47 protein-coding genes (2 of these 47 only partly in view) are annotated in these 57671 nt (G+C 66.5%); 19 read left to right on the top strand and 28 right to left on the bottom strand.

Features of this window, described 5'->3' with window-relative positions; genetic code table 11:
• The 5 genes from ehuA to LN047_RS16730 all read right to left on the bottom strand — a co-directional run.
• Positions 1-178: the start of an ectoine/hydroxyectoine ABC transporter ATP-binding protein EhuA gene (gene ehuA, locus LN047_RS16710; protein ID WP_056324344.1), read on the bottom strand. It extends 593 nt beyond the left edge of the window; only the first 178 of its 771 coding nucleotides appear in the window; it begins with the start codon at positions 176-178; its stop codon lies beyond the left edge, outside the window.
• Complete coding sequence (gene ehuD, locus LN047_RS16715) at positions 175-846, bottom strand: ectoine/hydroxyectoine ABC transporter permease subunit EhuD (RefSeq protein WP_373979634.1); 672 nt, start codon at positions 844-846, stop codon at positions 175-177. The genes ehuA and ehuD overlap by 4 nt, the downstream gene beginning before the upstream one ends.
• Positions 843-1496, bottom strand: coding sequence for an ectoine/hydroxyectoine ABC transporter permease subunit EhuC (gene ehuC / locus LN047_RS16720; protein WP_373979635.1), 654 nt, complete (start codon positions 1494-1496; stop codon positions 843-845). The genes ehuD and ehuC overlap by 4 nt, the downstream gene beginning before the upstream one ends.
• Positions 1497-1505: 9 nt before the next feature.
• Positions 1506-2417, bottom strand: a complete 912-nt coding sequence (gene ehuB, locus LN047_RS16725; RefSeq protein WP_373979636.1) for an ectoine/hydroxyectoine ABC transporter substrate-binding protein EhuB — start codon at positions 2415-2417, stop codon at positions 1506-1508.
• 177 nt (positions 2418-2594) lie between these two features.
• Positions 2595-3749, bottom strand: a complete 1155-nt coding sequence (locus tag LN047_RS16730; protein WP_373979637.1) for an ABC transporter substrate-binding protein — start codon at positions 3747-3749, stop codon at positions 2595-2597.
• A 278-nt stretch (positions 3750-4027) separates the two neighbouring features.
• Here LN047_RS16730 and LN047_RS16735 point away from each other — a divergent pair, with 278 nt between their 5' ends.
• Positions 4028-4453 carry an OsmC family protein gene (locus LN047_RS16735; RefSeq protein WP_062840687.1) on the top strand — a complete coding sequence of 142 codons (426 nt, stop codon included), beginning with the start codon at positions 4028-4030 and terminating at the stop codon, positions 4451-4453.
• A gap of 129 nt (positions 4454-4582) precedes the next feature.
• Complete coding sequence (locus LN047_RS16740; protein WP_175155785.1) at positions 4583-5872, top strand: Nramp family divalent metal transporter; 1290 nt, start codon at positions 4583-4585, stop codon at positions 5870-5872.
• A 79-nt stretch (positions 5873-5951) separates the two neighbouring features.
• Here the strand turns inward: LN047_RS16740 and LN047_RS16745 are convergent, their stop codons facing one another.
• Positions 5952-6173 carry a hypothetical protein gene (locus LN047_RS16745; RefSeq protein ID WP_056324328.1) on the bottom strand — a complete coding sequence of 74 codons (222 nt, stop codon included), beginning with the start codon at positions 6171-6173 and terminating at the stop codon, positions 5952-5954.
• A gap of 172 nt (positions 6174-6345) precedes the next feature.
• Positions 6346-6972: a TetR/AcrR family transcriptional regulator gene (locus LN047_RS16750; RefSeq protein ID WP_063955460.1), complete on the bottom strand. Its 627-nt coding sequence runs from the start codon at positions 6970-6972 to the stop codon at positions 6346-6348.
• A gap of 127 nt (positions 6973-7099) precedes the next feature.
• Here LN047_RS16750 and LN047_RS16755 point away from each other — a divergent pair, with 127 nt between their 5' ends.
• The gene (locus LN047_RS16755; protein ID WP_056324322.1) at positions 7100-8383 is read left to right on the top strand and encodes an MFS transporter; all 1284 of its coding nucleotides are present in this window, start codon (positions 7100-7102) and stop codon (positions 8381-8383) included.
• Between the two features lie 64 nt (positions 8384-8447).
• Here the strand turns inward: LN047_RS16755 and LN047_RS16760 are convergent, their stop codons facing one another.
• Positions 8448-9149, bottom strand: coding sequence for a GntR family transcriptional regulator (locus LN047_RS16760; protein ID WP_056324320.1), 702 nt, complete (start codon positions 9147-9149; stop codon positions 8448-8450).
• Between the two features lie 127 nt (positions 9150-9276).
• Between LN047_RS16760 and LN047_RS16765 the strand changes: the two genes are divergently transcribed.
• The 3 genes from LN047_RS16765 (at position 9277) to LN047_RS16775 (ending at position 12458) form a co-directional block, all read left to right on the top strand.
• On the top strand, positions 9277-10272 hold the full coding sequence (locus LN047_RS16765) for a tripartite tricarboxylate transporter substrate binding protein (RefSeq protein WP_373979638.1): 996 nt from the start codon (positions 9277-9279) through the stop codon (positions 10270-10272).
• An 89-nt stretch (positions 10273-10361) separates the two neighbouring features.
• Positions 10362-11162 carry an enoyl-CoA hydratase/isomerase family protein gene (locus LN047_RS16770; protein ID WP_056324314.1) on the top strand — a complete coding sequence of 267 codons (801 nt, stop codon included), beginning with the start codon at positions 10362-10364 and terminating at the stop codon, positions 11160-11162.
• A gap of 21 nt (positions 11163-11183) precedes the next feature.
• On the top strand, positions 11184-12458 hold the full coding sequence (locus LN047_RS16775; protein WP_373979639.1) for a CaiB/BaiF CoA transferase family protein: 1275 nt from the start codon (positions 11184-11186) through the stop codon (positions 12456-12458).
• 45 nt (positions 12459-12503) lie between these two features.
• On the opposite strand, the gene LN047_RS16780 is transcribed toward LN047_RS16775, so the two are convergent.
• The 13 genes from LN047_RS16780 to clpS all read right to left on the bottom strand — a co-directional run bounded on the left by LN047_RS16780 (position 12504) and on the right by clpS (position 35573).
• A complete protein-coding gene (locus LN047_RS16780; RefSeq protein ID WP_056324308.1) occupies positions 12504-13232 on the bottom strand; it encodes an ABC transporter ATP-binding protein in 729 nt (242 codons plus the stop codon).
• Positions 13229-14032 (bottom strand): ABC transporter ATP-binding protein, encoded by an 804-nt coding sequence (locus tag LN047_RS16785; protein ID WP_056324304.1) that lies wholly within the window; start codon positions 14030-14032, stop codon positions 13229-13231. Before LN047_RS16785 ends, LN047_RS16780 begins: the two co-directional genes overlap by 4 nt.
• The gene (locus LN047_RS16790; protein WP_056324301.1) at positions 14029-15117 is read right to left on the bottom strand and encodes an ABC transporter ATP-binding protein; all 1089 of its coding nucleotides are present in this window, start codon (positions 15115-15117) and stop codon (positions 14029-14031) included. Before LN047_RS16790 ends, LN047_RS16785 begins: the two co-directional genes overlap by 4 nt.
• The gene (locus LN047_RS16795) at positions 15114-16043 is read right to left on the bottom strand and encodes a branched-chain amino acid ABC transporter permease (RefSeq protein WP_056324299.1); all 930 of its coding nucleotides are present in this window, start codon (positions 16041-16043) and stop codon (positions 15114-15116) included. Before LN047_RS16795 ends, LN047_RS16790 begins: the two co-directional genes overlap by 4 nt.
• Before the next feature lie 153 nt (positions 16044-16196).
• Positions 16197-17342 carry a branched-chain amino acid ABC transporter substrate-binding protein gene (locus LN047_RS16800; protein WP_056324296.1) on the bottom strand — a complete coding sequence of 382 codons (1146 nt, stop codon included), beginning with the start codon at positions 17340-17342 and terminating at the stop codon, positions 16197-16199.
• A 239-nt stretch (positions 17343-17581) separates the two neighbouring features.
• On the bottom strand, positions 17582-21403 hold the full coding sequence (gene putA, locus LN047_RS16805) for a trifunctional transcriptional regulator/proline dehydrogenase/L-glutamate gamma-semialdehyde dehydrogenase (protein ID WP_279991055.1): 3822 nt from the start codon (positions 21401-21403) through the stop codon (positions 17582-17584).
• Between the two features lie 172 nt (positions 21404-21575).
• Complete coding sequence (locus LN047_RS16810; protein ID WP_373979641.1) at positions 21576-22259, bottom strand: membrane integrity-associated transporter subunit PqiC; 684 nt, start codon at positions 22257-22259, stop codon at positions 21576-21578.
• 6 nt (positions 22260-22265) lie between these two features.
• Positions 22266-23930: an intermembrane transport protein PqiB gene (locus LN047_RS16815; RefSeq protein WP_373979643.1), complete on the bottom strand. Its 1665-nt coding sequence runs from the start codon at positions 23928-23930 to the stop codon at positions 22266-22268.
• 47 nt (positions 23931-23977) lie between these two features.
• Positions 23978-25294, bottom strand: a complete 1317-nt coding sequence (locus tag LN047_RS16820; protein WP_373979644.1) for a paraquat-inducible protein A — start codon at positions 25292-25294, stop codon at positions 23978-23980.
• Complete coding sequence (gene clpA / locus LN047_RS16825) at positions 25294-27606, bottom strand: ATP-dependent Clp protease ATP-binding subunit ClpA (protein WP_062840793.1); 2313 nt, start codon at positions 27604-27606, stop codon at positions 25294-25296. The genes LN047_RS16820 and clpA overlap by 1 nt, the downstream gene beginning before the upstream one ends.
• 55 nt (positions 27607-27661) lie before the next feature.
• Positions 27662-29872 carry a penicillin-binding protein 1C gene (pbpC, locus tag LN047_RS16830; protein ID WP_373979645.1) on the bottom strand — a complete coding sequence of 737 codons (2211 nt, stop codon included), beginning with the start codon at positions 29870-29872 and terminating at the stop codon, positions 27662-27664.
• Complete coding sequence (locus tag LN047_RS16835; RefSeq protein ID WP_373979646.1) at positions 29869-35091, bottom strand: alpha-2-macroglobulin; 5223 nt, start codon at positions 35089-35091, stop codon at positions 29869-29871. The genes pbpC and LN047_RS16835 overlap by 4 nt, the downstream gene beginning before the upstream one ends.
• A 167-nt stretch (positions 35092-35258) precedes the next feature.
• Positions 35259-35573 (bottom strand): ATP-dependent Clp protease adapter ClpS, encoded by a 315-nt coding sequence (gene clpS, locus LN047_RS16840; RefSeq protein WP_056324280.1) that lies wholly within the window; start codon positions 35571-35573, stop codon positions 35259-35261.
• Between the two features lie 226 nt (positions 35574-35799).
• Between clpS and LN047_RS16845 the strand changes: the two genes are divergently transcribed.
• Both LN047_RS16845 and LN047_RS16850 read left to right on the top strand, forming a co-directional pair.
• A complete protein-coding gene (locus LN047_RS16845; RefSeq protein WP_006220277.1) occupies positions 35800-36045 on the top strand; it encodes a cold-shock protein in 246 nt (81 codons plus the stop codon).
• A 93-nt stretch (positions 36046-36138) separates the two neighbouring features.
• Positions 36139-36684, top strand: coding sequence for a DUF192 domain-containing protein (locus tag LN047_RS16850; protein ID WP_373979647.1), 546 nt, complete (start codon positions 36139-36141; stop codon positions 36682-36684).
• A 97-nt stretch (positions 36685-36781) separates the two neighbouring features.
• Here LN047_RS16850 and pcaF read toward each other — a convergent pair whose 3' ends face one another.
• From pcaF to xseA, 6 genes are all read right to left on the bottom strand, one after another.
• The gene (gene pcaF / locus LN047_RS16855; protein WP_056324277.1) at positions 36782-37987 is read right to left on the bottom strand and encodes a 3-oxoadipyl-CoA thiolase; all 1206 of its coding nucleotides are present in this window, start codon (positions 37985-37987) and stop codon (positions 36782-36784) included.
• Between the two features lie 166 nt (positions 37988-38153).
• Positions 38154-39551: a chloride channel protein gene (locus tag LN047_RS16860; protein ID WP_373982144.1), complete on the bottom strand. Its 1398-nt coding sequence runs from the start codon at positions 39549-39551 to the stop codon at positions 38154-38156.
• A gap of 94 nt (positions 39552-39645) precedes the next feature.
• Complete coding sequence (locus LN047_RS16865; protein WP_373979649.1) at positions 39646-41361, bottom strand: methyl-accepting chemotaxis protein; 1716 nt, start codon at positions 41359-41361, stop codon at positions 39646-39648.
• Positions 41362-41639: 278 nt separating this feature from the next.
• The gene (sodB, locus tag LN047_RS16870; protein ID WP_056324270.1) at positions 41640-42218 is read right to left on the bottom strand and encodes a superoxide dismutase [Fe]; all 579 of its coding nucleotides are present in this window, start codon (positions 42216-42218) and stop codon (positions 41640-41642) included.
• 154 nt (positions 42219-42372) lie between these two features.
• Positions 42373-45582, bottom strand: coding sequence for an ankyrin repeat domain-containing protein (locus LN047_RS16875; protein WP_373979651.1), 3210 nt, complete (start codon positions 45580-45582; stop codon positions 42373-42375).
• Between the two features lie 45 nt (positions 45583-45627).
• Positions 45628-46995 carry an exodeoxyribonuclease VII large subunit gene (gene xseA / locus LN047_RS16880; protein WP_373979652.1) on the bottom strand — a complete coding sequence of 456 codons (1368 nt, stop codon included), beginning with the start codon at positions 46993-46995 and terminating at the stop codon, positions 45628-45630.
• A 350-nt stretch (positions 46996-47345) separates the two neighbouring features.
• Here xseA and LN047_RS16885 point away from each other — a divergent pair, with 350 nt between their 5' ends.
• The 10 genes from LN047_RS16885 to rpsT all read left to right on the top strand — a co-directional run bounded on the left by LN047_RS16885 (position 47346) and on the right by rpsT (position 55571).
• Positions 47346-47969 carry a MotA/TolQ/ExbB proton channel family protein gene (locus LN047_RS16885; RefSeq protein WP_152384807.1) on the top strand — a complete coding sequence of 208 codons (624 nt, stop codon included), beginning with the start codon at positions 47346-47348 and terminating at the stop codon, positions 47967-47969.
• Positions 47966-48379: a biopolymer transporter ExbD gene (locus LN047_RS16890; RefSeq protein ID WP_056562648.1), complete on the top strand. Its 414-nt coding sequence runs from the start codon at positions 47966-47968 to the stop codon at positions 48377-48379. The genes LN047_RS16885 and LN047_RS16890 overlap by 4 nt, the downstream gene beginning before the upstream one ends.
• Positions 48376-49545 carry a tetraacyldisaccharide 4'-kinase gene (lpxK, locus tag LN047_RS16895; RefSeq protein WP_373979653.1) on the top strand — a complete coding sequence of 390 codons (1170 nt, stop codon included), beginning with the start codon at positions 48376-48378 and terminating at the stop codon, positions 49543-49545. Before LN047_RS16890 ends, lpxK begins: the two co-directional genes overlap by 4 nt.
• A 69-nt stretch (positions 49546-49614) precedes the next feature.
• Positions 49615-49797, top strand: a complete 183-nt coding sequence (locus LN047_RS16900; RefSeq protein WP_056324258.1) for a Trm112 family protein — start codon at positions 49615-49617, stop codon at positions 49795-49797.
• 10 nt (positions 49798-49807) lie between these two features.
• Positions 49808-50572 carry a 3-deoxy-manno-octulosonate cytidylyltransferase gene (gene kdsB, locus LN047_RS16905; RefSeq protein ID WP_142054661.1) on the top strand — a complete coding sequence of 255 codons (765 nt, stop codon included), beginning with the start codon at positions 49808-49810 and terminating at the stop codon, positions 50570-50572.
• A 91-nt stretch (positions 50573-50663) separates the two neighbouring features.
• The gene (gene adk, locus LN047_RS16910; protein WP_056324253.1) at positions 50664-51320 is read left to right on the top strand and encodes an adenylate kinase; all 657 of its coding nucleotides are present in this window, start codon (positions 50664-50666) and stop codon (positions 51318-51320) included.
• A gap of 134 nt (positions 51321-51454) precedes the next feature.
• On the top strand, positions 51455-52213 hold the full coding sequence (locus LN047_RS16915; RefSeq protein ID WP_056324250.1) for a 3-hydroxyacyl-CoA dehydrogenase: 759 nt from the start codon (positions 51455-51457) through the stop codon (positions 52211-52213).
• 103 nt (positions 52214-52316) lie between these two features.
• The gene (gene murJ / locus LN047_RS16920; RefSeq protein ID WP_373979654.1) at positions 52317-53876 is read left to right on the top strand and encodes a murein biosynthesis integral membrane protein MurJ; all 1560 of its coding nucleotides are present in this window, start codon (positions 52317-52319) and stop codon (positions 53874-53876) included.
• 195 nt (positions 53877-54071) lie between these two features.
• A complete protein-coding gene (locus LN047_RS16925; RefSeq protein WP_373982145.1) occupies positions 54072-55043 on the top strand; it encodes a FecR domain-containing protein in 972 nt (323 codons plus the stop codon).
• Between the two features lie 264 nt (positions 55044-55307).
• On the top strand, positions 55308-55571 hold the full coding sequence (gene rpsT, locus LN047_RS16930; RefSeq protein WP_043542310.1) for a 30S ribosomal protein S20: 264 nt from the start codon (positions 55308-55310) through the stop codon (positions 55569-55571).
• Positions 55572-55697: 126 nt separating this feature from the next.
• On the opposite strand, the gene LN047_RS16935 is transcribed toward rpsT, so the two are convergent.
• Positions 55698-56615: a LysR family transcriptional regulator gene (locus tag LN047_RS16935; protein ID WP_373979655.1), complete on the bottom strand. Its 918-nt coding sequence runs from the start codon at positions 56613-56615 to the stop codon at positions 55698-55700.
• A 114-nt stretch (positions 56616-56729) separates the two neighbouring features.
• Here LN047_RS16935 and lysA point away from each other — a divergent pair, with 114 nt between their 5' ends.
• Positions 56730-57671, top strand: partial view of a diaminopimelate decarboxylase gene (gene lysA / locus LN047_RS16940; protein ID WP_373982146.1) — the 5' portion only. Its footprint extends 291 nt past the window's final position; 942 of the gene's 1233 nt are visible here — the first part of the coding sequence; the start codon lies at positions 56730-56732; its stop codon lies off the right edge, out of view.

The raw sequence follows: 57671 nt of genomic DNA on the forward strand, positions 1-57671 counted from the left end.
CGCCGCTGGTGGGCGGATCCAGCGTCATCAGCACGCGCAGCAACGTGGACTTGCCCGAACCCGACGGGCCGATGACAGCCACGGTCTGCCCCGCCGGGATCTCGAGGTTGATGCCTCGCAGGACTTCCACGTCTCCAAAACGCTTGTGCAGATTCTTGATGCTCACGCTGGCGCTCATCGGTTTCCTCCATATCGTTGCAGGCGGGCCTCCAGGCCGCGCACGCCCCAGGCCGCGACCAGGCTCAGCGCCAGGAACAGCAGGCCCACCAGGGTCAGGGGTTCGGTGTACCGGAACGTCGCGGATCCGATCATCTTGCTTTGCTGCAGCAGCTCGACCACGGTGATGGCCGACAGCAGCGGCGTGTCCTTGAACATCGCCACCAGGTAGTTGCCCAGCGCGGGCACCACCGGCGGGATCGCCTGCGGCAGCACCACGCCCACCGCCGTACGCCAGCGCGACATGTTCAGCGCCGTGGCCGCTTCCCACTGGCCGCGTGGCACGGCCTCGATGCCGGCGCGGTACACCTCGGCGCAATAGGTGGCGTAGTGCAGGCCGAGCGCCACGATCCCCGTCATGAGCGGCGACATCTGCGCGCCAGTCAGCGGCAAGACATAGAACAGGAAATACATCTGCACCAGCAGCGGCGTGCTGCGCACGAACTCGATGAAAAACGCCGTGGGCATCGACACGATGCGCAGCCGCGACCGCCGGAGCATGGCAAGCACCAGCCCCAACGTCACCGCCACCAGCATGCCGAGCACGGTGGCCTGGATCGTGATGACGAGCGCCGACCCTAGCGTGGGCAGGATTTCCAGGGCGAAAGACCAGTCAAATATCGGTGTCATCGGACTCGGACCCTCCGCTCAAGCAGACGCACGCCCGCGGTGATCAACAGGGCCACGGCAAAGTACATCAGCAGCATCAGCGTGAAGATCTCGGTCGTGCGCAGGGTTTCGCTGCGTAGCAGCTGGCCGCGGAACGTCAGGTCGGTGATGGTGATCAGCGACACCAGGGCCGTGTTCTTCAGGAGCTCGATCAGCAGGTTGCCCGCGGGCGGCAGCATGGCCGGCACGGCTTGCGGAAGCACGATGCGCTGCATGATCTGACGGCGCGTGAGGTTCAACGCCACGCCGGCTTCACGCTGCCCGGGCGGCACGGCCCGGATGGCGCCGCGCACCACTTCCGCCCCATACGCGCCCGCATTCAGCGCCAGCACCACGATGCCGACCAGCATGGCCGGCAGCTGCACGCCAAAGAGCGGCAGCACGAAGTAGAACCAGAAGAGCTGCACCAGGGCCGACGTGCCGCGAAAGACCTCGACGTAGATCGACGCCGCCCAACGCACGGACCGCAGGGACGACAGGCGGCCCAGCCCCGACAGCAGCGCAAGCGGCACCGCCAGGACCACCGCGCCCGCCATGATCTGCAGCGTGACGACCAGCCCCTCGAGCAGGGGCGGCACAAGCTGCGCGATATGTTCAGACATCAACTGCATCGGCGCCCCTTACTGTCCGCTGCAGAGCTTGTCCGCGGTCACCCCTTGGGGCAGTTCGTCGGCCGTGAAGCCGAACGGCTCGACGAGCTTCTCGTGTTCGTCGGTGCCGATGAACTTGGCGAGCTCGGCGTTGAAGGCGTCCGCGAAGGCCTTGTCGTCCGTGCGGAAGGCATAGGCGCCGTAGCCGCGCACGCCCTTGCCGTCGATGACCGGGTCCGTGAACGGCTCGGCCTTTTCCAGCCCGCTGCCCGCCTGCGTCTTGCCCATCAGGTCATTGATGGTGAGCGCGGTCGCGGCATAGGCATCGGCGCGGCCGGCCTGCACACCAGACAGCGCGCTGACCGCATCCGGAAACACGACCACCTGCCCTGCCGGGATGTTGACCTTCTGCGCGTAATCGCCCTCGATGGCGCCCACCACCACGCCAAGCTTGGCGTCAGGGTTCTTGGCCACGTCTTCGTAACTGTGCAGGTTCTTGGGATTGCCGTCCTTGACGAGGAACGCTTCGCCCACGCCATAGGTGGGGTTGGAGAACGCCACCTGCTGACAGCGCTCGGGCGTGATGTACATGCCTGCCGCAATGATGTCGAAACGCTTGGCCGCAAGCCCCGGGATGAGCGAACCGAATTCGGTCAGGACCCCTTCCACCTCGTTGATGCCCATGCGCTTGAGCACCACGCGGGCGATTTCCACCGACTCGCCGGTGACCTTGGCCTCTTTGCTGTCCATGTAGGCAAACGGCGCCTCATTGGCGTAGCCGATACGGATCTTTCCGGCCGACTTGGCGGCTTCCAGCGTACTGACGCTGCTGGCGGGCGCGTCGCCTGTTGCCGCGGTCTTGTCGCCGCCCGAGTCCGAACACGCCGCGAGAACGCCCAGGCCAAGGGCCAACAGCAGTCGTCTGGATTGGATGAGGGTCATGAATCTTTCTCCCGAATTTATTTCTAGGTACATGGCTTCACTAAAAATAATACGCTAAGAAATGATTTCGACACGAATGATATAGACGTGAAAAAGCAGGCCTAAGCCTGCTTTTGACGTTCGTTGCCCTATGACGCGTTAGGACACGTTACGAACGGTAGATAGATATGGCACCGTTTATTGGGCGTAGGAAAAGCGTCCATTCTTGACCGTGCCCATCACCCGGGCGCGCTCATCGAATCCCTGATGGTTTTCCTTGGTGATGTTCAAGACGCCATTGGGAACGACCAGATCACGGGTGTTTTCCAGCGCGTCGCGCAGTGCCAGGCGGAACTCGGGCGTGCCGGGCTTGGCGCCCGTCTTGAGGGCCCGAGACACCGCCGAATCCAGCAGCATCCAGGCGCCATAGGCGTCCCCGGCGAACTGGGTCAGCGTATGGGGGCCGTATTGCTGCTCGTACTTGTCCGCAAAGGCCACCGCCACCTTCTTGACCGGGTTGGAATCGGGCAACTCGCGCGCCACCACACCCGGGCCGGTGGGGAACAGCGTCCCCTCCACGTCCTTGCCGCCGACCTGCAGGAATTCAAGCGTGCCGATGCCGTGCGTCTGGTAGACGGCGCCGGTGTAGCCGCGTTCGAGCAGCGTTTTCTGGGGCAGCGCGGCCGGCGTGCCCGAACCGGCGATCAGCACTGCGTCCGGCTTGGCGGCAATGACCTTGAGCACCTGGCCGACCACCGACGCGTCGGTGCGCTGGAAGCGCTCTTGCGCGACGAGTTTCAGATCGGACCCGGCCGCGGCCGTGAACTCCTTCAGCCAGCTGTCGCCATACGAATCGGCAAAGCCGATGAAGGCCACGTTCTTCAGGCCCTTCTTCTTCATGTCTTCGACCAGCACCGTGGCCATCAGCGAGTCGTTCTGCGGCATCTTGAAGGCCCAGGTGCGCTTGGGATCCGACTGCGGCTCCACAATGACGTTGGACGCGGCCAGCGCGATCATCGGGGTCTTGGTTTCGGCCAGCACGTCGAGGGCGGCCAGCGCGGAAGCTGTGATGTTGGGGCCGACGATGGCGTCCACCTTGTCCTCGGAGGTCAGCTTGCGCATGTTCTTGACCGCCCGGCTGACGTCCGTGCCGTCGTCCAGCACCACGTAACGCGCGGGTTCGCCGCCCAGCGTGTTGGGCCACAGGCGGATCGCGTTGTTGGTCTGGATGCCGATGGCGGCGGCGGGGCCCGTGGTGGATACGTCCACGCCGATCACGATTTCAGCTTGGGCGGACAGGGCGGGGACGGCCAGCGCGACGGCGCAGGCGTAGCGGGCAAGGATGCGAGGCATGACTACGGCTCTTGGATGGGAGTGAAGGAGATGCCGCTATTTTGCCTGATGCGCCAGCGGCGGTTATTGACGTGGCCAACCCTTGTTGGAGGTGAATGCCCCGCCAGGCCATCGTTACATCGGTTTGCCGTTGCGTACCGGTGTCTTACGCGATGGGCGGGGTGGCGGGCCGTATCATCGACGATGCCGCCTGAGGCAAGGCGCGCCGCCCCCGCTGCGGCGCCTCTCCCCACCCCGGACGCGCCGCACGCGGCTGCGTTCCCACACAGGAGTCACGTATGAAGAAAACCGCAACCGCCGCCTGGTCGGGCGATCTGAAGACTGGCAAAGGCACGATTTCCACGCAGAGCGGCGCGCTCAAGAGCCAACCTTACGGCTTTAACACCCGCTTCGGCGACACGCCGGGCACCAACCCCGAAGAACTGCTGGGCGCGGCGCACGCCGGGTGCTTCACCATGGCGCTGTCCAACATCCTGGGCGAAGCGGGCATGGTCGCGCAAAGCCTGGACACCAAGGCCGAAGTCACGCTGGACAAGGTCGATGACGGCTTTTCCATCACCGCCGTGCACCTGACCGTGGAGGCCGTCATTCCCGGCGCTTCCGCCGAAGCGTTCGAGGAAGCCGCCCGCAAAGCCGAAAAGGGCTGCCCGGTTTCCAAGGTGCTGAACGCCAAGATCTCGATGGACGCCAAGCTGAAGTCCTGACCGGCGCGAGGGTAATCCGGCTCCGGACGGGGCCGGATCATTGGCCCGCCCTATCCCGGGCGTGGCCAAAATCAATTTGACGGTGCAGGTGCGCTCCGGAAAAATGAGAACCATTCTCAGGAGCAGCACATGACCGGATTCATCTACGCAATATCAGGCGGCAATGCCGCCCTGGCCCAGGACGCGCGGGTTTCCGCGAACCTGCGCCGCATGGTCGGGTCGGGCATCCTGGTCGCCGTCGGCTACATCGATCCGGGCAACTGGGCGACCGACATCGCCGGCGGCAGCGGCTTTGGCTACGGCCTGCTGATGGTCGTCATCACGTCAGCCTTTCTGGCGCTGGGCTTTCAGGTGCTGGTGTCGCGCCTGGCGCTTGCCACCGGCCAGGATCTGGCCACCCTCACTGCCCGCCACCTTTCCCCGCGTTTGGCCAAGGCAGCCTGGCTTGCCGGCGAGGCCGCCATTCTGGCGACCGCGCTGGCAGAACTGATCGGCGGCGCGATTGCGCTGCGGTTGCTGTTTGGCCTGCCGCTCATCGCGGGCGTCGCGGTCACGGGGATCGGCACCTTTGCCGTGCTGGCGATGACGCGCGGCAATGCCGACCGGCATGAACGCGTGATCGCCCTGCTGCTGTCCGTGGTCGCGCTGTCTTTTGTGTTCCTGCTGTTCAAGGCCAATCCGGCCTGGAAGGAAGTGGCGCATGGCGTCACCGAGACCGGCCGCGCGCTGCGCGATCCGCAAGGCTTTTTGATCGCGCTGGGGATTCTGGGCGCGACCCTCATGCCGCACAACCTCTATCTGCATTCGGGCTCGCTTGCGCAGCGGGCGCGGGACCTGCCGCCGCAGGCGCTGGGCATGGCGATGCGCGTGGCGCGCAACGACACGATCGTGTCGCTGGGCGTGGCCATGCTCATCAATTCGGCCATCATGATCGTGGCCGCCGCCTCGCTGTCCGGATCCGGCATGACGGTGTCCAGTCTGGACGATGCGCATGCGGTGATCGGCCACACGCTCGGCATCGGGGCGGCAGTCGTGTTTGCCGTGGCGCTGTACGCCGCGGGCCAAAGCTCCACCATCACGGGCGTGTTGGCCGGACGCATCCTGTCCAAGGGATTCCAGGTCGGCAGCAACTGGTCCGACCGCCGCCGCGCATTGATGACGCGCTTGGTGGCGGGCGCTGCCGCCGTCGGCCTGCTGGCGTTCACGGGCGGCAACGATCCGGACGGGTTGCTGGTGCTGAGCCAGGTCATCCTGAGCCTTGCCCTGCCCTTCGCCCTGGGTCCGCTGGTCGTGCTGGCCTGCCGCAAGAGCCTGATGGGCCGCTACGTGCTGAAAGGCGCGTGGGCCTGGGCCGCCATCGGCGCCACCGTGGGCATCATCGTGCTGGACGCCTATCTGCTGCTGGATATCGTGTCCTGATGGGGCCAGCGCCGCCTGCCAGCGGCAGGCAAAAAAAAACGCCAGCGATCAAAGCTGGCGTTTTTTCTGGCGGGGTGCTTCAGTGGTACGCGGACACGACCGGGTGTTGACGGCGGCCGGCGTCCATATTGTGCAGGACCTCGCCGACAGCGCCGCCCAGTGCAGCCATGCGCAGCTTCAGGCGCAACCAGCGCGAGCGTGCGGTGGGACCGGACAGGGTTTCCGCCTTGATGGCCTCGCGGATCAGGGACCGCTCCAGCGCATCCGACATACGGGCATTTTTCAACGCGGTATCGCTCATGATTCTCTCCTTGAGAAAGCGCGATGTGGAACAACGTGAATCCATCTTAGATCCGCGTATGCTGCGTTGCAATAAAAACCACAAACATTTTTTTCGGCGTTGCGCAATGGGTACAAACACCACCACAACGGTGCATGCCGCACACGGTTACGCACCGAGTTTGTGCGACGCCCTAGGCCGATCGGCCGGGCAGGTGCGCCTGAATCAGCTTGTCGGCCATCGAAGCCACCCGTCCGGCGGGCCCACCCGCCCCGAAAAGCTGGCTGGATACGAACGCGCCTTCAATCAATAGCAGCAGTCCATCGGCCAGGGCTTCGGGATCTTCCGCGCCCATCCCGGCGGCCATGGCGTTCAGCCGGCGGCGCAATTCGCGTTTGTGTTCAACGGCCACGGCCCGGGCCGGATGATTGGGTTCGGGGTATTCGACCGCGGCGTTCGTCAGCCCGCATCCCCGGTAGCCGTTCTGCACCGCACGTCCTGCCATGCCGGTCAGGTAGTCGAGCAATTGGGCGCGCGGATCGCCCGGATGGGCGGCGCACGCGGCGTCAAAGCGCGCCCAGAATTCAGCGTCGTAATCACGCAGGTACGCAGCCGCCAATTCGTCCTTCGAGGAAAAACTGCGGTACAGGCTGGGTTTCGTCACGCCAGCCTGGTTGACGATGGCGTCCACGCCCACGGCGCGGATGCCGTCGCGGTAGAACATCTCGCGCGCGGTCTTACGGATGCGGTCAGCCGCCAGGAGCGGTTTGGATGGCGTGGCGCCGGGGGCGGCGGACGCGGGGGAACTCTTGCTGGCCATACGAGGCTCCTTTTCTGCGAAACAGCGCGAGCGGCCATCTGCGAAAACAGGGTCGCCAAAAATCGCTTGACGATGTTACTGACCGGTACGTACTATCCGCAAACCTTAATACGTACCGGTCAGTAACATGAGTATAGCCCAGCCTCCGTTCCCCTTCCGCCGCGCCGGTCAGAAGTACGCGTTCGTGGTGGTTGCCGTGATTTTCCTGTCGCTGCTGGTGGCGGCCGGCCTGCGATCGTCGCCCAGTGTGCTGCTGGTGCCGCTGGAAGAAACGTTCGGATGGAGCCGAAGTTCGATTTCGTTTGCCGCCGCGTTGGGCATCTTTCTGTACGGACTGGTCGGCCCCTTCGCAGCCGCGGCGATGGAGCGCTTTGGATTGCGGCGCGTGCTGATCACGGCGCTGATCCTGATGTCGGCCTCCAGCGCCGTCAGCGCCTACATGACCGAACCCTGGCATCTGATCATGACCTGGGGCGTGTTCTCGGGCATCAGTTCGGGCGCCGTGGCGATCGTGATGGGCGCGACCGTGGTCAACCGCTGGTTCGTCAAGCACCGCGGACTGATGATGGGCCTTCTGACCGCCAGCGCCGCCACCGGCACGCTTGTGTTCCTGCCGGTGCTGGCCGCGCTGGCCTCGTCGGGCGACTGGACGCGCGTGGTCTGGACGGTGGCCGGCGCCGCGGCCGCGCTGGTGCCGCTGGCCTGGTGGCTGGTGCCCGACCGCCCGTCCAGCGTGGGTCTCGTGCCCTTTGGCAGCGATCCGCATGCGACGCCCGCCCCCGCCGCGCCGCGCACCGGCATGGTGGCCGCCACCTTCGGCACGCTGGCGCGCGCGGCCCGCACGCGCACGTTCTGGTATTTGTTCGCCACCTTTTTCGTGTGCGGGTTCACGACCAATGGCCTGGTGGGCACGCACCTGATCGCACTTTGCGGCGACCACGGCATGCCCGAAGTGCAGGCGGCCGGCTTGCTGGCCATGATGGGCATCTTCGACCTGCTCGGGACCACGGCCTCTGGATGGCTGACCGACCGCTACGACCCGCGCAAGCTGCTCTTTGTGTACTACGCGCTGCGCGGCCTGTCGCTGATGTACCTGCCCTATTCCGATTTCTCGTTCTACAGCCTGTCGATCTTCGCGATCTTTTTTGGCCTGGACTGGATCGCCACGGTGCCGCCCACGCTGCGCCTGACGACGGAAGCCTTCGGCGAACGCGACGCCTCGATCGTCTTCGGGTGGATCGTGGCGGGCCACCAGATGGGCGCGGCAAGCGCCGCCTGGATGGCGGGCGCCCTGCGCGAAGCCCAGGGCAGCTACCTGATGGCTTTTGTGATCTCGGGCTCGACCGGCATCATCGCCGCCGTGCTGGCGCTCATGATCGGCAGAAAGCGCGTGGTGGCGCAACCGGCCTGAACCCGCCCTTGCGCTTGCAGGCAGGCGCCTGCATGCGGACGGGCCGCGGCGGGCCGCCCTGCCCTCAGGCCGCGCCGCCGGTGCGCCCGCGCAGGTTGTAGGCCTTCTTGCCGCCCACGTGTTTGCGGATGAGGGCTTCGGCGCGTTCGCCGTCGCGCGCCATCAATGCCTGCACAAAGGCCTCGTGGTCGGCCACCGCCGTCGTCCATTCGTCCAGGTCGAAATTGGACTTGTAGCGCAGCGCCTGCACCTGCAGGTTCAGGCGGTCGTAGGAGTGTGACAACGCCGGGTTGTGCGCGGCGCGATTGATCGCGATGTGCGTGCCCATGCTGGCCGCGAAGTACGCGCGGATGTCCCGCTTTTCGTAGTTTTCAAGCATCTGCGCATGCAGCCGCCCGATCTGCGCCAGCTCCGCGTCGGACGCGCGCTCGGCGGCGCTGCGCACCGCCAGCCCTTCCAGCACCGACAGCACATCGAAGATGTTCTCGATGTCCTCGGCGGACAGCTCGATCACCATTGCGCCGCGCTTGGGCTGCAGCGTCACCAGGCCATCCGAGGCCAGCATCCGGTACGCCTCGCGCAGCGGCGTGCGCGAAATCTTCAGTTGATCGCACAGATCCCGTTCGTTCAGCCACGTGCCGGGCTTTAGCGTGCCATCGATGATGAGCTGGCGCAGCCGTTCCGCCACGACCGCCGGCAGCGTGGGATGGTGAATGGCCAAATCGGGGACGGAGACATCGGCAATCAAGGGTTCAGGGTTAGCCATGGGTTGTTCATGCTCGCAACATCGACTATTTTTGTATCTGGTATACCAAACACCAACGGCATACCAACCTGACCCAATCATAGAGCAAGCAGCCCCTGGGCAGGACTCATCCACCAAAGGAGACCCTATGAATAAGCATGCTCGCGCCTGGACCGGCGTATTGATGCTGGCCGCCGGCCTTGCGGCGGCCACCCCCGCCGTGGCGCAGGATCCGATCAAGTGGCCGGAACGTCCCATCCGGCTGGTCGTCGGCTTCGTGCCCGGCGGCGGCACGGACGTGTCGGCCCGCATCCTTTCGGCGCGCCTGTCCACCTTGCTGGGCCAGCAGGTCGTAGTCGAAAACAAACCGGGCGCTTCCGGCCTGATTGCGGCCGACTATGTGGTCAAGGCGGATCCGGACGGCTACACGCTGCTGCTGGCCAATATGCAGTCCACCGTGGCGGCGCCTTACGTCGTGCAGTCCAACATCGATCCCAACAAGGATTTCACGGCGGTTCGGTACATCGGGTCGGTGCCGAACGTGCTGGTCGTCAATCCCGCCAAGCACGCGTACACCACGGTGCAGAACCTGGTGGACGACGCCCGCGCCAAGCCCAAGCAACTCTTGTACGCGTCGTCCGGCATGGGCAGCCCGCAGCATCTGAGCGCCGCGCGCTTCTCGCAGATTGCCGGGGTGCAGATGGAGCACGTGCCGTACAAGGGCAGCGGCCAGGCCATGACCGACCTGCTGGGCGGCAGCGTGGACCTGAACTTCGACACGCTGCCGGGCGCGATCAACCAGATCCAGGCCGGCAAGCTGCGGCCGCTGGCCGTGACCAGTCCGCAGCGCAGCAAGCGGCTGCCCGATGTGCCGACGCTGGCCGAATCCGGCATCAAGGGCCTGGACGTCGTGCAGTGGTACGCGGTCCTGGCTCCGGCCAAGCTGCCCCACCCGATCATGGAAAAGCTCGACCGTGCGCTTGCCCAGACGCTGGCCGACCCCGAGGTCGCCGCCAAGCTCGCCGACCAGGGCATGGACCTGGGCGGCGGTCCGCAATCCCCCGCCGCCTTCACCTCGTACGTGCGGGACGAATGGAGCAAGTACGGCAAGCTCACCGCAAGCCTGGGCCTGACGAAGCAGTAAGGCCCGCAGCAAGCCCCGCAGCAAACCCCAACACCGGGCACGACTCACCTGGCGGGGGACGCTCCCCCCGCGCATGCAAAAGGAATCCCATGACCGCTACTTCCACCCCGGGCTCCTCGCCCATCCTGCTGCACCGCGACGGCGACATCGCAACCGTGGTGCTGAACCGGCCGGAAAAGCTCAACGCCTTCACCATCGACGGCTGGCGCTTGCTGGGCGACACGTTTCTCGAACTGGACCGTGACGACGGCGTGCGCTGCGTGCTGCTGCGCGGCGCGGGCGAGAAGGCATTTTCGCCGGGCAACGACATCGGCGAGTTCGAGACGGCCCGCAGCAACAAGCGTCAGGCGGTGGAGTACGGCGCCGTCATGCGCCGCACGATCGAGGCGATCGGCGGGTGCCGCCACCCCGTGGTGGCGCAGATCCATGGCATCTGCGTGGGCGGCGGGCTGGAGATCGCCAGCCTGGCCGATGTGCGCATCTGCGGGGAAAGCTCACGGTTCGGCGTGCCCATCAAGAACCTGGGGCTGGTGATGTCGTATTCGGAACTGGCCCCGCTGGTTCGGCTGGTCGGCCCCACCGTGGCGCTGCAGGTGCTGCTGGAGGGCAACATCTTCGACGCCGCCGAGGCCTTGCGACTGGGCGTGGTCTCGCGCGTGGTGGCCGATGACCAGGTGGCGGCCGACGCCCAGGCAACGGCCCGCCGGATCGCGGACGGCGCGCCGCTGGTGGCCCGCTGGCACAAGAAGTTCGTGCGCAACCTGGTGCAAGGCAAGGCGCTGACCGATGCCGACCGCGACGAAGCTTTCGACTGCTTCGACACTGAGGATTTCCGCGCCGGCTACCGCGCCTTCCTGGCCAAGGCCAAACCGCAATTCAGCGGCCGCTGAACGAACGATCGAGGAACACGCATGCAAAACGACAACCGCGGCTCCGGCCGCCCGCCCTTCCCCGCTTCCGATGCACCCGCCCCCGGCGCGCTGGCCGGCATGCGCGTCATCGAGCTGTCGCAGATCATGGCCGGCCCCACCTGCGGCATGATGCTCGCGGACCTGGGCGCCGATGTCATCAAGGTCGAGAAGATCGACGGCGGCGACGATTCGCGCCAATACCGCGATCCGCAGATCAACGGCATCTCCGCGCCTTTCCTGATGCTCAACCGCAACAAGCGCGCCATTGCGCTGGACCTGAAGCATCCCGACGGCAAGAAGGTGCTCTTGCGCATGATCCGCGACGCCGACGTGGTGACCGAGAACTTCCGCAAGGGCACGATGGAGAAACTGGGCCTGGGCTACGACACGCTGCGCAAGGAGAACCCGGGTCTCATCTATTGCGCCGTCTCGGGCTATGGCACGACGGGCCCCTACGCCGACAAGGGCGGATTCGATCTTGTGGCGCAAGGCTTCTCGGGCTTGATGGCCATCACCGGTGAACCTGGCGGGCCGCCGCTGCGCACCGGCAACTCGGTGGCCGACATCAACGCCGGCCTGCTCGCGGCGTTCGGCGTGCTGGCGGCCTACCAGCACAAGCAACGCACCGGCGAAGGCCAGATCGTGGAGACCTCGTTGCTGGAGGCCAGCCTGCAGCAGCTCTACTGGCATGCCGCCATCTACTTCGGCAGCGGCGTCTCGCCCGGTCCCACGGGGTCGGCGCACGTGCTGAGTGCGCCCTATCAGGCGTTTCCCACGCGCTCCGACTGGATCATCATTGGCGGCGCCAACGAAAAGAACTGGCAGCGCATCGCGCAGGCGCTGGGCAAGCCCGAATGGGCAGACGATCCGCGCTTTGCGCGCAATCGCGACCGCATGCAGAACCGCGACGAACTGGTGGAGGAGATTTCCGCCATCCTGAAAACCCGCGACGCGCAGGAATGGCTGGACATCTTCGATGCGGCCGGCGTGCCCGCCGGTCCGGTGCACTCGATCGCGCAGGCCTTGTCGCACCCGCAGACGCTGGCCCGTGAAATGGTGGTCGAACAGGAGCATCCGGTAGCGGGCAAGGTCCGCACGGTGGGCATGCCCGTGAAACTATCCGCCACGCCCGCCCGCTATCATCGCGCCGCGCCACGGCTGGGCGAGGATTCCATTGCGATCCTGGGGGAGTTCGGCTATGACAGGCAGGAGATCGACGCGCTGATCGACGCCGGCGTGGTCGCGGCCGTGGACCGCGAGCCGGTGCAGGCTTGAGCCAACAGAACGCAAGGCGGGAGACCGCCTTGCGTGGGGCCTTGCTTACTCCACTTCGCCCAGGTACGCCGCGCGCACCTTGGGATCGTGCAGCATGTCGCGCGCGGGTCCCGACAGGGTGATCTCGCCCGACTCCATCACGTAGCCGCGATGGCTGTTTTCCAGGGCCAGGCGCGCGTTCTGCTCGATGAGCAGAATCGTCACGCCTTCGCTGGCGATGGTGCGCACCACGTCGAACACCTTTTCGACCATCAGCGGCGCAAGCCCCATCGACGGCTCGTCCAGCAGCAGCAGCTTGGGGCGCGCGATCATCGCGCGACCCATCGCCACCATCTGCTGCTCGCCGCCCGACAGCGTGCCGGCGGCCTGCTTGCGGCGTTCGGCCAGGCGCGGGAACAGCGTGAATACGCGGTCCGTGTCCTGGCGGATCTGCGCGGCGTCGCGGCGGATGTAACCGCCCATCGCCAGGTTTTCCTCGATGGTGAGCTGCCCGAAGATGCCGCGGCCCTCCGGCACCATCACCAAGCCCTTGCGGACCAGTTCGTGCGACTTCTGTCCGCCGATGGATTGCCCGGCATAGACGACCTCGCCGCCGGCCAGCGGCACCAGGCCGCAGATGGCGCGCAGCGTCGTGCTCTTGCCCGCGCCGTTGGCGCCGATCAGGCAGACCAGTTCGCCGTCGTCCACGCGCAGGTCGATGCCGCGCACCGCGCGGATGCCGCCGTAGGACACTTGCAGGCCCCGCAGCTCGAGCAGGGGTTGGGATGCCGTCATGTTGCCTGGCCCTCGTTGTGGATGAGCGGATCCTGCGCAGCCCCGGCGCCCAGATACGCTTCAATGACCTTGGGATCGCGCTGCACCTGGGCAGGCTTGCCCATCGCCAGCACCTTCCCGTATTCCAGCACCAGCACGCGATCGCACAGGCCCATGACGAGCTTCATGTCGTGTTCGATCAGCAGCACGGTGACCCCGTCGGCGCGGATCTTTTCCACCAGCTTGCGCAGCACGACCGTTTCCGAGGCATTCATGCCCGCGGCGGGTTCGTCCAGCGCCAGCAGCTTCGGATCCGTCGCGAGCGCGCGGGCGATCTCCAGACGCCGCTGGTCGCCATAAGGCAGCGACCGCGCGACGTCGTTGGCGCGATGGCCGATGCCCACGTAGTCCAGCAGCTCCTGGGCGCGCGCCTCGATGGCGGCTTCTTCGGCACGCGTCGCGCGGGTGCGCAGCACCGCACCCAGCACGCCCGCGCGGGTGCGCATGTGGCGGCCGATCATCACGTTCTCGATCGCGCTCAGGTTCGCGAAGAGGCGGATGTTCTGGAAGGTGCGCGCCAGGCCCGCGTACGCGACCTCGTGCGGCTTCTTGCCCGACATGGATTCGCCGTTGAACGTGCAGGTGCCTTCCTCGGGGATGTAGAGGCCGGTCAGCACGTTGAACAGCGTCGTCTTGCCCGCGCCGTTCGGGCCGATCAGCCCGTAGATCTCGCCTTGTTCGATGTCGAAACTAACGCCCGACAGGGCCTGCAGCCCGCCGAAGCGCTTGCCCAGTCCCTGGGCTTGCAACAGCTTGCTCATGCCGCGCCTCCTTGCGTCTTGGTGGCAAGTTCGCGCTTGCGCACCGCCGACGGCCACAGGCCGGCCGGACGGAACAGCATCACGCACACCATCGCCAAGCCGAACAGCAGCATGCGGATGCCCTCCGGATCCAGCACCACGGCACCGAACAGCATGTGCTGGACGGGTTCCACGACGGCGCGCAGGAATTCCGGCAACGCGGCCAGGATCAGCGCGCCCAGGATGACGCCCGGAATGTGGCCCATGCCGCCAAGCACCACCATGCACAGGATCGAAATGGACTCCATGAGCGAGAAGCTCTCGGGGCTGACAAAGCCCTGCATCGATGCGAAGAGCGCGCCCGCCACGCCCCCGAACGAAGCGCCCATCGCAAAGGCCAGCAGCTTGATGTTGCGGGTGTTGATGCCCATCGCCTTGGCGGCGATTTCGTCTTCGCGGATGGCTTCCCACGCGCGGCCGATGCGCGAGTTCTGCAGACGCACGCACACCACGACGATGATCAACGTCAGCGCGAGCAGCAGGTAGTAGTACTTTTCCGGCCCGGTGAACCGGATGCCCATCAGGTTCTGCGTTCGGCCAAAGACAAACTCGCCCACCTTGAAGGTGTCGATGCGGTTGATGCCTTGCGGCCCGTTGGTGATGTTGATCGGCGCATTCAGGTTGTTCAGGAAGATGCGGATGATCTCGCCAAACCCGAGCGTCACGATGGCCAGGTAGTCGCCTCGCAACTTCAATGTCGGCGCGCCCAGCAGCACCCCGAACAGGCACGCGACCGCCAGCGCGATCGGCAGGATCGCCCAGAACGGCAGGTGCAGCCCGAAATGCGGCGAGGCAAGCAGCGCCCACGTGTAGGCCCCCACCGCGTAGAACGCGATATAGCCCAGGTCCAGGAGACCGGCAAAGCCCACCACGATGTTCAGGCCCAGCGACAGCATCACGTACAGCAACGCGAAGTTCAGGATGCGGACCCAGCTCTGGCCGGCCATGCCGATGACGAACGGCAGCACGGCCAGGACGACGCCGATCAGGGCGATGCCGATCAGGTTGCGGGTGGAGAACCCGCTTTTCTTCAGATGGGCGTTCATGCGCGATCCCCCACCCGTTCACCCAGGAGACCCGAGGGACGGAAGATCAGCACCAGCACCAGCACGAAGAACGCAAACACGTCCTGATAATGGCTGCCCAAAAAGCCGCCGGTCAGGTCGCCGATGTAGCCCGCGCCCAGCGATTCGATGATGCCCAGCAGCAAGCCGCCGGCCATGGCGCCGACCAGGTTGCCGATCCCGCCCAGCACGGCGGCGGTGAACGCCTTCAGGCCCAGCATGAAGCCCATCGTGTATTGCGACACGCCGTAATACGTGGCGACCATCATGCCCGCCACGGCAGCAAGCGCCGACCCGATCAGGAAGGCTGCCGAAATCACCGTATTGATGTTCACGCCCATCAGGCCCGCGACCTCGCGGTTCTGCGCGGTGGCGCGCATCGCGGTGCCCAGCCGGGTCTTGTGCACGACGGCCAGCAAGCCGCCCATGATGAGCGCCGCGATCACCACGATGGCGATCTGCAGCGTGCTCATGCGCGCGCCGGCAAACTCGAACACCTGCGGCGACAGCACTTGCGGGAAGTTCAGGTAGTTGCGGCCCCAGCCCATCATCGCCACGTTCTGCAGGATGATGGACACGCCGATGGCCGTGATAAGGGCCGCCAGGCGGGGAGCGCGGCGCAGCGGCCGGTAGGCCACGCGTTCGGCCGTCCAGCCCACCGCCATGCACAGGGGCACCGAGACCAGCAGGCCCACGCCCAGGACCACAAAGGCCGAGACGCCGGGATCGCCGCCCACCAGCGAAATAGCGATCGTGGTGGCCGCCATCGCGCCGATCATGACGACGTCGCCATGCGCGAAGTTGATCAGCCCGATGATGCCGTACACCATGGTGTAGCCAAGGGCGACCAGGGCGTACACGCTGCCAAGCGTCACGCCGTTAATCAGTTGTTGAATGAAGATATCCATAGGGGCCGCTGAATAAGCCTGGAAGAATCGCGCGGGGCGGCCAGGGCGCAAAGGCCTGGCCGCGCGTCGCGCGCCGCAGCGCCGGACGGCGCGAGCGGAAAAAAGCGGGCGGATCGTGGCGCGTGGCCTGCGCCGCCCTGGTTTCGAGCCGGCTTAGTTGGCCTGGCTGACCATCGTTTCGACCATCTCCCACTTGCCGTTCTTGACTTCGTAGATGGTGACCGAGATTTCCTTCAGATCGCCCTTGTCGTCGTAGGAAATGTGCTCGCTCGTCGCGCCCTTGCGGTTCAGCTTGGCCAGCTTGGGCAGATACTTTTCGGGTTCGGCGGAACCGGCCTGTTCGATGGCCGTGATCATGTTCCAGGCGCCGTCGTAGGCGTACGGCGCGTACACGCCGGGGGCCTTCTTGAAGCGGGCCTGGTAACGCTGCTCGAAGTCCTTGCCCGCAGCCATCTTGTCCAGCGGCACGCCGGCCAGCGAGGCGTAGGTGCCGTCGGCGGCGTCGCCCGCCAGCTTGATGAACGTGTCGCTGCGCGTCATTTCGCCGGACACCAGCGGCGCCTTCAGGCCCAGCGTGGCGAGCTGGCGCTTCATGGGGCCGGACTGCGCGTCCAGGCCGCCGTAGAAGATGGCGTCAGGCGCGGAGCCCTTGATGTTGGTCAGGATGGCCGTGAAGTCGTTGGCCTTGTCGGTGGTGTACTCGCGGCGCACGACCTGGCCGCCGGCGGCCTTGACGGCCTTCTCGACCTCGTCGGCCAGACCTTGGCCGTAGGCGGTGCGGTCGTCGATGATCGCGACCTTCTTGGCCTTCAGGTTTTGCACGATGAACTTGCCGACCGCGGCGCCCTGCTGGGTGTCGCTGGTCATCATGCGGAACGTGGTTTCGTAGCCCTGCTTGGTGTATTCGGGCGAGGTCGCCATGGCGATCTGCGGCAGGCCGGCCTCATGGTAGACACGCGATGCCGGGATGGTGGTGCCCGAGTTGAAGTGTCCCAGGATGCCCACGACGTCCTGGTCGACGAGCTGCTGGGCCACCTGCACGCCCACGCGCGGGTCAGCCTGGTCATCGCGCGAAACCAGCACGAACTTGGCCGTCTCGCCGTCAACCTTGATGCCCTTCTTGTTGGCTTCTTCGAGCGCCAGGTTCAGACCGTTCTGCATGTCCTCGCCGTAGTGCGATTGCGGACCGGTCAGCGGGGCGGCAAAGCCGAACTTGATGTCGGCGGCCTGCGCGGCGGCGGTCATGCCGGCAGCGGCGATGCTGGCGGCGAGGAGCTTCAAAGTGGTGCGCAACTTCATGGGGAATCCTCCGAGGTATCGGACTAAGGCCTTGTTATACCTGAGCTTTTAGCCAGGCTTTTGGTTTTTTACTACCGCGGGCCCAGTGATCTCCGGGTCCCGCGCATGCATTTTCTGCAGAGTCTGAATGCCGGATTGCGGCAGCCAGACCAGAGGTGCGACCGGATTTTCGTTCCAGTGCAACCTAGCCCGATATTGGAGATAACCCTTGGATGCCCAAGGGTTACCCCTGGTGACGATTAACCGATCGTCATGAGGCTGGCGTTGCCGCCCGCCGCCGCGGTGTTGACACTGACGGAACGCTCGGTCAAGAGGCGCTCCGGCACGTAGCTGGCGCCGGCCGCCAGCGCGTCGGACGTCAGGCCGTGCACCGCCAGAATGGCGCCCGGGCGACGCGCGATGCGCTGATTCAGCGCCTTGAGCGCATCGCCATCGCCTTCGAACAGCACCGCCTGGTAGTCGGCGTCGTCGACGTCGGTATCAGCCAGAATGCCCGCCTGGCCCTGCTGTTCGGCATCCAGCGTCGCCAGCAGCGCCTGCGCGGCCGGCGTGTCGGCAAACCAGGCGTGGTTGCCGGTCAGGCGCGCCACGGACCACTGCGCACGCGCGCCCGCCTCGGTAGCGGCCACGCAGTACACGGCGCCGCGCGGCTCGACCATGTAGGTATTGGTCTCGCCGGTCGGACCCGGCAAGGCGATACGCTGCGGCAGCGGCGCCGCGGCGTCCAGCGCCGGCGGCAGACCTGCGGGGCGCGTGCCGAGCAGGCGGTACATGTACAGCGGACCGCCCGCCTTCGGACCCGTGCCCGACAGGGCTTCACCGCCGAACGGCTGCACGCCCACCACGGCGCCCACGATGTTGCGGTTGACGTAGACGTTGCCGGCGTGAACCTGGCCCGTCACGTGCGCGATGGTTTCATCGATGCGGGTGTGCACGCCGAACGTCAGCCCGTACCCCGTGCCGTTGATCGCATCGAGCAGCGCGTCCAGTTCGTCGCGCTTGTAGCGGACCACGTGCAGGACCGGCCCGAAGACTTCGCGGGTCAGCTCGCTGACGTTGTCGATTTCGATGATGGTCGGCGGCACGAACGTGCCATGGCGGCATTCGCCGTTCAGCTCGACCTGGTCGATGCGATGACCGGCCGTGCGCATCGCTTCGATGTGACGCTGGATGCCGTTGCGCGCCTCGGTGTCGATGACGGGACCGACGTCGACGGACAGGCGGTCGGGGTTGCCGACGGCGAGTTCGCGCATCGCGCCGCGCAGCATGGTCAGCACGTGGTCCGCGTTGTCTTCCTGCACGCACAGCACGCGCAGCGCCGAGCAGCGCTGGCCCGCCGAATCGAACGCGGAACTGAGCACGTCGAACACCACCTGCTCGGACAGGGCCGACGAATCCACCACCATGGCGTTCTGGCCGCCGGTTTCGGCGATGAGGGGGATGGTGTGTCCGTTATCGTCCAGGCGATCGGCCAGCGTACGGGCGATGATGCGCGCCACGTCGGTGGAACCGGTGAACATCACGCCGCGCACGCCAGGGTTCGCGACCAGTTGCGCGCCCACGGTCTCGCCGCGGCCCGGCAACAACTGCACGGCGCCGGCGGGCACGCCGGCCGCGCGCAGGATGGCGACGGCTTGCGCGGCGATCAGCGGCGTCTGCTCGGCCGGCTTGGCCAGCACGGTATTGCCCGCCGCCAGCGCGGCCGCCACCTGGCCGGTAAAGATTGCCAACGGGAAATTCCACGGGCTGATGCACAGCACGGTGCCCAGCGGACGGTGCGTGTCGTTGCTGAATTCCTGCTCGGCCTGATCGGCGTAGTAACGCAGGAAATCGACGGCCTCGCGCACTTCGGCGATGGCGTTGGGCAGCGACTTGCCGGCTTCGCGCACGATGAGGCCCAACAGGGTCTGCATCTGCTCTTCCAGCAATTGCGCCGCGCGGCGCAGGCACTGAGCGCGCTCGGCCACGGGCGTGGACTGCCAGATCGGCGCGGCGTTGGCGGCCGCGCGCAGGGCGATGTCCGCATCGGCGGAATCGGCCTCGATGACATGACCGACCACGTCGCGCAGGTTCGCGGGGTTGCGCACCTCGATGGCCTTGGCGGCATCCCAGTGTTCGCCGCCTTCGCCCAGCATGGGACCGGCGCGCCACGGCGTGCCGGCGCTGGCCAAGAGCGCCGCCGACAGCGAGCCCAGGCGGTGTTCGTTGCTCAGGTCCAGACCCGCCGAATTGGCGCGCGCGCCGTCTTGGGGATTGCCGTAGAGCTCGCGCGGCAGCGGGATCTTCTCGTGCGGCGCGCCCAGGGGCGTGATGCGCGAAGCGGCTTCCACCGGATCGGCGACCAGCGTCTCGACGGCGATCGAATCATCGCCAATCAGGTTCACGAACGACGTGTTGGCGCCGTTCTCCAGCAGGCGGCGCACCAGGTACGCCAGCAGCGTTTCGTGCGTGCCGACCGGCGCGTAGATTCGGCAGGGGCGATTGAGCTTGCCCTGCGCCAGTGGGCCGACGACTTCTTCGTACAGCGGTTCGCCCATGCCGTGCAGGCACTGGAACTCGTACTGGCCGGGGTAGTAGTTCTGGCCGGCAAGCTGATAGATCGCGGCCAGCGTGTACGCATTGTGCGTGGCGAACTGCGGGTACACGGCTTCGGGCGCGGCCAGCAGCTTGCGGGCGCAGGCAATGTAGGCGACGTCCGTGTACAGCTTGCGGGTGTAGACCGGGTAGCCTTCCAGGCCATCGACCTGCGCGCGCTTGATTTCGCTATCCCAATAGGCGCCCTTCACCAGGCGCACCATCACGCGGTGACGGCTGCGGCGGGCCAGGTCGATCACGTAATCGATGACGAACGGCGCACGCTTCTGGTAGGCCTGGATGACGAAGCCGATGCCGCTCCAGCCTTCGAGTTCGGGCGTGAAGCAAAGCGCTTCCAGCAGATCCAGCGAAATTTCCAGGCGGTCGGCTTCTTCGGCGTCGATGTTCAGGCCGATGTCGTAGCTGCGCGCCAGGATGGTCAGCGCCTTCACGCGCGGCAGCAGCTCGGCCATGACGCGCTCGCGCTGGGCGCGCGAATAACGCGGGTGCAGCGCGGACAGCTTGATGGAGATGCCGGGGCCTTCGTAGATGCCGCGTCCCGCGGCGGCCTTGCCGATGGCGTGAATGGCCTGCTCATACGACGCGTAGTAACGCTCGGCGTCTTCGGCCGTGGTGGCCGCTTCGCCCAGCATGTCGTACGAATAGCGGAAGCCGCGCGATTCCATCTTGCGGTTGTTGGCCAGCGCCTCGGAGATCGTCTGGCCCGACACGAACTGTTCGCCCATCATGCGCATGGCCATGTTCACGCCCTTGCGCACCAGCGGCTCGCCGCCCTTGCCGATCAGGCGCGTCAGCGCCTTGGACAGCGACTGCTCGCTGCTCACGGCCACCAGCTTGCCGGTGATCATCAGGCCCCACGTGGCGGCGTTGACGAACAGCGACTGCGAGCCGCCCATGTGCGACTTCCAGTCGCCGCGGGCCACCTTGTCGCGAATCAGCGCATCGCGCGTGGCGCGGTCAGGAATGCGCAGCAGCGCTTCGGCCAGGCACATCAGCGCCACGCCTTCCTGGCTGGACAGCGAGAATTCCTGGATCAGGCCTTCCACCCCGCCGCCGGTGCGCTTGCCGCGGAGCTTCTTGACCAGGCCGGCTGCCATCGCATGCACCTTTTCCAGGTTGGGCACGCGGGCCTGGCCCAGCAGCAGCGGCACGCACTCGGGCTCGGGCCGGCGGTAGGCCGCCGTGATGGCGGCGCGCAGCACGGATTGCGGTTGCACGTCCTGGCCGAATTCGTAGAACGGCGGCGTGGGCGCGGAATGGGTGTCGGCCGCGTCGTCCTCGCCAGCGGCGTCCGCGCTCAGGTGCGACATCTCGGCGGGCAGATGGCCGCGCTCGATCTTGTCCAGATATGAAAGGATCGCCTGCTTGTGCAGCCAGTGAGGCGTGCAGTTGAGCTTGTGGGCGGCGGCTTTCAGGCGGTCGCGGAGTGCGTCATCGACTTTGACGCCGAGGGTCGTGCTGGCCATAAGAGATTGCTTCCTGTCGCATGGCAAAGGTGTGACTGGGCCCGATCGGAACCCAGTAGGGGTAGGACCGTATGCTAGACAGGTTGCAACCGCGTTTGTATTAAGGTTAACCCTAGGTTAAACCCTAGTTAACCGATTGAGATCGCGGAGGTTATCCGGATCCCCGGGCAGATCATTCCTTGAGCGCGGAACATCCCATCATCTGAACCGAGCCCGATCCCGCGGGCGTCTGGCCGCGGATTGCCGCCGCCATCACGCCGGCCAGGCTCACCACCGCGCGCTGCTGCGCGGCGATCAGGCTGGGGATCGCGTCGTCCGGCACGTCTTCGGTGACGACGCTGCGGCACAACAGGCCCGTGCCCTTGGCATCCACGGGGCGCACGCGCCAGGTGACATCCAGCTGTGCCATGCGCCCGGACACCATCTCAAAGCGCTGGACGTCGGTCTGAATGCGCCAGATCGGCGCGCCCGGCCCGGGCTTGACCATCTGCACGTCCAGCGCGCCCAGCTCGCGCTTGAGCGCGTCGGACAACGCATTGCGCAACTCGTCGCCCAGCGGCGAACTCCAGCGCTCGGAATACAGGGCGGAAATGCTGCCGTCGCCGGTGCGGACCATGAGTTGCGGCTGGTCGGCCTGCGTGGCAAGCGTGACGGGCTGCACTTCGATCAGGAACGAGGCGGAGCCGGGCGCCGCGCCCGGCGCCCCCGCCCGCTCGGGCGTCTGCAGGGTGTAGTAGTGCACGGGCGGTGACGAGCCGCAGGCCGCCAGCGCGCCGGACAGCGCCAGCACGGCCAGCGCGGCGCGGCTGCGTCCGCGGGCAAACGGGGTTGCGAGGCAAGAGAGTCGGCTTTTCATGAGCGTCTAGTTCCTGACTGGGCCGGCGCCCGGGATGGGGTCGTCGCCTCTGCCGCGCAGCAGGGCTTCAGGGTTGGATTGCAGGAAATCGGCCAGCGCCCGCAGCGAACGGGCGGCGCGGCTCAGTTCCTGCATGGCCCGTTCCGCATTGACCGGCAGCGAAGCGTCGGTGGCCAGCAGCGAGTTGATGTTCGCCATCGAGTCCTTGGCCGCCTTGAGCGCCTTCTGCGCTTCGGGCGCCACCTGCTTGTCCAGGCGGTTCATCAGCTTGGACGTGCTGGCCAGCGTGGCGCGCAGGTCCTCGCCGATCTTGTCGAATGGAATCTTCTCGATCTTGGTGACGATGTTGGTGACCTGCTGCTGGAGCTGATCCAGATTGCCGGGCACCGTCGGGATGATCGCCGGTTCAGACATCTGGAACTCGACCGGCTTGGCGTTCGGGACGTTGTCCAGCACCACGTAAAGCTGGCCGGTCAGCAGGTTGGCCGTGCGCAGCTGCGCACGCAGGCCATGCCTGACCATCACCCCCAGCAAGCGGCCGCCGGCCACGTCGCCTTCCTTGATCGCGCGCTCGCGCACCTCTTCGTAGACGCGACCAAGGCGTTCGGGATACAGCGTGGCGTCCACCAGCGAATAGAAGCGCTTGGTCTCGGGGTCGAAATCCAGCGTAATCTGCGTGACGTCGCCCAGCGTGATGCCGTTGAAGTCGATCGGCGCCCCCACGGCCAGCCCGCGGATCGACTGGTCAAAGCGCATGCGGATGGGGAAGGCTTCGCCGTCCGGGTTGGCCTTGGCGGCGGCCTCGGTGGCGTACAGGTCGAACTCGGAGTCCGCCTGGGCCGGCGTGTCGCCGTCGCGCGCGGTCTGCACGGTTGCGAAGGCCACACCGCCCACCGCCATCGACACGAGCGACTGGGTGCGCACCTTCAGGCCGTCGGCGTTGACGCTGAAGTCCACGCCGCTGGCGTTCCAGAAGCGCGTGCCGCTGGTGACAAATTTGTCGTTGGGCGCATCGACGAATACTTCGACGTTCACGGCGCGGCCGTTCTCGTCCAACGCATAACCGATCACGCGGCCCACGTTGATGCGGCGGAAATAGACGGGCGACCCGATATCCAGTGAGCCCAGGTCCGACGCCTTGAGCATGAAGCGCTTGCCCGCGCGGTCGTGGGTGACGGCGGGCGGGGTTTCCAGGCCTTCGAAAGACAGCTTGGTGGCCCGTTCGGTGTCGTCCTTGCCCTCTTCCGCGTCCACGCCGATATAGGCGCCGGACAGCAGCGTGCCCAGGCCCGATACGCCGCTGACGTCCAGCCGCGGCCGCACCACCCAGAAGTTGGTGCCTTCGCGCGCCAGATCGGAAACGTCCTTGGTTAGTTCGGCCTTCACGACGACCTTGCTGCGGTCCGAATTGAAGCCGATGGATTTGACCGTGCCGATGTTCACGTCCTTGTAGCGAAGCTGGGTCTTGCCCACCTCCAGCCCTTCGGCGGTATTGAACGAAATCGAAATGTCGGGGCCCGCCTGCATCCAGGTCCGCACGACCAGCGACAGGCCCATCAATGCGGCCACTACAGGCACCAGCCAGATCCAGGAGATCCGGCTCTTCTTCTTGCGCGAGATCGCGGGTGACGCGAACTTCTCTTCACCGGATCCGGGTGCTTGCTCGGACATCTACTTTTTCCTTGTTCTGAGCGGAAAACAACGGCGCGAGGCCTTTCCTAGCCCGCTTGCTTGCCGGTGGCAGACACCGGCGCATGCCGGCCCTCCACCGGCGCTGATTCGATTTCGGCCTGACCTTCCAGGTCCCAGCTACGGCGCAGGTCGAAGCTCATGGCCGCGAGCATGGTCAGGATGACGACCACGCCAAACGCGGCGGCGCCCGCGCCAGCGCTGATTTCCATCAGGCCTTTGAAGTCTGCCAGAGCCGCCAGCAATATAACGACAAAAACATCCAGCATTGACCATTGGCCAATGAATTCAACCATCTGATACAACCGCGTACGCGCCCCCAGATTGGTTGTGCTACGCCACTGTTCGGTCAGCAACAGCAGAATCAGCGCCATCAGCTTGGTCAGCGGCACGGCCACGCTGGCAATGAAGACGATAAGCGCGATGTCCCAGGAACCCATCTGCCACAGCTCGACGACGCCGCCCAGGATGGTGTGCGCGCTGTCGCCAAGCAGCGAGTTGACGTTCATCACGGGCAGCACGTTCGCCGGTATGTAGAACACCACGGCCGCCAAAAGCAGCGCCCACGTGCGCGCCAGGTGATCGGGCTTGCGGTAATGCACCACAGCGTCGCAACGCACGCAGTGATGGTGCGCTTCGGGATCGGCATCCCGCGGCAGCGCCTGCACCTGGCCGCAGACGTGGCAACCGGTCAAGACGACGTCCGGCCCGGCCTCGGGCACATGCACGGGCACCACGTCGACGGATTCGGCATACCGCCACAGCACGTGTGGCGACAGCCTGCCCAGCATCGTGAGCAGCACGGTCAGGATGCCGAACGCGGCCAGCCCAATGCCCGGCGACACCGCGGCCATCCCGGCCAGCTTGACCACCGCGACCAGCACGCCCAGAAGAAACACCGGCACCATGCACCACGGCCGCAAAATTCCCAACAGGCGCATCGCGCCATGAAACCCGGCGGGCTCGCGGTGTTGCGACAGCGGCCCCAACACCCACAGCAGCACGGTCAGCTGCAGCAGCGGCAGCGCGAAACCGGCCAGGCCGGTCATGATGGAGACCACCCAATGGCCTTGGCGCCAGGTGATGGAAATGGCGTCCAGCAGCGAAGCCTGCTGGACCATGCCTTGCACGGACATCGACGCGACCGGGTAGGCGTTGGCAACCCCGAAGACGATCAGGGCAGTGATGGCGAGAGCCAGCCAATTGGACAAAGTAAGCCCGCTGTAGCGCCAGAGCACGGCGCCGCAGCGGGCACAATTGGCGGTCTCGCCAGGTTCAAGCTGATGTCGGCGATAAATGCTTGCGCAGTGTTCGCACTCGATCAGCGGCTGGCGGTCCGCGGTCATCAGTCGACGAGTTCGACTTCCTGCTTATCCGGCGCGTCCGACGAAGGCGGCTTGCCGCTTTCGTCAAAATCCAGCGTGACCTTGCCCGACTCGTCCAGATCCACCGTGACCGAACCGCCGTCGACCAGCTTGCCGAACAGCAGCTCGTCGGCCAGCGCGCGCCGGATGGTGTCCTGAATGAGGCGTTGCATGGGACGCGCGCCCATGAGCGGATCGAACCCCTCCTTGGCAAGGTGTTCACGCAGGCGCGTGGTAAAGACTGCTTCCACGCGGCGCTCGTGCAGCTGGTCTTCCAGCTGCATGAGGAACTTGTCGACCACGCGCATGATGACCTCGTGGTCCAGCGCGGCAAACGGGATGATCGCGTCCAGGCGGTTGCGGAATTCAGGCGTGAACATGCGGCGGATTTCCGCCATTTCGTCGCCCACCATCCGCGAATTCGCAAAACCGATCGACGGACGGTTCAAGGTCTCGGCGCCCGCGTTGGTCGTCATGATGAGGATGACGTTGCGGAAGTCTGCCTTGCGGCCGTTGTTGTCGGTCAGCGTGCCGTGGTCCATGACCTGCAGCAGGATGTTGAACACATCCGGGTGCGCCTTCTCGATTTCGTCGAGCAGCAGCACGCAATGCGGCTGCTTGGTGATGGCTTCGGTGAGCAAGCCGCCCTGGTCGAAGCCCACGTACCCCGGCGGCGCGCCAATCAGGCGCGACACCGCATGACGTTCCATGTACTCGGACATGTCAAAGCGCAGCAGTTCGACGCCCAGCGTGAAGGCCAGCTGTCGCGCCACTTCGGTCTTGCCCACCCCGGTGGGGCCGGACAACAGGAAGGCGCCGATCGGCTTTTCCGGCTTGCCCAGGCCCGAACGCGCCATCTTGATGGCGGCGGACAGCGCATCGATGGCGCCGTCCTGGCCGAACACCACCGTCTTCAGGTCGCGGTCCAGCGTGGCGAGCTTGCTGCGGTCGTCGTTGGAGACGGACTGCGGCGGAATGCGCGCGATCTTGGAAACGATGTTTTCGATGTCGACCTTGCCGATCACCTTCTTCTGGCGCGAACGCGGCAGCAGGCGCTGGGCGGCGCCGGCCTCGTCGATCACGTCGATGGCCTTGTCGGGCAGGTGACGGTCGTTGATGAAGCGGGCCGACAATTCAGCGGCAGCCGACAGCGCCGCGGCCGAATAGCGCACGCTGTGGTGCTCTTCGAAGCGGCTCTTCAGGCCGCGCAGAATCTGCACGGTCTGCTCGATGCTGGGCTCGGCCACGTCGATCTTCTGGAACCGGCGCGACAGCGCGTGATCCTTTTCGAAGACGCCGCGGTATTCGGTATAGGTGGTGGCGCCAATGCACTTCAACTGCCCGGACGACAGGGCCGGCTTGAGCAGGTTGGAGGCATCCAGCGTGCCGCCCGATGCGGAACCCGCGCCGATCAGCGTGTGAATTTCGTCGATGAACAGAATGGCGTCGGGGTTGCCGCGGATCTGCTTGAGCACGCCCTTCAGGCGCTGCTCGAAATCGCCGCGGTACTTGGTGCCGGCCAGCAGCGCGCCCATGTCCAGCGAATAGACCTGAGCGGCCTGAAGGATTTCAGGCACTTCGCCGCGCGTGATGCGCCAGGCCAGGCCTTCGGCGATGGCGGTCTTGCCAACGCCGGCCTCGCCCACCAGCAGCGGGTTGTTCTTGCGGCGGCGGCACAGCACCTGGATGACGCGCTCGACTTCGTGCTCGCGGCCGATCAGGGGATCGATCCGGCCCGCAAGCGCGGCGGCATTCAGGTCGGTGGCGTACTGATCCAGCGGCGACTGCCGAGAATCGCCTTGCTCTTCACCATTGGGCTGTTGCTCTTTCTGCACGGCGGCGGACTCCACCTGCGGCTGTTTGGTAATGCCATGAGACAGGAAATTGACCACGTCCAGACGCGTGACACCCTGCTGTTGCAGGTAGTACACGGCATGCGAGTCTTTTTCGCCAAAAATGGCCACCAGCACGTTCGCGCCCGTGACGGGCTTCTTGCCCGTGCCGCCGGCCGAAACATGCATGATCGCGCGCTGAATGACGCGCTGGAAACCTAGCGTGGGCTGCGTGTCGACTTCGGCGCCGCTGGGGATCACCGGGGTGTTTTCCGAGACGAACTGGCGCAGGTTGCGGCGCAGGTCATCCAGGTTGGCCGCGCACGCGCGCAGGACCTCGACCGCCGAAGCGTTGTCGAGCAAGGCGAGCAGCAGGTGCTCGACGGTAATAAATTCGTGCCGGGCCGAACGGGCCTCGACGAAAGCCATATGCAGGCTGACTTCAAGCTCTTGAGAAATCACGCTTCCTCCGTAACGCATCGAAGCGGGCTAATACACGATTCATATTCTATGCCGATCATGGCGTAACGCCAGCGATTTCAAAAACCACGCTGTCGTGCCGGCCATGTGTATCCATGACGGTTAGCGTATACCGGCCGTCGTGCGCCAGCACCAAATTAAACGGATGACCCGCGGCGCCATGACTTGCGACACGACCGTCGAGCATCCACCATACTTCGCCTTCAGCGCCCTGGACGTCGACGTCCAGCGCAACTTGCCGCATGCCGGGCACGGGCCGCAGCACCGAACCGTTGGCCACGCCGCCGAGCCGCAGCGGTCCCTGGGTGGCATCGGCGTAGCCCGCAAACGAAGGCGGCGCCGTTTCATTGAGCATCCAGGCGGCCCTCTGCTCGGGACACGCGCCCGAGGGCCCGCTGCCCAGCCTGTAACCCAGGGGCCAGCATGTCACCACCGCCTGCACCGTTTCGGGCCTGACTCGGACCTGCTGGGCGCCTTCCGGCAACGCCGCCACAATGTCTTGCAGTAGCGGCGCCGCCACATTCGCCCCGAAAAATCCCGGGTTCGGCGTACCGTCGGGTCTGCCGACCCATACGCCGATCGTCCATCTGTCGGTCACTCCGACCGCCCAGGCGTCCCGGAAGCCGAAACTGGTCCCGGTTTTCCAGGCCAGTTGCCGTCCGGGGCTGCCCGACTGGTAGAACGGCCGGTCCGGGTGTCCACCGCCTTCGAGGATGTCCCGGACGATCCAGGCCGCGCCAGGACTCATCATACGGGACTCGACAAGGGGTTGCTCCGCCGTCAGGCGGGGCCGCCCCGAGACGCCGCCCCGGGCCAGCGCGCGATAAGCGCCGACCAGTTCTTCCAATGTGGTGCCGCCCCCGCCCAAAATCAAGCTCAGATTCGGCTCCGCCCCTGCGGGCATACGTAACTTCACGCCTCCCGCCAGCATAACCGAGGCAAAACTGACCGGTCCGACCCGATCCAGCAGGTCCACGGCGGGCACATTGAGCGACCGCTGCAAGGCCTGCGCCACGCTCACCGGGCCGGCGAACGCCGCCTGGAAATTGCCGGGCGCGTACCCGCCAAACGACATGGGCGCGTCCATCAGCAGGCTTTCCGAGTGGATCAGCCCCTCGTCCAACGCCTGCGCATACAGGAACGGTTTCAGCGTGGAACCCGGCGAACGCACGCCGCGCACCATGTCCACATGCGAGTAACGGGAATCGTCGGAAAAATCTGCCGATCCGGCGTAAGCCTTGACCTCCAGCGAGTCGTTGTCCATGACCAGCACCGCCATCGATACCTTGGGCGGAAGGTTATCGACCCGGTCCAGCAACATTTGTTCCACCGACGCCTGCATGTCGGCATCGAGCGTGGACGTGACGAGTGGCGGCCGTCCGCCAGCGCGGCGCGGGCCGCCCGCCTCCAGCAGCAGGCGCTGCGCGGCCAGGGGCGCCAACCAGCGCGCCCTGAGCGGCGGCGCAATCACGGTCTCGATCTTGGCGTCGGCCACCTCGGCAGGTGTCCAGCGGCCCAGTTCGGCCATGCGGTCCAGTACCTTGTCGCGCGCGGCTTGAGCGGCTTCGGGGTGGCGGTCGGGGCGCAGCCGCGACGGCGCCTGCGGCAAGGCAGTCAGCATGGCGGCTTCGGCGGGCCCCAGGTCGCGGGCGGGCTTGCCCAGCCACAGCCGCGAACCCATTTCGACGCCCTCGACGATGCCGCCCATGGGCGCATGCGTCAGGTACAGGGACAGGATCTCGTCCTTGCTGTAGTGCATTTCAAGCTGCACGGCGCGCCAGGCCTGCCGCAGCTTGGCCGACATCGTGCGCGACGGCTTGCCGGCAAGCTGCGGATCGATCAGCCGCGCCACCTGCATGGTCAGCGTCGATCCGCCCGACACGATGCGGCGGTTGGTGGCCCACTGCCACCCGGCACGCGCGAGGGCCACGGGGTTCACCCCCGGATGCCAGTAGAACCAGCGGTCCTCATAGGTGAGCAAGGTTTCCAGGTAGCGGGGCGAGACCTGGCCGGGCTGGACCGGATAACGCCAGATGCCGTCGCGGCTGGGATAGTTGCGCAGTGGCGTGCCATCGGCCGCGACGACGACCGCCGCCCCGCCCGAGTCGATGGGGGGCAGCGGATACAGGCGGTCCAGCGCGAATAACAACGCGGCCAGCGCTGACAACGCGCTGGCCGCGAAGATGCCGCGCCGCCGCCAGCGGCGGGCGCGCGATGCGCCCGCCCCGGGTGCGGCGGCGGCGTTCAAGGACGCTTGGCGCCGCGATCGCGGATTTCGACCGTGCTCCATTGCTCACCCACGCCGCGGATTTCGGGGCGGTACATATCCTCGGCCACCGTCGACGGCACCGCATAGCGGCCCGGCGTCACGACGCGCACCAGATAGAACACGTCCACCTTGCCACGGCCCAGCGATACCGCCGCCACATAGCGGTCGTCGCGGAACTCGCGATGCTTGATGTTGGAATCCGACATGGCGTCGGCCACGCGGCGTCCGCCGATCTTCCAATCCTGCATCTCGGGGCTCTGCGACAGGTTCAGGTTTTCGACCTCGAAGCCCGCCGGCACGCGATCAACCAGCAGCCCGTCCGGGATGTTCTGGTTGGCGCTGGCCTGGACCCACACCACCAGCATGTCGCCGGTCTGCAGCGTGCCGCCATCCCACGGGCGGCCATCCGGACGGTACCAGCCGCGCTTGAGCTGGATGATGTCGTTGCGCGGCGCGGGGGTCGCGGTCGGGCTGCCCTGGATGTCGTACTCGACAAACAGAGACTGGCTGCCGGTGTTCTGGAGCTGCGTGCCCGCCAGGTCCGCCGCGGCCAGCGAGACCGTCTGGTCGCTCTTGCCGCCGGACAGCGGCTTGCGCTCGCCATTGACGGTCAGCACGGCTTCCCACGGCGTGTTCTTGCTGCCGCCCGCGGCACGCGCGGCCAACAGAAGCGCCATCTGTTCCTGCGTGGACAGGTACGAACGATTGCCCAGGCGGCTGGAGAGCTGGTTCAGCAGGTTTTCGCTGCGCTCGTGACGCAACTCGTACTGCGAAACCAGCGCATAGGACAGCGCGTAGTCGCGCACGCTGCTGCCGTAATCGCCCATCCATTCGTCGTAGTAGGCGCTGCTGCGGTTGTTGATGTTGATGCCATAGGCCCGCGTCATGGCCAGGTCGAGCGCCTGCTTCATGCGCCCTTCGTCGCCCATCAGCTTGAAGGCGGCAGCCAGTTGCACCAGCGGCAGCGGCGAACGCGCGCGTTCCTGGTAGTTGTCAAAGAGCTGACGCACCGTCGACAACGGAGCCTTCTTGTCGCGCGCCAGCACGAGCGCGGCGGTGGCCAGGCCGGCGAAGCGGCGATGGTCTTCGCGCAGCACGTTGGCGTCGCTGCTGTCGATGCGGTTGGCCTCGACGTTGCGGCGCAGGTTGGCCGACCACGTGCCGAACGCGCCCGTGCTCTGCTGCACCTGTTCCAGCAGCCAGGTGCGGGAACGGTCCAGCGACGATTCGGGCACGTCGAAACCGCGGTCCCGGGCGTCCTGCATGAAGCCGACCGCATAGGCCGTCAGCCACACATCGCGCGAGGACGAGCCGCTCCAGAGGTTGTACGAACCCACCGAATTGCGCATGCCGGACAGGCGGCCAATGGCGCCCGCCACCTTGGCGGCGCGCTCGGCCTGGGTGCGCGGCTTCAGGCCGAACTGCTTGGCCGACTCCTCATCGAGCATCACCCACGGCATGGTTGCGCTGATGGTCTGCTCGGTGCATCCGTACGGATAGTTGAGCAGGTCCTCGACCAGGCGGTTGACGTTGAACGGCGGACGGTTGGACACCGTGAGGCTGACGGTGGTGGAGTCCGGGTAGTAGGACGCGACCCACGATGCCTGCGCCGATTGCGATTCGCCCGGATTCAGGCGCAGACGCCGAACCTGGCGTTCGGGCGCGTGCGCCGGCTGCACCTGCAGCACGGACTCGCGCACGATGTGCACAGGCTTGGCGCCGCCCTGCCCGTCCACCGTCAGGCGCATCAGGCCAAGGCCGTACGAACCGGTGGTGGTGGCCGTGAAGCGCAGGGTCGTGCGCTGCTTGTCCTTCAGCGTGACGGTGCGCACGCCATCGACGATGGCCAGCGGATCCAGCGCCTCGAGCTTGACCGAGATCTTCTGCTCGGCGCCGCTCAGGTTGGTGACGTCCAGCGCAATGGCGGCCTGGTCGCCCGGCGTGATGAAACGCGGGGTGTTCAGTTCGGCCACGATCGGCGCGGCCACCACCATTTCGGCGTCGGTGCTGCCGTAGTTGTCGGGCGTGAACGCAACGGCCATCAGGCGCAGGGTGCCGTTGAAATCGGGCAGGTCCAGCGGGATGTCGGCCTCGCCCTGCGCGTTCAGCGCAACGGGCCCCGAGAACAGGTCCACCAGCTTGACCTTCTTGGGCAGGCTCTTGCTGTCGCCGCGCATCGCCGCGTCGCCGCCCCACTTCAGCTTGCCCTTGGTGCCGTCCATCTTTTCGATGAGCTTGCCGTACATGTCCAGCAACTCGGGCGCGTAGCGGTGCTTGCCGAAGAAGTAATCCAGCGGATCGGGCGTGGCGTACTGGTTGATGTTGAGGATGCCCACGTCGACCGCGGACAGCGTCACCATCGCCTGCTTGCCCTGCGCGCCGTCGACCTTCACGCGCACGGTCGTCTTCGTCTCCGGCACGACCTTGGGCGCGGCGGTGAGCTTGACGTCCAGCTTGCGGTCGGCGCTGGCGATCGGCAGGAATGCCAGGCCCAGCGCACGGGCCGGCGTGACGCGGTCGCCTTCACTGCCCGGGCGGAATACCGCGGCCGCCACGTACAGGTCGTGACGCTTCCATTCCTTGTCGACCGGAATCTCCACCTCGGTGCCGGTCGCCTTCACCGCCACCCACTTGGACCACAACATGCGGTCGCCTTCGACGGTGATGAGCGCCTGGCCGTCATGCGGCGGCGTGAGCGTCAGCTTGACGGTGTCGCCCGGCTTGGCCGGCACGCCTTCCAGCTTCATCTGCACGCGGTCGGGACGGTTGCCCATCGCGTCGGCGTCCTGCGCATTCCAGCCGGCATAGAAGCGATAGCGCATCGTTTCGCCGGTATCCGGATCCGTGATTTCCAGGCGGTAACGGCCCCACTTGACCGGCACCGTCAGCTGGGTGCGATCCTTCAGCGCAATTTCGCGCGAATCGACCAGTTCCTCGGTTTCGGTATAGCCGCTGTTCCAGCCGCGCTGGTCGTCGAAGCGCCAATAGTATTGGCGCTCTTCGCGGAACAGGCGCATTTGCGCCTGCGCAAGCGGTTCGACCTTGCCCTGCGCGTTGGCGCGGATCACTTCAAAGCCGGCCGGCGCGTTCTCGCGGGCCACGTCGCTGTCGAACTGCGGGCGCACGGCGATCAGCTTGTCGGCGGGCCAGACGGTGCGTTCGATGGAGCGCACCACCGGGCGGCCGCCGGATTCCAGCAGGCTGGCCGACACGCGTACCTTCATCGGCGAATGCGTGCCGGAGGCGTTCGGGTTCACGTCCAGTTGCGCGCGGCCCTTGTCGTCCAGCGCGGTTTCCGGCAATTCGCCAAAGCTGCGCCGCGTATCGTCGGCCACGTCGCCAAAGATGAAGCCGGGCCATTGCTGGGCCAGCGCGAAGCGGTCACGCTTGACCTGGAAGGTGGCCAACAGGCGGTTGCCCGCCGCAGGCGCGCCGTACAGGTAATCGCCCTGCACATCGACGGTCAGTTCCTCGTCGGGGGACAACACGTCCTGGCCCGAGGTCAGCGCCATCTTCATGCGTTCGGGCAAAAATTCTTCAACCTGGAATTTCCAGGACGCATCCGGGGCGCGCGAGGCCGGATCGACGCGCAACTCCAGCATCCACGTGCCGGTCTGCGCATCCAGCGGCAGATCGATTGCCCGCTCGACGTAGCCGGGCAGGTCCTTCTGCGGCTGCCAAAGTGCGGTCTGCACCGTGCGGCCATCGGGGCGCTTGATCGTGGCGGTCAGCGGCGACGGCGTCAGCACACGGCCGTCCAGGTCGCGCGGGAGCACCGACACATGGAACGTTTCGCCAGGGCGGTACAGGTTGCGGCCCGCATAGACGAACAGATTGTTGGCGCGCGACGCGTGGCCGCCCGTGTCGAACTCGGACAGGTCCAGCGCCGGCTCGCCCAGCGCCAGCACGGTCATTTCCTTGTCGCGCGAGGCGCGGATGACGCGCGCGTTGGCAAAGCTGCCGTCAAAGCGGACATGGCCCTGCGCATCGGCAGCCGCCTTGGCCAGCGGCTTGCCGGCGCCGTCCACCAGTTCGAACACGGCGCCCGAAATCGCCTGGCCGGACTTCAGCGACACCGAATACGCTTCGATGCGATCGCTATAACGGCGCGCGTGCAGCCCGATGTCGCTGACGTAGAAATAGGTGACCTGATATTCGTAACGGAACCGGCCAGGCTGGCTCATGACCGCGACATAGATGCCCGGCTCCTGCAGTTCCTTGATGCCCTCGACCGGCAGGAACGTGACGTGGCGGCGGTTCGGCTTGTCGTCGGTGATGAAGCGGCCCTGATAGACGCTGGTCGTCAGCGAATTCAGCCGGTCCAGGTCCCAGTTGCTGACCGAGCCCTTCAGGCTGCGGTTGCCGGCATAGCGCCAGTCGTTCTCGTCGTAGCCGTTGTCGTCCTCGTCGTCCGAGGCGGCCGGGGTGCGGCCCACGCCCAACACGGTGTCGAAGAGTTCGGGCACACGTTCGGGCGATACGCGCAGGAATTGCACGTCGACTTCGGGCACGTTGACCGTGGCCACCGGCAGGCCGCCGTTCTGGCCGGCGGGCAGTACCACGCCGCGGCTGGCGAAGTAGAACGAAGGCGGCATGGCCTGCGTGCTGACTTCGCAATGCGAGGCCTCGGCCAGCGCGACCTTCTCGCCCGCGCCCGGCAGGCCCGAGCGGACCGTGATGGCGTACGAGCGCTGCGGCTGCACGTAGGGGAAGTACACGACACGCGGGTTGTCGCCGACGACCCAGTTGCCCTTGACGATCTTGCCCTTGGGCGCGGAATCGCCAGGACGCACGGAGGCCGGCTGCTGGCCCGCCGCGGCGGCCGATTCGCTGTCCTCGTCGGCCTTGCCCGCAGTCGAACCCGTGTCGGTCACCTGAAGGAAGGCATCCAGATTGCTCTTGGCATCCACTGGCTGCGTGAAGGTCACGGCCAGCGACAAGGCATCGTTGTATTGGCGAGGCTGGCAGTTCAACGCGGCGAAGGGATCCGCGGCACCCACCGTTGCAGTGGCCGGCAGCGCTGGCGCACCGCCGTTCGCCGCCTGCGGGGCAGCGGCAGTTGCCGTCTGCGCCGCCGGAACAGCGGCCGGCGTTGCCGGCTGCTGTCCCTTGCCCATCCACCAGCCCACGCCAAGGGCGCCGGCCAAGACCGCGACCCCGGCTACTGCCAGCCAGGTCTTGTTGAACTTTCCACTCACGGCGAAACCCTCCCCGCCCACTAGAATGCAACGCTCCTTAGCGGCGGAGCTGCCGACCCGCATGCGCCGCGCGCTTCCCGTTACGCGGCAAAACCGTTCATCCCGTCATCCGGATGCAATCGGCAGCACAACGCCGCCATTGCTGGCGGCGCTGTCTTTTTTCGTTTTCAAACCGGTTCCATCACGCACTGCAACGGGTGCTGGCGCGCCCGCGCATATTGACCGACCTGCGCGATGCGCGTGGCCGCGAGGTCGCGCGGGTAAACACCGCAGACGCCTCGACCTTCGTGATGGACCTGCAGCATGATCCGCGTCGCCTCTTCCTGATTCTTATTGAAGAATTTCTGCAGCACTTTCACGACGAACTCCATAGGGGTGTAGTCGTCATTGAGCAGCAGCACCTGGTACATCGGTGGCGGCGCAGCGCGAGCCGGCGCCTTTTCGACGACCAAGTCATGCTGGGAATCCAAGGTAGAACTCATAGGGCGGGTATTCTATTTAAACTGGGGACGGCAACCACTCAACTTACTGAAAATTACACGCAGAAATACGTAGTATCCATACTTGACTAGGTCAAGAAAAGCGGCGCATTATCCACGCATTCTGGGGTTTTCAATTCACCGAAAATCTGCCAGGAAGCCGGAGGGGGGACAGGGGTCTAGACCACAATGCCCTTCTGTCAACATACGATTCAATGAGGCAGGCCGCATGTCTGATACGACCGCAACCGCCGTCCAAGGGGACAATCCCAAATCGACGGGCACCGTCAAATGGTTCAACGATGCAAAGGGGTTTGGCTTCATTACGCCCGACGATGGCGGTGAAGATCTGTTCGCCCATTTCTCGTCCATCCAGATGAATGGTTTTAAAACCCTGAAAGAAGGCCAGAAAGTGGCCTTCGAGATTATCCAGGGGCCTAAAGGCAAACAGGCGCTCAATATTACGGCAGCCTGAGTTACCCTTTAAAGCGCAACGGTAAGGTTGCGCCATTATCCAGGCGGGGCTTTCGGGCCCCGCCTTGTTATTTTCTAATTACTCCGCCGGACCATGCTGAAGATTGCCGTTTTGTTTCCCATTGTGCGCTCACTGTTCAAAACAACGTTCACCAAGGCATCGTCAGCGGGAACTGCGGCGGGGCGCAAGGGTTCGGTGATTGCCGCCGCGGCCATCGCGTTCGCAACCGCCGCCCTGCCCTTGCCGGCCGGCGCCCAGCAACAGACCGGTCCGCAACCCAAGCTGCCGACCACCCAGCTGTCGGCAGGCATCCATATTATCCGCGCGGAAGTCGCAGACACGGATGCCACGCGGCGCGACGGCCTGATGTTCCGCAGGGAACTGCCGGGCAACGACGGCATGCTGTTCGTCTTTGACCGCCCGGACGTGCAGTGCTTCTGGATGCGCAACACACTGCTGCCCCTGTCGATTGCCTTTATCGCCGACGACGGCACGATCGTCAACATCGAGGACATGGCGCCGCAGACCGAAGATCCCCATTGCGCGAAAAAGCCCGTGCGCTACGCGCTGGAGATGGCGCAGGGGTGGTTCGACGCCCACGGCATCTCCGCGGGCAAGAAGCTGGACGGGCTGCCTTGATTCGGCCGGCATCTGTCAGCACCGATACACGACAAAGGGAGCCCGAGGGCTCCCTTGTCGTTGGGGCGGCAGGTACTGTCCGCCCGGGGTCATTGCCTTACACGCGTTCGACGATCAGCGCGATGCCTTGGCCGACACCGATGCACATCGTGCACAGGGCATAGCGGCCACCGGTGCGATGAAGCTGGTTAATGGCCGTGGTGGCCAGACGCGCGCCGCTGGCGCCGAGCGGATGGCCCAGGGCGATGGCGCCGCCGTTCGGGTTCACACGCGGGTCGTTGTCGGCGATGCCGAGCTGACGCAGCACGGCCAGGCCCTGCGCGGCAAACGCTTCGTTCAGTTCGATCACGTCCATCTGATCCAGCGTCAGGCCGGTCTGGGCCAGCACCTTTTGCGTGGCGGGCGCCGGGCCGATACCCATGATGCGCGGCGCGACGCCGGCGGTCGCCATGCCGACCACGCGGGCGCGCGGGGTCAGGCCATGACGGGCGGCGGCCTTTTCGTCGGCCAGCAGCAGCGCGGCGGCGCCGTCGTTCACGCCCGACGCATTGCCGGCGGTGACGCTGCCGCCTTCGCGGACCACCCCCTTGAGCTTGGCCAGCGACTCCAGCGACGTTTCACGCGGGTGCTCGTCCTTGGACACGACGATGGGATCGCCCTTCTTCTGGGCGATCGACACGGGCACGATCTCGGCGTCGAAGACGCCTTCCTTTTGTGCGCGAGCGGTCTTTTGCTGGCTGGCCAGCGCGAACAGATCCTGGTCGGCGCGGCTGATGTTGAAGTCGTCGGCGACGTTTTCGGCGGTCTCGGGCATCGAGTCCACGCCGTATTGCGCCTTCATCAGCTTGTTGATGAACCGCCAGCCAATGGTGGTGTCGTAGATGGCGGCGCTGCGCGAGAAGGCGCTATCAGCCTTGCCCATGACGAACGGGGCGCGGCTCATGCTTTCCACGCCACCAGCCAGCATCAGGCCGGCTTCACCGGCGCGGATGGCGCGCGCGGCGGTGCCGATGGCGTCCAGGCCGGAGCCGCAAAGGCGGTTGACGGTAGCGCCGGGCACTTCGATCGGCAGGCCGGCCAGCAGCGTGGCCATGCGGGCCACGTTACGGTTGTCTTCGCCCGCCTGGTTGGCGCAGCCCATGATGGCGTCGTCGAGTTCTTCCCAGCGCACGCCGGGGTTGCGCGCCACGAGGGCCTTGATGGCTACGGCAGCCAGATCGTCGGGCCGCACGGAAGCCAGCGCACCGCCATAGCGGCCGAAGGGGGTACGGATCGCATCACAGATAAAGGCATTCACGGTCATGGGAAGCTCGGAGTGAAGTGAAAGAACTCGGGATCGGACGATCTTAACGCAGCGGTTTCGCGCCAAGTTGGTGCGCCGCACGGATGTCCGCTGCACGGACAGTGTCCAATGGACGTTCACATTAGGCCGCTGTGCGGCGCCCGAAAACGGGCACCCATGCACGCGATCAGGGCGTCCCGGCCTTGGCCGCGCGGCCCGCCTCGACGATGGCTTGCCGACGGAAACGGCCGGCCGCCAGATGGTAGAACGGTTGCGGGCAGAATTGGCGCGACACGCCGGACGCCAGCAGCGACGCCACCAGCAGCCAGAACAGCATGGGCTGGCTGCCAGTCATTTCCATCACCACCACGCTGGCCGTCAACGGCGCCTGCGTGGCGGCCGCCAGAAAGGCGGCCATCGACACCAATACCAGCACGCGCTGGTCGACGCCGTTGCCCGCGAGCTCCCAGATGTGGTGGCCGATGCCCGCGCCCGTGGTCAGCGCCGGCGTGAAGATGCCGCCGGGAATGCCCGCCCAGTACGACGCCACGGTCGCGAACAGCTTGGCGATGCCAAACCCGTCCGGCACCACCGAGTCCTTCCCGTTGAGCAGATCGGCGGCGGCGGCGTAGCCGGTGCCGTAGACGCTGCCCGCAGTGCACAGGCCGATGACCGCCAGGGCCAGGCCCATGATGAACGCCGTCCAGATCGGATGCGCCCGGATCCAGCCGCGCCACGATTGCGGCGCCGCCAGGACGGGGCCCTTGCCCAGCAGGCGGGCGAAGATGCCGCCCAGCGCGCCGTTGAGCGCGCCGCAGATGACGATCCACATCAGCATGTTCTGGGACAGCGGCGCGCCGCCGAACACGCCGAAATAGGGATTGTTGCCTTCAACGGCCACGACCAGAAAGCCGGCGGCCAATACGCCGATCAGCACCAGGCGCTGCCAGCGCAGCACCGTGCCGCGGCCCAGTTCCTCGATCGCGAAGATGACCCCGGCCAGCGGCGCGTTGAACGCCGCGGCCAAGCCGCCCGCGGCGCCCGCGGCGATCAGCTCGTTGGCGTGAAAACCGCGCAACTGCAGGCCGCGGCGCTTCCAGAAGTCGCCCCATGCCAGCATCAGCGCTGCGCCGACCTGCACCGAAGGCCCCTCGCGGCCAATCGACGCGCCCGCCAGCATGCCAAAGAACGCCAACGGGATTTTCCAGAGGCTTTGCGCCAAGGACACCAGGCTGCTTTGGCTGGGCCCCGGCGGCAGCGACAACGCGCCAATGACCTGGGGAATGCCGCTGCCCGAGGCATTGGGCGCGAAGCGCAACGTGAGCCAGCGCAAGGCGGCGAGGCCGAAAGGCATCACCAGCAGCGCGAGCCATCCGTTGTAAGCCACCCACTGCCGGTTCCAGGCCAGCGCCTTGTCGGCAAGATAGGCAAAACCCAGCGACATGAGCGCCACCAGCGCGGCGCCACCCAGCAGCAGCCCCAGTTGCACGCTTTTGCGTGACAGCCGGTTGACCTGACGCACCTTGCGGCGCGTGAGCCGGCGTGTTCGGGCAATGACGCGGCGGACGGGGTCGGGCAGGGGCATGGACGAGAAATGGGTGGTGTGGCGGGTTGCCAACCATACCATCCCCGCCTGACCCGTAACCGAACGGCCGCCACCTGTCGCGGGGTCGGCCGCCTTAGAAGGACGACCAGTCGTCGTCCTGCGAGGCGTTGGCCAGCGCCGGCCGGGCCTGCACCGGGCGCGCGGCCTGCGCGGCAGCGGCGGGCTTGCGCGCGGCGGTGCGTTCCGACGGCAGCAACCGGGCTTGCGCCTGAACCGCCGTCGCGCCGCCCGCATCGACCTTGAAGCGGCGCACTTCCTGCGCCAGGCGGGTGGCCTGCTCCTGCATGCTGGCTGCGGCCGCTGCCGCTTCCTCGACCAGCGCGGCGTTCTGCTGGGTCACGGCGTCCATCTGCGACACGGCCTGATTCACTTGGCCGATGCCGGCCGATTGCTCTTCCGAAGCGCCCGAGATCTCGCGCACCAGGGTTGCAACCTGGCGCACGCTGTCGACCACTTCGCGCATCGTGCGTCCGGCTTCGTCGACCTGACGCGTGCCGCCTTCGACGCGAGTCACGGATTCATCGATCAAGGCCTTGATCTCCTTGGCGGCCACGGCGGAACGCTGGGCAAGCGTGCGCACCTCGCCCGCCACGACAGCAAAGCCGCGTCCCTGCTCGCCCGCACGCGCGGCTTCCACCGCGGCGTTGAGCGCCAGGATGTTGGTCTGGAATGCAATGCCGTCGATCACGCCCGTGATGTCGGCGATGCGGCGCGAGCTGTCGGAAATTGCGCTCATGGTCTGCACCACGCCTTCGACCACTTCGCCGCCGCGCACGGCAACGCTGGACGCCTGGCTGACCAGACGGTCGGCTTCACCGGCGTTGTTGGCGTTTTGCTGCACCGTGCTGGTCAGTTGCTCCATCGACGCCGCGGTCTCTTCCAGCGAGGACGCCTGCTCTTCCGTGCGCTGCGACAGGTCGGAGTTGCCCTGTGCGATCTGGGACGACGCCGAAGCGATGTTCTCGCAGCCGTCGCGCACGTCCTTGACGATGCGAGCCAGGCTTTCGTTCATGGCCTTGAGCGCCGCCATCAGGTCGCCGGTTTCGTCGCGCGTGGCGACGCGGATATCGGCAGTCAGGTCGCCCGCGGCCACCTGGCGCGCCGCCGACACGGCCTCGCTCAGCGGACGCACGATGCCTCGCGTCACCAGCCACCCCAGCAGCATGCCGATGGCCACGCCGGCGATCGCAAGCGCGATCATGACAGCGCGAACCGTGTTGTAGAGATCCGTCCCGTCCTGCACGGAAAGCTCGGCGGACTTTTCCTTGTTGACCGCCAGGTCGGTCATCAGGTCATCGAGCTTTTGCGACGTCGCGATGACGCGCTTGTCGGTCTCGGCCACGCGTGCGTCGGTCTGCGTCAGCGGCTGCGACTTGGCCGCCTCGAAGAACGCCATGGCCTCGCGCTTCCATGCCTGCTCCGTTTCATTGAATTGCGCCAGCAGGCGCTTGGCCGGTTCGCCGTAGAAATTCTCGGCTGCCTTGTCCCGCAACCCGTCCATGGTCTTGACCGCATCGTCGAACTGCTTGCGCAGCGCCAGCCGCGCGTCCTCGGAGGAGGCGGCCAGGTAGGCGTTACGCGCACGCCCCGCGTAGATGAGGTTGAGGTTGGCTTCCTTCAGATCCGAAATGCCGCGCAGTTCGGTGTCGTAAAGCCTGTCATTCATTTCATTGATGCGCGACAGCCCCCATACGCCGAACGCCCCGATCGCACCGCCTATCACCGCCACCAGCAAAAACGCGCCCGTCAGGCGTGACCCGATGCGCATTCCCGAAAATAACCGCAACATGCTTCCCTTCCCTGTGAGTGCCCCGGCTTGTAGCGGCGCTGCCGCAGCCCTGCGCTCCGGGGTAGAGGCGCAGGCCGGAGGAAACGATAGCGACGTTTGGCTTAGGGCTTACCCTGAAGAGAAGCCAGTTCCCGTGTCAGTTTCGTGTAATGAAATCGACAGTCGACACGGGTTTTTGAAACTGAATTTTTCCTGAACGAAAGAAAACCCCTCGCCGGGGCGAGGGGTCGTTTTCACGGGGTGCGGCGCGGGGGCCGCATGGCGCCCGGAACTGGAAATCAGGCGAAGTTCTTCGCCGCAAAATCCCAGTTTGCCAGTGCCCAGAAATTCTCCAGATACTTGGGACGCGCGTTGCGGTAGTCGATGTAGTACGCGTGTTCCCAGACATCACAGGTGAGCAGCGGCTTGTCGGCCGTCGTGAGCGGGGTGGCGGCGTTGCTGGTGTTGACGATGTCGACCGAGCCGTCGGCCTTCTTGACCAGCCAGGTCCAGCCCGAACCGAAGTTGCCGGCAGCCGATTTGTTGAAGGCTTCCTTGAAGGCGTCGAAGCTGCCCCACTTGGCGTTGATGGCGTCAGCCAGCGCGCCGGTGGGAGCGCCGCCGGCCTTGGGAGCCAGGCTGTTCCAGTAGAAGGTGTGGTTCCAGACCTGAGCGGCGTTGTTGAAGATGCCACCCGAGGACTTCTTCACGATGTCTTCCAGCGACAGCGTTTCGAATTCCGTGCCCGGGATCAGGTTGTTCAGATTCGTGACGTACGTCTGGTGATGCTTGCCGTAGTGGAACTCCAGCGTTTCCTTGGAGATGTGCGGCGCCAGGGCGTCGAGTTCGTAAGGCAGGGGGGGAAGAGTATGTGCCATGTGATGGTTCCTTCTGTTGAGAGCACGATCAAGCCGGTCAATTGTATCGGCAACTCCTGAGGATACCGTGTTAACCCCGCGCTGGCGCGGGGTTAACGGGCACATGCTTATTACCGGGCCGTCCAGGCGACGGCCCAAGGCCGCGGGCATCTGGTCACTTCGTGTAGCGCAGTTCCCTGCCGCCGGCCGTCTCGACCAAGGCGCCGTCGTCGGCCACGGCCAGGACTTTGTGCAGCGGCGCGCTGGCCGCGCCGTCCGGCACGTCGATATCGATGCGAATGGACCGCGTGGCCGGATCGATGCGGCTCACGTCCACCTCATGCCAGCGTTCGCCAGCCGGCAACGGCACGAATACGGCCAGGGACTTCAACGCGCCCTCGGCGATGGGCACGCTGACGCCGTCCGCGCCTTCCGATCGGCGCGGTCCGCCGCCGTAATCGGCATCAGCCGACGACGCCGCCACATCGATGCTGACCGGCCTGCCGCGGTGATACACCCGCACCGTCAGCATGCCGGGCTCGGCGGGCAGGCTGTCGGCGCGCACGTCGGCGATGGCTGAAAATGGCCGCAGCGGCGGCGTGTCCAGGATAATCTGCTTGCCGTCGGCGCGCCAGACTCCGCGCGCGTTGATGTCGACGGCGCCATAGCTCAGGAAGTATTCAAAGCTGCCGTCCTCGCGCAGCAGCAATTCGCTGCCGACCTCCCGAACACCGCCGAGGAAATAGTGCCCGGGAACGCGGATGGCTTCGGTGGATTTGTTCGCGGCCTTCGCGCCCAGGCGCCGGCCTTGCGCGGCCGGTGGCGCGCACTCCGCCTGCAGCGTGACGCCCGCGTCCTGCAGCGTCTTCGCGAAGACCGGATCGGACTGGCAGACGAGCGCCATGCGAAACGACTGCCCGGACGGCGCGACAGCCGCATCGAACCGCGCGCGATGCCGCGCCAGCAAGGCCAGCATCCCGGGCTGGCCGGTTTCTAGCGCAACCCATGCAGGCCCACGCCCCGAGGCGGCGCCGGCGTCAGGGCTCGCGCCCGCCTCCAGCAGCGCATCCGCCAGGTCTTGGCGGCCCAGTTGTATCGCAGCCGTCAGCGGCGTGTCGTCGCCGGCCACCGGCGCATCCAGGTCGGTTCCCGCGTCCTTGAACTGGCGCAGCACCTGGACCACGGTGTCGTGCCGCGCGGTGATCAGTTGCCGGCTTTGCAACAGCGTCGACACGACGCGCTCGGGCAAGCGGCGTCCATCACGCGCGCATGCCGATTCGTGGCCGGTGAACCCGGCCGCATGCAGTTGCGCAAAGTAGCCGGGCTTGTCGACCAGCACGAACTCGGCGTTGTCCGGCAGGCAGGCCTGCGCGATCGCCTGGCCATTCGCGGCACTCACGCGGCGCACCGTGTCGATGTCGCCTGACACCACGGCGGCGTTGAGCAGCGCGTACGGATTGGGCGCTGCCGGTAGCCGCGGGTCGTCGAAGCGGGCGCCGGCGCGCAGCAGCCGATCCAGCATGGCGGCGTCCTGACGGCCGATCAGCCAATACAAGGCGCTCTCGCCGTCCGGTGCGATGGCGGCCGGGTCCGCGCCCTTGGCGAGCAGCGCATCGACGACGGCGACGTGGCCGGACGTGGCCGCCAGCAACAGGGGCGGCGTGCCGCCCGCATCCTCCGGCCCCGCTGGCGCGGCATTCCGCCCGGCCGCCGGCGCCGGCGGATTCACCGGCACGCCAGCGTTGATCAGCATCAGGGCGAGCGCCGTATCGCTGTTTTCCAGCGCCTGGCGGATGGCGCCCGCGTCCAGGGTTTTCATGTCGAACCCCGCGTCCGCGAACATGCGCAGGACCGCCGCTCCCTGCCCGCCCGGTCGCCGCAACAGCTGCGCCACCGGCGAGTTGCCGGGATCCTGCAACGCCGCGCGCAAGGCGTCGGGCGTCATCGCGGACAAGAGAGTGCGCAGCAGCGTCGTGTCCCCGGCCCGCACCGCGGCATCCAGCGCCGACTGGCGGTCGTAGCCGTCGCGCCGCAAGCCGGGATCGGCGCCCCCGGCGAGCAGCGTCTTGACGACATCAGGCTTGCCGGCTTGCACGGCATCGGCCAGCGGGGTGTTGCCATGCGGCTCCGCCGGGTCGCCATCGACCGGCGCCCCCAGGGCCAGCAGGCGCCGCACCGTCTGCGCGTCGCCGCGCTGTGCGGCCAGGTTCATGATGGGCCGGTTGCCCATCTCGGGTTTGGCGAAGAGCAGACCGCCTGAGCCCACCTGCGGGCCGCGTTGCGCAAAGGGCATGTCCGCGCGCAGCAGCAACCCGGCGGCCTCCGGGTGCCCGCCTTCGACCGCCGCCTGCGCCGCGTCCAGCCACACATCGCGTTCCCCGCTCTCGCCCCACCCCGTGGCGGGGATCGTGCGCGGTCCCTGCTCCATTAAGAACGACACCGCCTGAGCATCACCCCGGTAGGCGGCGAACGCCAGCGCGGTCAGCTCCTCTTCATAAGCGGGACGGCTGCCCGAGGCGGCCAACGCGCGCAGCGCTTCTGCCCCTTCGGTCAATTCCACCAACGGGAGCCAGCACAGGAAGTCGGCCGCCGGCCGCACCCGGCCTTGGCTGTCGGTGATCGCGCTGGACGCAGCACCCGTGTCTGCAGCATCCAGCGCCGCATAGGGACGGCTGGCGCCGGCGCCGAACAATGCCACCACCATCCGCGTCATGCTCTTGCGATCGACAAGGCGCGGCAGGTAGGTCATGCGCACCGCAAATTCGAAATCGCGATTCAGCAGGAATTCCAGGGGCGTGTCGTTGGCGTCGCCACGCTGGTTCGGGTTGGCGCCGGCGGCCAGCAACGCCTCCATCGTCTCGGGCGAGCCATACAGCAGCGCGAGGTGCAGCGGCGGGCGGCGTGACTCGTACGTGATGTCATCCAGCGCGGGCTTGGTAGCCAGCAATGCCGCCAGCATGCGCGCGCGGGCCGGCAGGCCGGCTTCGTGGGCCTGGCGCAGCCGCGCGGAATCTTCCGGCGTCAGGTCCCAATACACGTACTGCGATCGCAGGCCGCGGGGCGGCATCAGCAAAGCGTGCAGCAACGGCACGCCGTTCAAGGCATAGTCGCCAGGGCGATCCACCTGCGCCAGCGCGGCCAGAAACGCCGCCTCATCGTTGCGGCTGACCGCCGCGAACAACGCCTCGGTCTGCGGGGTGTCGGCGTTTTTGTATTCGCGGTACGGCGACGCACAGTTGCAATCGGCGGCTGCGGCTGCGGGCGGCGTGACCGAGGGCGCGGTGGCTGCGGGCGCTGCCGCCGCCGCCACGGCGCCAACCCCCGTTGCCCATATCGCCGCGGCCAGACCGGTAGCCGCCCATTTCAGATTTCTGTCTTGGAACATCCTGCCGCCATGGTTTGGGGGGAAAGGATTTGCGGCGCGGAAAGATCAGCTTGGGTCGCGCGTGGAACGCGTGGATTGCACCTGGACCTGCGCGCCGCCCTGCGCGAAGCTCAGGTCCAGCGGCTGGCCCGCCGATAGCGCGGCCGCGTCGCGAACAATGCGGCCCTGCTCGTCTCGGGCAATCGCGTATCCGCGCGCCAGCGTGTTCCCCGGATCCAACGCGCGCAACTGCGCGGATGCGGCGGCAAGCCGGTTGCGACGCTCGACGAGCAATCGCGCCTGGGCCTGGCCCAGACGGCGCACGGCGCCGGCCAGGCGTTCCGCCGCCCGGCCCGTGTCGGGCACGCGATGAGTGAGGCGCTGGGCCAGCAGATTGACCCGCGCGGTGCGCCGTCCTTGCGGCGCCGACCAGGCCGAGGCCAGGCGGTACTGCAGGCTGTTCAAGCGTTCGCGCTGGTGCTGCAAGCGCTGCGCCGGGGAAACGAGCTGCGCGGTGGCGCGATCCAGGCGCTGCGCCGCCCGCTCAAGCCGCCGTTGCTGGCCCCGCACCATGGTCTGCAGGGTCTGCATGACGCGGCCGAGCAATTCGGCGCGCGGCGCGCATGCCAGTTCTGCAGCGGCAGTGGGCGTGGGCGCCCGCAGGTCGGATACGAAGTCCACGATGGTGAAGTCGGTCTCGTGGCCCACGCCGCTGATGACGGGGATCTCGCTGACCGCCACCTGGCGCGCCAGATCCTCGTCGTTGAAGCTCCAGAGGTCTTCGATGCTGCCGCCGCCGCGCACGAGCAGCAGCGTATCCACTTCGGCCCTTTCATTGGCCAGACGCAATTGGGCGGCCAGCTTGTTCGCGGCGTCCGCACCCTGAACCGGGGCCGGATAGATGATGACCGGAACCTGCGGCGCCCGCCGGGCCAGCGCCGACAGCACGTCGCGCAGCGCCGCCGCATGCAACGAGGTGATCACGCCGATCGCGCGGGGCAGCCGGACCGGCTCGCGCTTGCGGGCCGGATCGAACAGCCCCTCGGAAGCAAGCTGCTCTTTCAGTCGCAAAAAGGCCTCGTACAGATTGCCTAATCCTGCCCGTCGCATGGCGTCAGCCTGCAGCTGATAGTCGCCCCGCGGCTCATACAGGGAAACCCGGGCGCGGATCTCGACCTGGTCGCCCGCCCGGGGCACGAAACCCACGGCGCTGGCGCGGCTGCGGAACATGACCGCCCGCACGGCGGCCCGGCTGTCCTTGAGCGTGAAGTACCAATGCCCGGATGCCGCCTGCGTGAAGTTGAAAATCTCTCCACGCACCCACAGCGCCGGGATGCTGCGCTCCAACAACTGCCCCACTGCTTGGTTCAACTGGGCAACTGTAAGGATTTCCCGCGCAAATGCGTTGTTTGTGACTGGGAGTTCAATTGTCATGGGGCTTTCCGATGCGAACCTGTCCACAGGGCAGGCGGAGCGGGCCGCAATGATACCGCGTCCCCAGGAATTTGCAGCAACGGCCCAGAAACGCAGCAAATTCGGTGTAAGTACATGATTTATATATTCTTTTATACGATAAGGCGCTGCGCTCAATTGAAGCAAACAAGCGCAAGCCCTGTGCCCATAAGCCTTCTGGCTGAGTTCTACACAGAATTATCCACAGATTCTGTGGATAGTTTGGGATCGCCCCGCCTTGCCACATGCGCGCCGCGCCGTTACAGTTTCGGCTTATTCAGACGCCACGATGCGCCCCCTCCGGCGCCTTCGGCTTCTCAGGAGTTGACGCTTTGCTTTCCATTCTGCGCGAGGCCGGCTGGCCCATCTGGCCCCTGCTGGCGACATCCGTGCTGGGCTTGGCGCTGATCTTCGAGCGCTTCCTGTCCCTGCGCCGAAGCCTGGTGATGCCGCGCGGCCTGAACGATCAGGTCGCCGATATGCTGCGCAATCACCAGGACACACCCGAATCGATCCACCGGCTGGAACGCAATTCGCCGCTGGGCCGCGTGCTGGCCGAAGTGATGCGTCACCGTCACCTGCCCCGCGAAGAGCTGCGCAACGTGGTCGAAGACACGGGCCGCGCCGTCGCGCATGATCTTTCCCGCTACATCTCCGCCATCGGCACCATCGCCGTGGTCGCGCCGCTGATGGGCCTGTTCGGCACCGTCGTCGGCATGATCGAAATCTTCGGCTCCTACACCCCCGGCGGCGGCGATCCGGCCCAATTGGCGCGCGGCATCTCGATCGCCCTGTACAACACCGGTTTCGGCATTCTCATCGCCATTCCCGCCATGATCGCGCACCGCTACCTGCGCGGCCGCGTCGACAGCTACCTCAATGCAATGGAACAGGCCGCCTCGCGCCTGATCCGCGCCCTCGCGCCGGCGCGCGCCCCCCGCGAGGCCCGTCCATGAATTTCCGCGGATCCCGGGGCGATCGCGATGAGCTGGACATCAACCTGATCCCGCTCATCGACGTCCTGCTGGTCATCCTGATCTTCCTGGCGGCCACCACCTCGTTCACGCGATTCACGCAGTTGAAGGTTACGCTGCCGCAGGCGTCCTCCGAACAGGACACGCCGCCCGCGCTGGAAGTCGCGGTCAGTCAGGATGGCCGCTACGCCCTGAATGGCACCCTGATCGACGTCTCGACCCCGCCCGAAATCGCCGAGGCCCTGCGCCAGGCCGCGGCCGGCAAGACCGAGCCGCTCATCATCATCAACGCCGACGCCCAGGCCACCCACCAGTCCGTGATCAACATCATGGAAGCCGCCCGCCTCGCCGGCATCGGCCGCGTCAATTTCGCTGCCCAGACCAACCGTTGAAAAACAGACGCGCATCACTGCTGGCCCGCCAATGGCAGCGCGGCGGCTGGCTGTCCACCGCCCTGCGCCCCCTGTCCGCGTTGACCGCCTGGGCGGTGGCGCGCAAGCGCGAACGCTACACCAGCGGCGCCAAGGTGGCGTACCGCGCCCCTGTGCCGGTGGTCGTGATCGGCAACATCTACGTCGGCGGCACGGGCAAGACGCCGATGGTGATCGCCACGGTCGAGAACCTGCGGGCGCGCGGCTACACGCCGGGCGTGGTCAGCCGGGGCTACGGGGTCAAGGTCGGCCCACACCCCCGCGTGGGACTGGGCGACCTGGAAGCCGCCCGCTTCGGCGACGAACCGGCGTTGATCGCCCGCGCCACGGGTGCGCCGGTGTCCATCCACCCCAGGCGCGCCCTTGCCGCGCAAGCCTTGCTCGACGCCCATCCCCGGGTGGACGTCATCGTCTCGGACGACGGCCTGCAACACCTGGCGCTGGCGCGCGACATCGAAATCGTGGTGCAGGACCAGCGCGGGGTGGGCAACCGGCGCCTGCTGCCCGCCGGCCCCCTGCGCGAGCCCGCCAGCCGGCTGGCCGACGTGGACGCCGTGGTGACCAATATCGGCACGCCCGGCGCCGGTCCTGCGGTGTCAGACACCCCTCTGACGGTGTCTGACACCCTTGAGGCACGTTCGCAGCCTGACGGCCGTCTCCCCAGGGTGTCAGACACCGAAAGCGCCCCGCCGCGCCAGGTCCAGATGTGGCTCGAACCCGGTCTGGCGCGCCATATCGGGGGACGCGATACGCAGCCGCTGTCCGCCTTTGCCGGCCAGCCCCGCATCGCGGCCGCGGCCGGTATCGGCAATCCGGAACGCTTTTTCACCACGCTGCGGGCAGCCGGCATCACGCTGTCCGCGACGCTCCCGCTACCCGACCACCACGACTACGCCACGTCGCCGTTCCAGGCGCTGGATGCCGACGTCATCCTGGTGACCGCCAAGGACGCCATCAAATGCGGCGCCCTGAACGATCCCCGGCTGTGGGAAGTGCCCGTGCAAGCCGCGTTCTCCGACCCGGCGCTCTTTGACTGGCTGGCCGACGCGCTGCGCGCCCGAAAGGCGCGCCCGGGCCGAGGCCCGAACGGCGGCGCCCAAAACCGGGGTCACAACCCAACGGCGTAACCGGCGGCTTGCCGCAAGCCCGACGAGCCGCGCGCTGTCCGGCGGCAAAACTGTTTTAGAATCCCGGTCATGGAATCCCGCCTTCTCGACATCCTCGTTTGCCCCTTGTGCAAGGGCCGCCTCGAACACGACCGCCAGCAGGCCGAGCTGATCTGCCGTGCGGATCGCCTGGCCTTCCCGATCCGCGACGGCATTCCGGTCATGCTGGAGTCCGAAGCGCGCGCGCTGGACGACGCCGCAGCCCCCCGCTGACCGCCGCATCGTGAGCTTCATCGCCATCATTCCGGCGCGCACCGCCTCGACCCGCCTGCCCGACAAGCCGCTTGCCGACATCGCCGGCAAACCCATGGTCGTGCGCACCGCGGATCGCGCCGCGCTGTCGGGCGCCTCGCAGATCTTCATCGCGACCGATGACCTGCGCGTGCAGCAGGCGGTGCAGGCGCACGGGCTGCGCGCCCTGATGACCCGCGGCGACCACCCCACCGGCACGGACCGATTGGCCGAGGCGGTCGAGCAACTGGGCCTGCCCGACGACGCGATCGTCGTGAACGTGCAAGGCGACGAGCCCCTCATCGAACCCGAACTCATCGACGCGGTCGCCGCCAAGCTGCAGGCCTATCCGCAGGCGGACATCGCCACCTGTGCGTGCCCGCTGGCCGACGCCGAGGCGTTGTTCAATCCCAACGTCGTCAAGCTCGTCTGCGCGGCGGACGATCGCGCGCTGTACTTTTCGCGCGCCCCCATTCCGTGGGCGCGCGACGCGCTGGCGGGCGGCGCACGCGTGCTGGCCGACGGCTTGCCCGCCTGGCATCACATCGGCCTGTACGCCTACCGCGCCTCGTTCCTGCGCCGGTTCCCCACGCTGCCGCAAGGCACGCTGGAACGCTTCGAATCGCTGGAGCAACTGCGCGCCATGGAGCATGGCCACACGATCGTCGTCCATCGGGCGTCGACGCCTCCTGCAGGCGGGGTAGATACCCCGGCCGACCTGGAGCGCGTCCGCTTGATCTACAGCAAACCGATATAAGGGTTATTTCGCATGGCGCAGCCCCGCATTGGCTGCTGCGTTGCGGCATAATCCCCCGGATCACAAAAAATAAACCCCTTCAGGAGCACTCATGCGTCTCATCTTGCTCGGACCCCCCGGCGCCGGCAAAGGCACCCAGGCTGCGTTTCTAACGCAGCACTTCGGCATTCCCCAAATCTCCACTGGCGACATGCTGCGCGCCGCCGTGAAAGCGGGCACCCCGCTGGGTATTGAAGCCAAGAAGGTCATGGACGCCGGCGGCCTGGTTTCCGACGAGATCATCATCGGCCTGGTGCAAGACCGCCTGACGCAGCCCGACTGCGCCAATGGTTATCTGTTCGACGGTTTCCCCCGCACGATCCCGCAGGCCGACGCGCTCAAGAGCGCCGGCGTCAAGCTGGACTACGTCGTGGAAATCGCCGTTCCCGAAGAAGACATCATCGAACGCATGAGCGGCCGCCGCGTGCACCAGCCCAGCGGCCGCAGCTATCACGTGCGCTTCAACCCGCCCAAGACCGAAGGCAAGGACGACGTCACCGGTGAAGACCTGGTCCAGCGCGACGACGACCGCGAGGAAACCGTGCGCCACCGCTTGTCGGTCTATCGCGAACAGACCCGTCCCCTGGTCGACTACTACTCGGCCTGGGCGCAGCAGGATCCCGCCGCCGCCCCCAAGTACCGCAAGATCTCCGGCGTGGGCGCGGTCGACGAAATCAAGTCGCGCCTGTTCGAAGCCGTTCAAAGCTGATCGGCGCCTCGACGGCCCAAAGGCCTTCGGCGCCGGCCGGACGCTCCGCGTTCCGGCCCTGGCCCGAAGGCCTTGTCGCATCCGGCGCCCGGCGCGCCGCCTTCCTTCCCTTGAACTGATCTGGTGGTACACACATGGAAATCGCGAACAAGGTATTCATCGTTACCGGCGGCGCATCCGGCCTGGGCGCCGGCACCGCCCGCATGCTGGTTGAAAACGGCGCCAAGGTCGTCATTGCCGACCTGCAGGACGAGCCCGGCGAAGCCCTCGCCAAGGAACTCGGCCAGCGCTACGTGCATTGCGACGTGACGCAGGAAGCCGACGGCAAGAAGGTCGTGGCCGCCGCGCTGGAACTGGGCTCGCTGTTCGGCCTGGTGAACTGCGCGGGCGTTGCCCCCGCCGCCAAGATCGTCGGCAAGAACGGCGCGCATCCGCTGGACCTGTTCCAGAAGGTCGTGTCGATCAACCTGATCGGCAGCTTCAACATGATGCGCCTGGCCGCCGAGGCCATGAGCGCCAATACGCCCGAGCCCACCGGCGAGCGCGGCGTGATGATCAACACGGCGTCGGTTGCCGCGTTTGACGGCCAGATCGGCCAGGCGGCCTATGCCGCCTCCAAGGCGGGCGTGGCCGGCATGACGCTACCCATCGCGCGCGACCTGGCCAAGACCGGCATCCGCTGCATGACCATCGCCCCGGGCATTTTCGGCACCCCGATGATCTTCGGCATGCCCCAGGAAGTGCAGGATTCGCTGGCCGCCAGCATCCCCTTCCCCGCACGCCTGGGCCGGCCCGAAGACTACGCCAAGCTGGTCCACAGCATCATCACCAACGACATGCTCAACGGCGAAACGATCCGTCTGGACGGCGCCATCCGCATGCCGCCGAAGTAATCCAGCGCAATGGCCGGCCCGTATGGGCCGGCCGTGCTGGCGGCCGGCATTCCGTCCCCATCCTCCGCGGCGATCCGGCCCGCATTCTCTTCAGTAGTCATCCATGAGCCTGTTCCGTTCGGCCGCCACGGTCAGCAGTTTCACGTTGCTGTCCCGCATTTCCGGCCTGGTCCGCGACATCCTGGTGGCCCGCGCCTTTGGCGCCGGCCCCATTACCGACGCGTTCTGGGTTGCCTTCCGCATTCCCAACCTGCTGCGCCGCCTGTTCGCCGAAGGCGCCTTCGCCCAGGCTTTCGTGCCCATTCTGGGTGCCGCGCGCAACAACCGCTCCGAGGACGAAGTCCGCACGCTGCTGGACCGCGTCGCCCTGCTGCTGACCGCCGCATTGATGCTGGTCACGCTGATCGGCATCATCGCGGCGCCCTGGGTGGTGTCGGCCATGGCCAGCGGCCTGCGCGGCGCGGCGCGCGACACCGAATTCGGCGCGGCGGTCTGGATGACGCGGATGATGTTCCCCTACATCCTCTGCATGTCCCTGATCGCTTTCGCGTCGGGCGTGCTCAACACGTGGCGCCGCTTCGCGGTTCCGGCCTTCACGCCCGTGCTGCTGAATCTGTCCATGATCGGCGCCTGCATCTGGCTTGCGCCGCGCATGGACGTGCCGGTGTATGCGCTGGCGGTCGGCGTCATGATCGGCGGCGTGGCGCAACTGGCCGTTCAGTGGGTGGCGCTGGCGCGCCTGGGCCTCACGCCGCGGTTTTCGCTGCGCTTTGGCCAGGCCTGGGCCGATCCCACCGTGCAGCGCATCCTCAAACAGATGGCGCCCGCCACCCTCGGCGTATCCGTCGCGCAGATCTCGCTGCTCATCAACACCAATATCGCCACGTGGCTGACGCCCGGCAGCGTGACGTGGCTGTCGTTCGCCGACCGCCTGATGGAATTTCCCACGGCGCTCCTGGGCGTGGCGTTGGGCACCGTTCTGCTGCCAAGCCTGTCCGCCGCGCACGCCCGCGACGATCACGGCGGCTACAGCGCACTGCTCGACTGGGGACTGCGCCTGGTCCTGCTCTTGGGCCTGCCCGCCGCCGTCGGCATGGCGCTGCTGTCCGATGGGCTGGTCGCGACGCTGTTCCATTACGGCGCCTTCGACGCGCAGGACGTGTTGCAGACGCGCTGGGCGGTGATCTCCTACTCGGCGGGATTGATCGGCCTGCTTGCGGTCAAGATCCTGGCCCCCGGGTTTTACGCCAAACAGGACATCCGCACGCCCGTGAAGATTGCCATCGCCGTGCTGGTGGTGACGCAGCTGCTGAACGTGGCGCTGGTGCCCACGCTGGCGCATGCCGGACTTGCCCTGGCGATCGGCCTGGGCGCGTGCCTGAATGCCCTGGCGCTGTTGATCGGCCTTCGACGCCGCGGCGTCTACCTGCCGGGCGCCGGCTGGACGGCGTTTGCCCTGCGCCTGGTGCCCGCCCTGGCGGGACTGGCCGCGCTGCTCTGGTATGCGGACACCCGCATCGATTGGATCGCCCTGCAGGCGCATGCCGGGCAGCGCGCGCTCCTTTTGGCCGGCGTTCTGGCCGCCAGCGGCGTGGTCTATTTCGGCATGTTGTTACTGTTTGGATTTCGTCCCAGGGACTTCGGACGACGCCCGAAGCCGTAATTCCCCCTGTTTGGGCTACATTGCCATCCAAAAGCCGGCCAAACGCCGGCTTTTCGCACTAAATTCGTCAAGAATTGACAAGCGGGCCGTAATCTTTGGTAAAAAACCTTTATGATTTAAAAATTGCGACTGAGAGGACCCCCTGCTGGCCCCGGCTGGCGGGAATATGAAGTGAAGTACGCCCAAGGACAACCCATGGCGGACCAGGTGATCAATTGGCTGTTATTGCTGCGCTCCGGCAAAGCAACGGCCCAGGACTACAACGACTTCCTGGCGTGGCGAGCGGCCGACCCTGTCCATGAGAACGCCTGGCAGCAATTGACGGGCACCCTAGCGGGATCGTCGTTCGGCCGGCTTGGCGATGTTTACGCCACCGGCAGCGGCGGCGGCGCCTCGGGCGCGGCCCCCTCGCTGATCCCTCCCCCGCCCGCGGCCATCATGCCGCCCCGCCGCCGATTCCTGACTGGTGCGCTTGCGCTCGCCGGTACGGGCGCGGCCGCCGCTTACGTCGGCAACGCCTTCTACCCGCTGAACAACGTCGCCGCCGACGCAGCCACGGCAACTGGCGAACGCCGCCGCTATCTGCTGTCCGACGGCAGCCAGCTTTTGCTCGACGCCCGCAGCCGCGTCGACCTGGATTTCACAGCCGCGTACCGCCAGGTCCGGCTTCTAGATGGCGCCGTCACCGTGTCCGTCGCGCCGGACGCCCGCCGTCCGTTCCTCGTCCAGACGGCGCAGGGCACGGTCCGCGCACTGGGCACCCGCTACATGGTGCGCCAGCAGGCGCAACGCACGGTCGTGGTCGTGCACGAGCACGAAGTCGAAGTCGAGACCATGTCGGGCGCTCACGGCACCATCCGCGCCGGCACCGGCGCCCGCTTCGACAATGCCCGCATGGACACCCCGCGTGCCGAACTGATGGCCGAAGCCGCCTGGGAGTCCGGGTGGGTCGAAGCCCGCGGCCGCCCGCTTGCGGAAGTCGTCGCCGCGCTGCGCCCCTATCGCAGCGGCACCCTGCGCGTGTCGATGGCCGCCGGGGGCCTGCCCGTGTCGGGCCACTTCCCCCTGGACGACACCGACGCCGCGCTGGACAGCCTGCAGGACCTGATGCCGATCCAGGTGCGCCGGTTCACGCCCTGGTTCGTGTCCATCAGCGTCGCGGCCTGACAACGACGGCCACGAAGGTCTGCCGGGCGCGGCGCTTTCCGTTGTATACTACGCACCGTGTTTTTATCCAGTAGGCGCCGCGAATTTTCCTCGCGTTTTCAAGAGGATCACTCGCAAGGGTTCTCCAACCCGGGAATTCTTCCCAGCAGCGCCCTCCCGCCCGGTTGACGGGCGCTCCATCGGTTAAAGCGACATTAAAAGCTTGCATTCCCCACGGGGCTTGCTACAATGTTCGACTTTGCCGAATTCAACTTACAAAGCAACATGGCCAATACCGCCCAAGCCCGCAAGCGCGCTCGCCAATCCGTTGAGCGCAACAAGCACAATTCCAGCCTGCGCTCGATGCTGCGCACCGCCATCAAGCGCGTTCGCCAATCCATCGCCGCTGGCGACAAGGCTGCGGCTGGCGAAGTGTTCCAGAAGGCCACCAGCGTGATCGATCGCGTGGCTGACAAGAACATCATCCACAAGAACAAGGCCGCTCGCCACAAGAGCCGCCTGGCTGCCGCCATCAAGGCGCTGGCCTAAGCCATTCTGCCGCCCCGGTTTTCGGGGCGTCACGAATACGGCAAATGAAGAAGGATGCCCGCGGGCATCCTTTTTTGTTGGCTGCCGGTTTTCGCGGCGGCAAGACGCCACAGGCCACCGTCCCTGCTACGTGCCCTGCGCGGCTGCCAGCTTGGCCTTGATCGCGGCCGCGGCGTCGCGCAGCGATTCCATGAAGGCGCCGACCAGCGGGTTGCCGGGTCGATGCTCCGGAAACACCACGTTGACGCGGAACGGAAACGACCGCGTCAGCGGCCGGATGTGCAGCCCCCGCCCCACGAAGTCCAGCGCCGTCAGCGGATTGACGATGGCCACGCCCAGCCCCTGACGCACGAACGTGCAAACCGACACCGCCGTGGGCGTTTCCACGATGGACCGAGGCAGCACGCCCGCCTGGGCGAATGCTTCGTCGATCTGGACGCGGTAGGGATCGTTGGCGGACAGGCTGACGAACGCCTGCCCTTCGAAATCGGCCAGGCCGAGGGCCGCGCGGGCCAAGAGCGGATGGCCGTCAGGCAGCACGCAGACCTCATCAACCTGAGTCAGCAATTCCAGCCGCGTGCCGGCGGGAGCCGAATCCTGCTCGGTCAGGCCCAGATCGTAGCGCTGCGCGGTCAGCCATTCTTCCAGCAGCGGCGACTCCTGCGTTTCGACCGACAGGCTCACCCCGGGGTGGCGGCCGTGAAAGCGCAGAAACGCATCGGGCAGGATCGAATGCGAGAACGCCGGCAGCGAGATCACCGAGAGCTGCCCTTCCCGGAATGCCCGCAGACGCGCCGCGGCGGACGCCACGCGCTCCAGGCCGGCGTAGGACTGCCGCACCTCTTCGAAGAGCGCCAGCGCGGGCCTGGTGGCGCGCAGACGCCCCGCGACGCGTTCAAACAGCGCGAAGCCGATGGTCTGTTCCATCCGCGCCAGCTCGCGGCTGACGGTTGGCTGCGACGTGTTCAGAAATTCCGCCGCGCGGGTCACGCTGCCGGCAATCATCACGGCACGAAAGACTTCGATGTGGCGATGCGTCAGCATCCCAACTCCATATCAGAACTGAATCGATCCCGAAAATCAAAGCATTTTACTGGATGACGTAGGGCAGGCATCATGCCGCCTTCGATTCACTTTCCTCACGGTTCCGCTTCCATCATGACCTTCGATCCGCGCCAGCTCACCCAACTTGCCGCCGAACACGGCACGCCGCTATGGGTGTACGACGCCGCCGTCATCCGCGAACGCATTGCGCAATTGCGCCGCTTCGATACGATCCGCTACGCCCAGAAGGCGTGCTCCAACCTGCACATCCTGCGCCTGATGCGCGAACAAGGCGTGGTGGTGGACGCGGTGTCCCTGGGCGAAATCGAGCGCAGCCTGGCGGCCGGCTTTGACCCGCGCAGCGAACCCGAAGGCATCGTCTTCACGGCGGACCTCATCGACCACGCCACGCTGGCCACCGCGCTCAAGCACGGCATCACGGTCAACGCCGGGTCGCTGGACATGCTGGACCGCGTGGGCAAGGCATCGCCGGGCCATCGCGTCTGGCTGCGCATCAACCCCGGCTTTGGCCACGGCCATAGCAACAAGACCAATACAGGCGGCCCGCAAAGCAAGCACGGCATCTGGATCGGCGACGTGGCCGAGGCTATTTCCATCGTGCGCCGCCACGGCCTGAAGCTGGTGGGCGTGCACATGCACATCGGCTCGGGCGTCGACTACGGCCATCTGTCCAGCGTGTGCGATGCCATGGTGGACGTGGTGAAGTCGCTGGATCACGACATCGAGGCCATCTCGGCGGGCGGCGGGCTGTCGATCCCCTACCGCGATGGCGAGCCGCGCATCGACTGCGATCACTACTTCTCGCAATGGGATGCGGCGCGCCAGCGCATCGCAGCGTACCTGGGGCATGATATCCGCCTGGAGATCGAACCCGGGCGCTTCCTGATCGCCGAATCCGGCGTGCTGGTCGCCGAGGTGCATGCCATCAACCGCCGTCCCGAGCGCGATTTCGCGCTGGTCGACGCGGGCTTTAACGACCTGATGCGCCCGGCCATGTACGGCAGCTATCACCGGATCTCGGTGCATGCGCCGGAT

Origin of the sequence: Achromobacter sp. JD417 (assembly GCF_041879325.1) — a bacterium.
Lineage (GTDB): Bacteria > Pseudomonadota > Gammaproteobacteria > Burkholderiales > Burkholderiaceae_B > Achromobacter > Achromobacter mucicolens.

Excerpts from the sequence above, each read along its gene's own strand:
- LN047_RS16925 (WP_373982145.1), top strand. The coding sequence starts at position 54,072 with ATGGCGGACCAGGTGATCAATTGGCTGTTATTGCTGCGCTCCGGCAAA.
- LN047_RS16785 (WP_056324304.1), bottom strand. The coding sequence starts at position 14,032 with ATGAGCAAGCTGTTGCAAGCCCAGGGACTGGGCAAGCGCTTCGGCGGG.
- LN047_RS16765 (WP_373979638.1), top strand. The coding sequence starts at position 9,277 with ATGAATAAGCATGCTCGCGCCTGGACCGGCGTATTGATGCTGGCCGCC.
- LN047_RS16820 (WP_373979644.1), bottom strand. The coding sequence starts at position 25,294 with ATGACCGCGGACCGCCAGCCGCTGATCGAGTGCGAACACTGCGCAAGC.
- LN047_RS16815 (WP_373979643.1), bottom strand. The coding sequence starts at position 23,930 with ATGTCCGAGCAAGCACCCGGATCCGGTGAAGAGAAGTTCGCGTCACCC.
- LN047_RS16850 (WP_373979647.1), top strand. The coding sequence starts at position 36,139 with ATGCTGAAGATTGCCGTTTTGTTTCCCATTGTGCGCTCACTGTTCAAA.
- LN047_RS16915 (WP_056324250.1), top strand. The coding sequence starts at position 51,455 with ATGGAAATCGCGAACAAGGTATTCATCGTTACCGGCGGCGCATCCGGC.
- LN047_RS16735 (WP_062840687.1), top strand. The coding sequence starts at position 4,028 with ATGAAGAAAACCGCAACCGCCGCCTGGTCGGGCGATCTGAAGACTGGC.
- putA (WP_279991055.1), bottom strand. The coding sequence starts at position 21,403 with ATGGCCAGCACGACCCTCGGCGTCAAAGTCGATGACGCACTCCGCGAC.
- ehuC (WP_373979635.1), bottom strand. The coding sequence starts at position 1,496 with ATGCAGTTGATGTCTGAACATATCGCGCAGCTTGTGCCGCCCCTGCTC.
- LN047_RS16845 (WP_006220277.1), top strand. The coding sequence starts at position 35,800 with ATGTCTGATACGACCGCAACCGCCGTCCAAGGGGACAATCCCAAATCG.
- LN047_RS16770 (WP_056324314.1), top strand. The coding sequence starts at position 10,362 with ATGACCGCTACTTCCACCCCGGGCTCCTCGCCCATCCTGCTGCACCGC.
- pcaF (WP_056324277.1), bottom strand. The coding sequence starts at position 37,987 with ATGACCGTGAATGCCTTTATCTGTGATGCGATCCGTACCCCCTTCGGC.
- LN047_RS16740 (WP_175155785.1), top strand. The coding sequence starts at position 4,583 with ATGACCGGATTCATCTACGCAATATCAGGCGGCAATGCCGCCCTGGCC.
- ehuD (WP_373979634.1), bottom strand. The coding sequence starts at position 846 with ATGACACCGATATTTGACTGGTCTTTCGCCCTGGAAATCCTGCCCACG.
- xseA (WP_373979652.1), bottom strand. The coding sequence starts at position 46,995 with ATGACAATTGAACTCCCAGTCACAAACAACGCATTTGCGCGGGAAATC.
- LN047_RS16865 (WP_373979649.1), bottom strand. The coding sequence starts at position 41,361 with ATGTTGCGGTTATTTTCGGGAATGCGCATCGGGTCACGCCTGACGGGC.
- LN047_RS16860 (WP_373982144.1), bottom strand. The coding sequence starts at position 39,551 with ATGCCCCTGCCCGACCCCGTCCGCCGCGTCATTGCCCGAACACGCCGG.
- LN047_RS16810 (WP_373979641.1), bottom strand. The coding sequence starts at position 22,259 with ATGAAAAGCCGACTCTCTTGCCTCGCAACCCCGTTTGCCCGCGGACGC.
- LN047_RS16800 (WP_056324296.1), bottom strand. The coding sequence starts at position 17,342 with ATGAAGTTGCGCACCACTTTGAAGCTCCTCGCCGCCAGCATCGCCGCT.
- LN047_RS16780 (WP_056324308.1), bottom strand. The coding sequence starts at position 13,232 with ATGACGGCATCCCAACCCCTGCTCGAGCTGCGGGGCCTGCAAGTGTCC.
- LN047_RS16760 (WP_056324320.1), bottom strand. The coding sequence starts at position 9,149 with ATGGCTAACCCTGAACCCTTGATTGCCGATGTCTCCGTCCCCGATTTG.
- LN047_RS16745 (WP_056324328.1), bottom strand. The coding sequence starts at position 6,173 with ATGAGCGATACCGCGTTGAAAAATGCCCGTATGTCGGATGCGCTGGAG.
- LN047_RS16875 (WP_373979651.1), bottom strand. The coding sequence starts at position 45,582 with ATGTTCCAAGACAGAAATCTGAAATGGGCGGCTACCGGTCTGGCCGCG.
- ehuB (WP_373979636.1), bottom strand. The coding sequence starts at position 2,417 with ATGACCCTCATCCAATCCAGACGACTGCTGTTGGCCCTTGGCCTGGGC.
- LN047_RS16890 (WP_056562648.1), top strand. The coding sequence starts at position 47,966 with ATGAATTTCCGCGGATCCCGGGGCGATCGCGATGAGCTGGACATCAAC.
- sodB (WP_056324270.1), bottom strand. The coding sequence starts at position 42,218 with ATGGCACATACTCTTCCCCCCCTGCCTTACGAACTCGACGCCCTGGCG.
- LN047_RS16795 (WP_056324299.1), bottom strand. The coding sequence starts at position 16,043 with ATGGATATCTTCATTCAACAACTGATTAACGGCGTGACGCTTGGCAGC.
- rpsT (WP_043542310.1), top strand. The coding sequence starts at position 55,308 with ATGGCCAATACCGCCCAAGCCCGCAAGCGCGCTCGCCAATCCGTTGAG.
- LN047_RS16790 (WP_056324301.1), bottom strand. The coding sequence starts at position 15,117 with ATGAACGCCCATCTGAAGAAAAGCGGGTTCTCCACCCGCAACCTGATC.
- LN047_RS16935 (WP_373979655.1), bottom strand. The coding sequence starts at position 56,615 with ATGCTGACGCATCGCCACATCGAAGTCTTTCGTGCCGTGATGATTGCC.
- LN047_RS16775 (WP_373979639.1), top strand. The coding sequence starts at position 11,184 with ATGCAAAACGACAACCGCGGCTCCGGCCGCCCGCCCTTCCCCGCTTCC.
- LN047_RS16730 (WP_373979637.1), bottom strand. The coding sequence starts at position 3,749 with ATGCCTCGCATCCTTGCCCGCTACGCCTGCGCCGTCGCGCTGGCCGTC.
- adk (WP_056324253.1), top strand. The coding sequence starts at position 50,664 with ATGCGTCTCATCTTGCTCGGACCCCCCGGCGCCGGCAAAGGCACCCAG.
- LN047_RS16755 (WP_056324322.1), top strand. The coding sequence starts at position 7,100 with ATGAGTATAGCCCAGCCTCCGTTCCCCTTCCGCCGCGCCGGTCAGAAG.
- LN047_RS16900 (WP_056324258.1), top strand. The coding sequence starts at position 49,615 with ATGGAATCCCGCCTTCTCGACATCCTCGTTTGCCCCTTGTGCAAGGGC.
- LN047_RS16750 (WP_063955460.1), bottom strand. The coding sequence starts at position 6,972 with ATGGCCAGCAAGAGTTCCCCCGCGTCCGCCGCCCCCGGCGCCACGCCA.
- clpS (WP_056324280.1), bottom strand. The coding sequence starts at position 35,573 with ATGAGTTCTACCTTGGATTCCCAGCATGACTTGGTCGTCGAAAAGGCG.
- murJ (WP_373979654.1), top strand. The coding sequence starts at position 52,317 with ATGAGCCTGTTCCGTTCGGCCGCCACGGTCAGCAGTTTCACGTTGCTG.